General features: G+C 64.6%; 47 protein-coding genes (1 of these 47 running past the window's edge). 29 read left to right on the plus strand and 18 right to left on the minus strand.

Annotated features, from left to right (window positions below; all coding sequences use genetic code 11):
• The first annotated feature begins 405 nt into the window (after positions 1-405).
• The 4 genes from L6D77_RS22540 (at position 406) to guaA (ending at position 4,984) form a co-directional block, all read left to right on the plus strand.
• On the plus strand, positions 406-1,164 hold the full coding sequence (locus tag L6D77_RS22540) for a sulfite exporter TauE/SafE family protein (RefSeq protein WP_232885156.1): 759 nt from the start codon (positions 406-408) through the stop codon (positions 1,162-1,164).
• Between the two features lie 50 nt (positions 1,165-1,214).
• Positions 1,215-1,772 carry a sugar ABC transporter ATPase gene (locus tag L6D77_RS22545; RefSeq protein WP_232885155.1) on the plus strand — a complete coding sequence of 186 codons (558 nt, stop codon included), beginning with the start codon at positions 1,215-1,217 and terminating at the stop codon, positions 1,770-1,772.
• An 86-nt stretch (positions 1,773-1,858) separates the two neighbouring features.
• Positions 1,859-3,328 carry an IMP dehydrogenase gene (guaB, locus tag L6D77_RS22550; RefSeq protein ID WP_110993278.1) on the plus strand — a complete coding sequence of 490 codons (1,470 nt, stop codon included), beginning with the start codon at positions 1,859-1,861 and terminating at the stop codon, positions 3,326-3,328.
• A gap of 78 nt (positions 3,329-3,406) precedes the next feature.
• Positions 3,407-4,984 (plus strand): glutamine-hydrolyzing GMP synthase, encoded by a 1,578-nt coding sequence (gene guaA, locus L6D77_RS22555; RefSeq protein ID WP_232885154.1) that lies wholly within the window; start codon positions 3,407-3,409, stop codon positions 4,982-4,984.
• A gap of 45 nt (positions 4,985-5,029) precedes the next feature.
• On the opposite strand, the gene L6D77_RS22560 is transcribed toward guaA, so the two are convergent.
• Entirely contained in the window at positions 5,030-5,503 is a 474-nt protein-coding gene (locus L6D77_RS22560; RefSeq protein WP_232885153.1) for an OsmC family protein, read from the minus strand.
• Between the two features lie 43 nt (positions 5,504-5,546).
• A complete protein-coding gene (locus L6D77_RS22565) occupies positions 5,547-7,427 on the minus strand; it encodes an LTA synthase family protein (RefSeq protein WP_232885152.1) in 1,881 nt (626 codons plus the stop codon).
• 209 nt (positions 7,428-7,636) lie between these two features.
• Between L6D77_RS22565 and L6D77_RS22570 the strand changes: the two genes are divergently transcribed.
• Together L6D77_RS22570 and tadA are read left to right on the plus strand one after the other, a co-directional pair.
• A complete protein-coding gene (locus L6D77_RS22570) occupies positions 7,637-9,019 on the plus strand; it encodes a multicopper oxidase family protein (protein ID WP_232885151.1) in 1,383 nt (460 codons plus the stop codon).
• Positions 9,019-9,498: a tRNA adenosine(34) deaminase TadA gene (tadA, locus tag L6D77_RS22575; RefSeq protein ID WP_232885150.1), complete on the plus strand. Its 480-nt coding sequence runs from the start codon at positions 9,019-9,021 to the stop codon at positions 9,496-9,498. Before L6D77_RS22570 ends, tadA begins: the two co-directional genes overlap by 1 nt.
• A gap of 157 nt (positions 9,499-9,655) precedes the next feature.
• Here tadA and mltF read toward each other — a convergent pair whose 3' ends face one another.
• On the minus strand, positions 9,656-11,113 hold the full coding sequence (mltF, locus tag L6D77_RS22580; protein WP_232885149.1) for a membrane-bound lytic murein transglycosylase MltF: 1,458 nt from the start codon (positions 11,111-11,113) through the stop codon (positions 9,656-9,658).
• A 289-nt stretch (positions 11,114-11,402) separates the two neighbouring features.
• Between mltF and purL the strand changes: the two genes are divergently transcribed.
• Together purL and L6D77_RS22590 are read left to right on the plus strand one after the other, a co-directional pair.
• Entirely contained in the window at positions 11,403-15,302 is a 3,900-nt protein-coding gene (purL, locus tag L6D77_RS22585) for a phosphoribosylformylglycinamidine synthase (protein ID WP_232885148.1), read from the plus strand.
• A 2-nt stretch (positions 15,303-15,304) separates the two neighbouring features.
• A complete protein-coding gene (locus L6D77_RS22590; RefSeq protein WP_232885147.1) occupies positions 15,305-15,616 on the plus strand; it encodes a YqfO family protein in 312 nt (103 codons plus the stop codon).
• 96 nt (positions 15,617-15,712) lie between these two features.
• Here the strand turns inward: L6D77_RS22590 and L6D77_RS22595 are convergent, their stop codons facing one another.
• The 5 genes from L6D77_RS22595 to L6D77_RS22615 form a co-directional block, all read right to left on the minus strand.
• Entirely contained in the window at positions 15,713-17,746 is a 2,034-nt protein-coding gene (locus tag L6D77_RS22595; RefSeq protein WP_232885146.1) for a PhoX family protein, read from the minus strand.
• 142 nt (positions 17,747-17,888) lie between these two features.
• A complete protein-coding gene (locus L6D77_RS22600; RefSeq protein WP_232885145.1) occupies positions 17,889-22,409 on the minus strand; it encodes a hemagglutinin repeat-containing protein in 4,521 nt (1,506 codons plus the stop codon).
• A gap of 24 nt (positions 22,410-22,433) precedes the next feature.
• Positions 22,434-24,113: a ShlB/FhaC/HecB family hemolysin secretion/activation protein gene (locus L6D77_RS22605; protein ID WP_232885144.1), complete on the minus strand. Its 1,680-nt coding sequence runs from the start codon at positions 24,111-24,113 to the stop codon at positions 22,434-22,436.
• 161 nt (positions 24,114-24,274) lie between these two features.
• The gene (locus L6D77_RS22610) at positions 24,275-24,832 is read right to left on the minus strand and encodes a L,D-transpeptidase family protein (RefSeq protein ID WP_232885143.1); all 558 of its coding nucleotides are present in this window, start codon (positions 24,830-24,832) and stop codon (positions 24,275-24,277) included.
• Positions 24,833-24,852: 20 nt separating this feature from the next.
• The gene (locus tag L6D77_RS22615) at positions 24,853-25,407 is read right to left on the minus strand and encodes an NUDIX hydrolase (RefSeq protein WP_232885142.1); all 555 of its coding nucleotides are present in this window, start codon (positions 25,405-25,407) and stop codon (positions 24,853-24,855) included.
• Positions 25,408-25,543: 136 nt separating this feature from the next.
• On the opposite strand from L6D77_RS22615, the gene L6D77_RS22620 reads away from it, so the two are divergent.
• The 5 genes from L6D77_RS22620 to purT all read left to right on the plus strand — a co-directional run bounded on the left by L6D77_RS22620 (position 25,544) and on the right by purT (position 28,809).
• Positions 25,544-26,143 carry a CoA pyrophosphatase gene (locus L6D77_RS22620; protein WP_232885141.1) on the plus strand — a complete coding sequence of 200 codons (600 nt, stop codon included), beginning with the start codon at positions 25,544-25,546 and terminating at the stop codon, positions 26,141-26,143.
• A gap of 45 nt (positions 26,144-26,188) precedes the next feature.
• Complete coding sequence (locus L6D77_RS22625; RefSeq protein WP_125465257.1) at positions 26,189-26,713, plus strand: gamma carbonic anhydrase family protein; 525 nt, start codon at positions 26,189-26,191, stop codon at positions 26,711-26,713.
• Entirely contained in the window at positions 26,703-26,900 is a 198-nt protein-coding gene (locus tag L6D77_RS22630; protein WP_232885140.1) for a DUF1289 domain-containing protein, read from the plus strand. Before L6D77_RS22625 ends, L6D77_RS22630 begins: the two co-directional genes overlap by 11 nt.
• A 185-nt stretch (positions 26,901-27,085) precedes the next feature.
• Positions 27,086-27,553, plus strand: a complete 468-nt coding sequence (locus L6D77_RS22635; RefSeq protein WP_153788482.1) for a VUT family protein — start codon at positions 27,086-27,088, stop codon at positions 27,551-27,553.
• 74 nt (positions 27,554-27,627) lie between these two features.
• Positions 27,628-28,809: a formate-dependent phosphoribosylglycinamide formyltransferase gene (gene purT, locus L6D77_RS22640; RefSeq protein ID WP_232885139.1), complete on the plus strand. Its 1,182-nt coding sequence runs from the start codon at positions 27,628-27,630 to the stop codon at positions 28,807-28,809.
• A gap of 121 nt (positions 28,810-28,930) precedes the next feature.
• On the opposite strand, the gene L6D77_RS22645 is transcribed toward purT, so the two are convergent.
• The 3 genes from L6D77_RS22645 to L6D77_RS22655 form a co-directional block, all read right to left on the minus strand.
• A complete protein-coding gene (locus L6D77_RS22645) occupies positions 28,931-30,235 on the minus strand; it encodes an MFS transporter (RefSeq protein ID WP_232885138.1) in 1,305 nt (434 codons plus the stop codon).
• A gap of 242 nt (positions 30,236-30,477) precedes the next feature.
• Positions 30,478-31,662 (minus strand): transporter associated domain-containing protein, encoded by a 1,185-nt coding sequence (locus L6D77_RS22650; RefSeq protein ID WP_232885137.1) that lies wholly within the window; start codon positions 31,660-31,662, stop codon positions 30,478-30,480.
• 9 nt (positions 31,663-31,671) lie between these two features.
• Positions 31,672-32,481 carry a cytochrome C assembly family protein gene (locus L6D77_RS22655; RefSeq protein ID WP_232885136.1) on the minus strand — a complete coding sequence of 270 codons (810 nt, stop codon included), beginning with the start codon at positions 32,479-32,481 and terminating at the stop codon, positions 31,672-31,674.
• A gap of 262 nt (positions 32,482-32,743) precedes the next feature.
• Here L6D77_RS22655 and ffh point away from each other — a divergent pair, with 262 nt between their 5' ends.
• From ffh to L6D77_RS22685, 6 genes are all read left to right on the plus strand, one after another.
• A complete protein-coding gene (ffh, locus tag L6D77_RS22660) occupies positions 32,744-34,120 on the plus strand; it encodes a signal recognition particle protein (protein ID WP_232885135.1) in 1,377 nt (458 codons plus the stop codon).
• A gap of 231 nt (positions 34,121-34,351) precedes the next feature.
• Positions 34,352-34,603 (plus strand): 30S ribosomal protein S16, encoded by a 252-nt coding sequence (rpsP, locus tag L6D77_RS22665; protein ID WP_011535318.1) that lies wholly within the window; start codon positions 34,352-34,354, stop codon positions 34,601-34,603.
• A 5-nt stretch (positions 34,604-34,608) separates the two neighbouring features.
• Positions 34,609-35,145, plus strand: a complete 537-nt coding sequence (gene rimM, locus L6D77_RS22670) for a ribosome maturation factor RimM (protein WP_125859954.1) — start codon at positions 34,609-34,611, stop codon at positions 35,143-35,145.
• A gap of 3 nt (positions 35,146-35,148) precedes the next feature.
• Positions 35,149-35,901, plus strand: coding sequence for a tRNA (guanosine(37)-N1)-methyltransferase TrmD (gene trmD, locus L6D77_RS22675; protein ID WP_110993301.1), 753 nt, complete (start codon positions 35,149-35,151; stop codon positions 35,899-35,901).
• A 43-nt stretch (positions 35,902-35,944) separates the two neighbouring features.
• On the plus strand, positions 35,945-36,295 hold the full coding sequence (gene rplS, locus L6D77_RS22680) for a 50S ribosomal protein L19 (protein ID WP_023629812.1): 351 nt from the start codon (positions 35,945-35,947) through the stop codon (positions 36,293-36,295).
• A 101-nt stretch (positions 36,296-36,396) separates the two neighbouring features.
• A complete protein-coding gene (locus L6D77_RS22685) occupies positions 36,397-36,804 on the plus strand; it encodes an acyl-CoA thioesterase (RefSeq protein WP_025337914.1) in 408 nt (135 codons plus the stop codon).
• Between the two features lie 159 nt (positions 36,805-36,963).
• On the opposite strand, the gene L6D77_RS22690 is transcribed toward L6D77_RS22685, so the two are convergent.
• On the minus strand, positions 36,964-38,772 hold the full coding sequence (locus tag L6D77_RS22690; RefSeq protein ID WP_232885134.1) for a cation:proton antiporter: 1,809 nt from the start codon (positions 38,770-38,772) through the stop codon (positions 36,964-36,966).
• 68 nt (positions 38,773-38,840) lie between these two features.
• On the opposite strand from L6D77_RS22690, the gene xerD reads away from it, so the two are divergent.
• The 6 genes from xerD (at position 38,841) to L6D77_RS22720 (ending at position 44,459) form a co-directional block, all read left to right on the plus strand.
• The gene (gene xerD, locus L6D77_RS22695; RefSeq protein WP_232885133.1) at positions 38,841-39,737 is read left to right on the plus strand and encodes a site-specific tyrosine recombinase XerD; all 897 of its coding nucleotides are present in this window, start codon (positions 38,841-38,843) and stop codon (positions 39,735-39,737) included.
• Positions 39,738-39,892: 155 nt separating this feature from the next.
• The gene (locus L6D77_RS22700) at positions 39,893-40,642 is read left to right on the plus strand and encodes a thioredoxin fold domain-containing protein (protein ID WP_232885132.1); all 750 of its coding nucleotides are present in this window, start codon (positions 39,893-39,895) and stop codon (positions 40,640-40,642) included.
• 82 nt (positions 40,643-40,724) lie between these two features.
• Positions 40,725-42,029, plus strand: a complete 1,305-nt coding sequence (locus L6D77_RS22705) for a homoserine dehydrogenase (protein ID WP_232885131.1) — start codon at positions 40,725-40,727, stop codon at positions 42,027-42,029.
• A gap of 51 nt (positions 42,030-42,080) precedes the next feature.
• Entirely contained in the window at positions 42,081-43,490 is a 1,410-nt protein-coding gene (gene thrC / locus L6D77_RS22710) for a threonine synthase (protein ID WP_232885130.1), read from the plus strand.
• A 169-nt stretch (positions 43,491-43,659) separates the two neighbouring features.
• The gene (locus L6D77_RS22715; protein WP_232885129.1) at positions 43,660-44,061 is read left to right on the plus strand and encodes a histidine kinase; all 402 of its coding nucleotides are present in this window, start codon (positions 43,660-43,662) and stop codon (positions 44,059-44,061) included.
• A gap of 116 nt (positions 44,062-44,177) precedes the next feature.
• A complete protein-coding gene (locus L6D77_RS22720; protein WP_232885128.1) occupies positions 44,178-44,459 on the plus strand; it encodes a DUF3509 domain-containing protein in 282 nt (93 codons plus the stop codon).
• Positions 44,460-44,673: 214 nt separating this feature from the next.
• Here L6D77_RS22720 and L6D77_RS22725 read toward each other — a convergent pair whose 3' ends face one another.
• Both L6D77_RS22725 and L6D77_RS22730 read right to left on the minus strand, forming a co-directional pair.
• Entirely contained in the window at positions 44,674-45,576 is a 903-nt protein-coding gene (locus L6D77_RS22725) for a TIGR02285 family protein (RefSeq protein ID WP_373870625.1), read from the minus strand.
• On the minus strand, positions 45,573-46,772 hold the full coding sequence (locus L6D77_RS22730; protein ID WP_232885126.1) for a CaiB/BaiF CoA transferase family protein: 1,200 nt from the start codon (positions 46,770-46,772) through the stop codon (positions 45,573-45,575). Before L6D77_RS22730 ends, L6D77_RS22725 begins: the two co-directional genes overlap by 4 nt.
• Before the next feature lie 150 nt (positions 46,773-46,922).
• Here L6D77_RS22730 and L6D77_RS22735 point away from each other — a divergent pair, with 150 nt between their 5' ends.
• Positions 46,923-47,465 carry a YaeQ family protein gene (locus tag L6D77_RS22735; protein ID WP_232885125.1) on the plus strand — a complete coding sequence of 181 codons (543 nt, stop codon included), beginning with the start codon at positions 46,923-46,925 and terminating at the stop codon, positions 47,463-47,465.
• A 31-nt stretch (positions 47,466-47,496) separates the two neighbouring features.
• Positions 47,497-49,206: a single-stranded-DNA-specific exonuclease RecJ gene (recJ, locus tag L6D77_RS22740; RefSeq protein ID WP_232885124.1), complete on the plus strand. Its 1,710-nt coding sequence runs from the start codon at positions 47,497-47,499 to the stop codon at positions 49,204-49,206.
• A gap of 904 nt (positions 49,207-50,110) precedes the next feature.
• On the opposite strand, the gene L6D77_RS22745 is transcribed toward recJ, so the two are convergent.
• The gene (locus L6D77_RS22745) at positions 50,111-50,740 is read right to left on the minus strand and encodes a TetR/AcrR family transcriptional regulator (protein ID WP_232880226.1); all 630 of its coding nucleotides are present in this window, start codon (positions 50,738-50,740) and stop codon (positions 50,111-50,113) included.
• Positions 50,741-50,925: 185 nt separating this feature from the next.
• Between L6D77_RS22745 and L6D77_RS22750 the strand changes: the two genes are divergently transcribed.
• Together L6D77_RS22750 and L6D77_RS22755 are read left to right on the plus strand one after the other, a co-directional pair.
• The gene (locus L6D77_RS22750; RefSeq protein WP_232880233.1) at positions 50,926-52,023 is read left to right on the plus strand and encodes an efflux RND transporter periplasmic adaptor subunit; all 1,098 of its coding nucleotides are present in this window, start codon (positions 50,926-50,928) and stop codon (positions 52,021-52,023) included.
• Between the two features lie 6 nt (positions 52,024-52,029).
• Positions 52,030-55,095, plus strand: a complete 3,066-nt coding sequence (locus L6D77_RS22755) for an efflux RND transporter permease subunit (RefSeq protein ID WP_232880250.1) — start codon at positions 52,030-52,032, stop codon at positions 55,093-55,095.
• Between the two features lie 131 nt (positions 55,096-55,226).
• On the opposite strand, the gene L6D77_RS22760 is transcribed toward L6D77_RS22755, so the two are convergent.
• From L6D77_RS22760 to plsB, 3 genes are all read right to left on the minus strand, one after another.
• On the minus strand, positions 55,227-55,913 hold the full coding sequence (locus tag L6D77_RS22760) for a DUF4197 domain-containing protein (RefSeq protein ID WP_232880252.1): 687 nt from the start codon (positions 55,911-55,913) through the stop codon (positions 55,227-55,229).
• Between the two features lie 34 nt (positions 55,914-55,947).
• Complete coding sequence (locus tag L6D77_RS22765; RefSeq protein WP_232880256.1) at positions 55,948-56,346, minus strand: YbaY family lipoprotein; 399 nt, start codon at positions 56,344-56,346, stop codon at positions 55,948-55,950.
• A 132-nt stretch (positions 56,347-56,478) separates the two neighbouring features.
• A protein-coding gene (plsB, locus tag L6D77_RS22770; protein WP_232880274.1) for a glycerol-3-phosphate 1-O-acyltransferase PlsB crosses the window boundary here: on the minus strand, positions 56,479-57,068 show its 3' end. Its footprint extends 1,891 nt past the window's final position; 590 of the gene's 2,481 nt are visible here — the last part of the coding sequence; the start codon falls outside the window, past its right edge; it ends in the stop codon at positions 56,479-56,481.

Here is a 57,068-nt window from a genome sequence, read left to right on the forward strand (position 1 = left end):
CCAGATCGATGGCGACGATGGCGACAGTGTTCATGGCGTTACACTCCGATAGGCACCCTGTGAAAGCTTAGAGGGCTGACACAGAGCGGGGCGGGGGTAGCCATTTCATTATTTGTTTCGGGCCAATCACTCCTGTGAGGATGCCGCTGTCCGCCTTGGTGCATGTCTCAAGTCGGGCGAGGCGCCAGTGGCGCCCACTCCAATACCGAGTCGAACCAACAAGGCGTACAGTGATGACCTTTCAGGAGTAACTGGCCCGAAACAAATGTGGGAGCTGGCTTGCCAGCGATGCGCCGCGGGGGCGGCGCTCGATCTCATAGGCGCCATAACCCTTAAGGCCTGCACCTGTACGCCCCACCGCATATCCAAAAAATACCCCCCCACGGACGACCCCAGGACCCCAGCATGACGCTAGCCCAACTCTCCCTCACCCCCCTCGACTGGCTCCCCATCCTCCTCGCGATCTCAGTCGCCTACATCGTCTTCGGCATCGCCGGCTTCGGCACCGCGCTGGTCGCCGGCCCCGTGCTGATCCACTTCATGCCCCTGTCGCGGATCATCCCGCTACTGGTACTGCTGGACTTCGTCGCCGCCTTCGGCAACCTGCTGCCGTCACGCAAGGATGTGGTGCGTGGCGAGCTGCTGCGCCTGCTGCCGTGCATGGCCGTGGGCTGCGCCCTGGGCGTGGTGTTCCTGCTGCGGCTCAAGTCCGACCTGCTGCTGTTGCTGATGGGCCTGTTCGTCACCGCCTACGCGATCTACGGCCTGGCGGTGAAAGTACGCCCGGCGAACCTGTCGGGCCTGTGGGCGGTACCGATGGGCACGGTGGGCGGCCTGTTCGGCGCGCTGTTCGGCAGTGGCGGGTTCCTCTATGCGATCTACCTGAGTGGCCGGCTGGCGTCCAAGGAGCAGGTGCGGGCCACCCAGAGCGCACTGATCAGTTGCAGCACGGTGGTGCGCCTGTCGCTGTTCCTGGTCGCCGGGGTGTATGCCGATACCAGCCTGCTGTTGCTGGCCGCCTGCCTGCTGCCGGTGATGTTCCTCGGGCTGTGGGTTGGCAGGCGATTGACCCTGAAGCTGTCCCGCGAAGCCTTCGTGCGCCTGGTCACCTGGCTGGTGCTGGCCAGCGGCCTGGCCTTGATCGGTCGCTACCTGAGCACGTGAGCAGGCGCTAGAATTGCGCCATTACCGCAGTCCGCAGGCCCGTTTCGTTCATGAACACGCAAAGCATCATCGTCCCCAAACTGTCCACCGTGCCGTCCCACGAAGCCCGCTCAAGGGCCATCCTGCGCTGGCTGGTGCGCGAGAAGATCGTCGAGGAGCAGTTGACCACCTGCGGCCGTACCGGCAATCGCATGGGCCATGCCCTGGCCGAGGGGGCGCGCAAGGTGGCCCTGCACCCGGAGAAACTGCCCTTCGGCGAGCAGGCCAACGGCCTTGAAGTGGTGCTCAAGCGCTGCATCTACACCCCCACCGACGGTTTCCTCGAAGAAGCCGGCTGCCCGGAGTGCCGACGAGAGGTCGGCGAGCCGCTGTTCGAGAGCCTGGAGGAGTGGACGCCGGGGGTAAGCGATAACTTCACCTGCCCGTTGTGCGGCTTCGAGGACGACATCAATGGCTTCCTTTACCTGCAGCCATGTGCCTTTTCCAACCTGGGGTTCATCTTCAACAACTGGGGCGAGGCCGGGTTTACCCAGGCCTTCCTCGACAGCTTTGCCGACTGGCTGGATCAGCCGGTGGCGGTGGTGCAGGTAAAACTGCCACAAGGCTGACCGAAGGCCCTTATTTTGCATTGAGCGGCGCGCCGTGCATGAGTATAATGGCGCGCTTCCATTTTTCCCGCCCGGGAGCCCCCGCGATGCTGCGTATCAGCCAAGAAGCCCTGACTTTCGACGATATCCTCCTTGTACCTGGTTATTCCGAGGTACTGCCCAATGAAGTCAGTCTCAAGACCCGTTTGACTCGTGGCATCGAGCTGAACATTCCCCTGGTCTCCGCCGCCATGGATACCGTGACCGAAGCGCGTCTGGCCATCGCCATGGCCCAGGAAGGCGGCATCGGCATCATCCACAAGAACATGACCATCGAGCAGCAGGCCGGCGAAGTACGCAAGGTCAAGAAGTTCGAGGCTGGCGTGGTCAAGGACCCGATCACCATCGACGCCGACGCCACCGTGCGCGACCTGTTCGACCTGACCCGCCTGAACAACATCTCGGGCGTTCCGGTCCTGGCCAACGGTGACCTGGTCGGTATCGTCACCTCCCGTGACGTGCGTTTCGAAACCCGCCTGGACGCCAAGGTGCGCGAAGTGATGACGCCTAAAGAGCGCCTGGTCACCGTGCGCGAAGGCGCCGACAAGAACGAAGTCCGCGAGCTGCTGCACAAGCACCGCCTGGAAAAAGTCCTGATCGTCGACGACAAGTTCGCGCTCAAGGGCATGATGACCGTCAAGGACATCGAAAAAGCCAAGGCCTACCCACTGGCGAGCAAGGACGACCAAGGTCGCCTGCGCGTGGGGGCCGCGGTCGGCACCGGCAAGGACACCGGCGAGCGGGTTGCCGCCCTGGTTGCCGCCGGCGTTGACGTGGTGGTGGTCGACACCGCCCACGGTCACTCCAAGGGTGTGATCGACCGCGTGCGCTGGGTGAAAGAGACCTACCCGCAAGTGCAGGTGATCGGCGGCAACATCGCCACCGGCGCTGCTGCCAAGGCCCTGGCCGAAGCCGGCGCTGACGCCGTCAAGGTCGGTATCGGCCCAGGCTCGATCTGCACCACCCGTATCGTTGCCGGTGTCGGCGTGCCGCAGATCAGCGCCATCGCCAACGTCGCCGCTGCGCTGGAAGGCACTGGCGTGCCACTGATCGCCGACGGCGGCATCCGCTTCTCCGGTGACCTGTCCAAGGCCATCGTTGCCGGTGCTTCCTGCGTGATGATGGGTTCGATGTTCGCCGGTACCGAAGAAGCCCCGGGTGAAGTCGAACTGTTCCAGGGCCGTTCGTACAAGGCTTACCGCGGCATGGGCTCGCTGGGTGCCATGGCGCAGGCGCAAGGTTCGTCCGACCGTTACTTCCAGGACTCCTCGGCCGGCGCCGAGAAGCTGGTCCCGGAAGGCATCGAAGGCCGCGTTCCCTACAAAGGCGCCCTGTCGGCGATCATCCACCAGCTGATGGGCGGCCTGCGCTCGTCCATGGGCTACACCGGCAGCGCGACCATCGAAGAGATGCGTACCAAGCCGGAGTTCGTGCGCATCACCGGTGCCGGCATGGCCGAGTCCCACGTGCATGACGTGCAGATCACCAAAGAAGCCCCTAACTACCGCGTAGGCTAAGGCTTCCAGCAATTACCGAACGGGGCTGTCATAAACAGCCCCGCGTCGTTTCCGATTTCCACTGACGAGATTTGAGTCATGGCCCTCGACATTCACGCTCACCGCATCCTGATCCTCGATTTCGGTTCCCAGTACACCCAGCTGATCGCCCGCCGCGTGCGCGAAATCGGCGTGTACTGCGAACTGCACCCGTTCGACATGGCCGATGAAGCGATCCGCGAATTCAACCCGCGCGGCATCATCCTCGCCGGCGGCCCCGAGTCGGTCCACGAAGCCAACAGCCCGCGCGCGCCACAGGCCGTGTTCGACCTGAAAGTGCCGGTGCTGGGCATCTGCTACGGCATGCAGACCATGGCCGAACAGATGGGCGGCAAGGTCGAAGGTTCCGAGCTGCGCGAGTTCGGCTACGCCCGCGTTGACGTGGTCGGCAAGAGCCGCCTGCTCGACGGTATCGAAGACCACGTCGACGATGACGGCGTACTGGGCCTGGACGTGTGGATGAGCCACGGCGACAAGGTCACCCAGATGCCGGGCAACTTCCACGTGCTGGCCAGCACCCCGAGCTGCCCGATCGCCGGCATGTACGACGATGCCCTGGGCTACTACGGCGTGCAGTTCCACCCGGAAGTGACCCACACCAAGCAGGGCGGTCGCATCCTCTCGCGCTTCGTCCAGGACATCTGCGGCTGCGAAGCCCTGTGGACCCCGTCGAACATCGTCGAAGACGCCATCGCCCAGGTGCGTGAGCAAGTCGGTTCGGCCAACGTCCTGCTGGGCCTGTCCGGCGGTGTCGACAGCTCGGTAGTTGCCGCGCTGCTGCACCGCGCCATTGGCGACCAGCTGACCTGCGTATTCGTCGACAACGGCCTGCTGCGCCTGCACGAAGGCGACCAGGTGATGGCCATGTTCAAGGAGAACATGGGCGTCAAGGTAATCCGCGCCGACGCCGAGAAGCAGTTCCTCGACAACCTGGAAGGCGAAGCCGACCCGGAGAAGAAGCGCAAGATCATCGGCCGCACCTTCATCGACGTGTTCGATGCCGAAGCCAGCAAGCTGGACAACATCCAGTTCCTTGCCCAGGGCACCATCTACCCTGACGTGATCGAGTCGGCCGGTGCCAAGAGCGGCAAGGCCCACGTGATCAAGTCGCACCACAACGTCGGTGGCCTGCCGGAGGAAATGAACCTCAAGCTGGTCGAGCCGCTGCGCGAGCTGTTCAAGGACGAAGTACGCAAGATCGGCCTGGAGCTGGGCCTGCCGTACGACATGGTCTACCGCCACCCGTTCCCGGGCCCGGGCCTGGGCGTACGTATCCTCGGTGAAGTGAAGAAGGAATACGCCGACATCCTGCGTCGCGCCGACCACATCTTCATCGAAGAGCTGCGCAAGGCCGACTGGTACCACAAGACCAGCCAGGCCTTCGTGGTGTTCCAGCCGGTCAAGTCGGTGGGTGTCGTCGGCGACGGCCGTCGCTACGCCTGGGTCGTGGCGCTGCGCGCCGTCGAGACCGTGGACTTCATGACCGCACGCTGGGCGCACCTGCCGTACGAGCTGCTGGAGACCGTCAGCGGCCGCATCATCAACGAAATCGCCGGTATCTCCCGCGTCACCTACGACGTGTCGAGCAAGCCGCCTGCCACCATCGAGTGGGAATAAGTTGAGCCACAAGGGCGCCGCAAGGCGCCCTTGTTGTATCCGGCATCAGGCCTGGCGCTGGATCACGGCTTCGCAGTGCACCGGGAAGTTCACCGAGTTGGCGATGAAGCATTCGTGATGGGCGTCTTCATGCAGGCGCAGGGCGACTTGCGGATCCGAATCGGCGCTCACCAGCACCTGCGGGCGCAGCACGATGCCGGTGAAATGCCCCTTGCGTTCGTCATCGGCTTCGACCATTCGGCCCTCTGGCTTATCGACATACGCCAGCACATTCACGTTGTTCACCGCGCACAGGTGCAGGTACCACAGCTTGTGGCAGGCTGATACCGAGGCGAGCAGCAGGTCTTCTGGGTTCCAGCGGCTACGGTCGCCGCGAAAAGCCGGGTCGGCCGAACCGGGCAGCGCCGGCTTACCCTGGGCCTCGACACTGAAGTCCCGCTGGTAGGCGGTATAGCGGGTGGTGCCCTGGCCGGTATTGCCGGTCCAGTTCACGGTCAACGCGTAGGTATGTTCCTTCATGACCCTTCCTTGCGAGTGCGTATGGACGGGGGATGATTGCACATCACTCGCGTGGCTTGGGGTCTTTAGCAAACAGCGCCTTCTGGTACGCGTCGTAGGACAGCAAGCGGTTCTTCATGGCCGTGAATGCATCACCTTCGACCGGCTGCGGGTTCTTTTCCTGTGGGTCGTCCTCGAGGTGGTAGCGCACCAGGGTATCCGGGCTGTATTCGTAGATGTACTTGTACGGGTGCTCCACCACTGCAGAGGACAACTGGTCGAAGAACGTCGACATGTAAAACACCCGCTTGCCGTGGTCCCTGAGCAAGCTGATGCCTTGTACGTTGAACGGCGCGTCGGCCACCGCGAAGAAGTCGGCAATGGTGGGGGCGATGTCGGTCTGCTGGCTGGTGGTCGCTATCGGCTTGGCCAGGGTCTTGCCCTTGGCCCAGAAAATCAGCGGCACGGTCACTTCTTCTTCGTGCATGGACGAGTTGTGAATGAACAGCCCGTGTTCGCCGAACGACTCGCCATGGTCGCCCACCAGCACGAACAGGGTCGAGTCGAGCAGGCCCGCCTTGTCGTACCCCTCGAGCATCTGCCCGATCAGGGTGTCGGTGTTCTCGATGCAGGTTTCGTACTTTTCCAGCGCGGACTGTGAAGGGGTCGTGCCCGTGCAGTCGTAGGGGTAATGCGCGGCGCTTGGGAAATACAACGCGATAAAGCCTTGGCCGGATTTGCTGATGGCCTGCAGGTGAGGAATGCTGGATGTGTACAGCAGCTCGTCGCTGTCGCCAAAACTGCTGTTGTTCAGCGCCTGTGTGTTGGCGGGCGCGATGTCGGTGACGGCATAGGCGTTGGCAACACCGATGGATTTGAGGAAGCCGTCCATGTTTTCGAACTGCAGGAACAGGGAGCTGAAGGCGACGGCTTGCATGTTCTTCTTGCGTGTCAGTTCATGGATCACGCCCGGCTGATGCAGCGGCATTGCCTCTTTGATTTCAACGCCGGGGTAGGCGTGCTGCCCGGTGAAGATCGAGTAGTAGCCCTTGGATGAATGGGGCACCGTCACATACGACTTGAACAGCATGCCCTCGCGGGAAAGCCTGTCGAAGGTGGGGAAGCGCTGGGCCGTGCTGACTTCGGCGCCGAAAATGCTGTTCCAGCGCACCGACTCCATGACGATGTACACCAGGTTCTTGAAGTCTGCTGCGGGCACGGTTTCAAGCTTGGGCAGGGTGTTGATGGAAGACACGGGGTAAGCGGGTTGTTCGAAGGGCAGCAGGTTGGGGTGCAGGCTGGCATTCACCTGGGTGGCGTTCTGCAGGGCTGAGACCAGCGGGCGGATGACGATGTTGTCATTCAGGTCGTAGCGGGCGTCCTTGGCGAAGATCGCGCCCAGCAGCAGGCCGCACAACAGTACGCCTACGCCCAGTGTGCGTGCCCTTGTCGGCGCTGCAGGCGAGCGCTTGAATGCCTGGTAGGTGGCCAGGCCCACCAGTCCCCAGGTGGCCAGGTAAGCCAGCAGCAGCACGAACACGATGAAGCGGAAGGTCAGGCCAAAGCCTGCCAGCTGGTTGAGAAACACCGGCGCCCCTGACGTCAGGTTGCTGGCATTCTCCAGGCTGTACTGGATCAGCGACCAGTCCAGCGGCTTGAGCCAGAGCTCCCTGACGCGCATGTCTATCAGCAGGAACAGCAGCAACGCGCCACACAAGATGCTGACCAGGAAAAAGTTGTACCTGTGCCTGCGCAGCGTGGTGACCGCCACCAGATAGACCAGGCCGGCCAGCAGCAGGTCTTGCAGGAGGTACAGGGCGATACTGGCAAGGTCGGTGTCGATCCAGCGGTTGGCGAAGTAGCTGACCAGGATGATCTTCGGCACCAGCAGCAGCGCCACGGCAAACACCAGCGCAACCTCAAGCAGGTGGTTTCTTCGCTCCATGGTGTTTCGCTCCCCCGAGTCCCTGCACAGGCCAATGACATCACTTAAGCAGCACGTCCCTGTTTGGGCAAGAAAGCCCCGGGGCGGCCTTGGGCGGCACTGCGACAAGACTTCACTTAATATTTCGCAAATGCAGGTGTATCGTATTCGCCCTTCATCGCCGGCCCCAGCTGGCAGACAGACTGCGCAAAAACGAGGTACCCGCACCGATGTCCTTTACCCGTCGACAAATGCTCAAGGGCCTGACCGGCCTGGTGGTGGTAGGCCTGGGCGCCGGGGGCGCAGCGCGCTACTGGCTGGGCAAGGTCGAGGACGACAACGCCGGGCACGACTACGAGCTGATCGCCGCCCCCCTGGATGTCGAGCTGGTGCCAGGTTTCAAGACCGAGGCCTGGGCCTTCGGCCCGTCGGCGCCGGGTACCGAGTTGCGGGTGCGCCAGGGCACCTGGTTGCGGGTGCGCTTCATCAACCACCTGCCGGTGGAGACCACCATTCATTGGCACGGCATCCGCCTGCCGCTGGAGATGGACGGTGTGCCTTATGTGTCGCAGTTGCCGGTCAAGCCGGGCGAGTACTTCGACTACAAGTTCAAGGTGCCGGACGCGGGCAGTTACTGGTACCACCCCCACGTCAGCAGCTCCGAGGAACTCGGCCGTGGGCTGGTGGGCCCGCTGATCGTCGAGGAACGCGAGCCGACTGGCTTTGCGCACGAACGCACCCTCAGCCTGAAAAACTGGCATGTCGACGAGCAGGGCGCCTGGATGCCCTTCAGCGTGCCGCGCGAGGCCGCGCGCAACGGCACCGCAGGCCGGCTGATCACCATCAATGGCCAGGCCGACTCGGTCACCGAGCTGCCGGCCGGGCAGGTGGTGCGGGTGCGCCTGCTGAACCTGGACAACACCTGGACCTACCGCCTCAACCTCAAGGGCAACTGCGAGGCGATGATCTACGCCCTCGATGGCAACCCCATCACACCGCGGCCGCTGGACGACGATTACTGGCTCGGGCCGGGCATGCGTATCTGCCTGGCCATCCGTATTCCCGAGGCGGGCGAGGAGATCTCCCTGCGCGACGGTTTCGTGCGCCTGGGTACCCTGCGCTCGGTGGCCAGCAACCAGGCGCCGGGCGACTGGCCCAAGGCGCTGCCGGCCAACCCGATTGCCGAGCCAGACCTCAAGAATGCCGAGAAACTGAACTTCAACTTCGAGTGGGTCGGCAAGGTCTCGGTGAATACCGACAATGGCAAGCCGCCAAGCCTGTGGCAGATCAACGGCCAGGCCTGGGACATCACCGACAAGACCTGCGCCGACCGGCCGATCGCCACGCTGCAGAAGGGCAAGAGCTACATCTTCGAGCTGAAGAACATGACCCAATACCAGCACCCGATCCACCTGCATGGCATGAGTTTCAAGGTGATCGCCTCCAATCGCCGCAAGATCGTCGAGCCATGGTTCACCGACACCTACCTGTTGGGCAAGAACGAGCGTGCCCAGGTGGCCCTGGTGGCCGATAACCCGGGGACCTGGATGTTCCATTGCCATGTCATCGACCACATGGAAACCGGCCTGATGGCCGCGATCGCGGTGGTCTGATGCGACCACAGATCATCGATCGCAGCCGCGATCAGGAGTTCATGCGCCTGGCGCTGCAACTGGCCGCCGAAGGCGCGAGCCTGGGCGAAGTGCCGGTGGGGGCGGTGCTGGTGCAGCACGGCCAGGTGATCGGCCAGGGCTTCAACCGGCCGATCATCGACAGCGACCCCAGCGCCCATGCCGAGATGGTCGCCATCCGTGCGGCGGCGCAGGCTGCCAGCAACTACCGGCTGCCAGGCAGCACCCTGTATGTGACGCTGGAGCCGTGCAGCATGTGTGCCGGGCTGATCGTCCATTCACGGGTGGCGCGGGTGGTGTATGGGGCGTTGGAGCCCAAGGCCGGCATCGTGCAGAGCCAGGGGCAGTTCTTCGGGCAGGGCTTTCTCAACCATCGGGTGATGGTCGAGGGTGGAGTGTTGGCCGAGGAGTGCGGGGCGATTCTGAGCGAGTTCTTCAAGGCCCGACGGGCGAAAACCTGAGTCCTGAAAGGCTTGTGTTGGCTGTGCCGGCCCTTTCGCGGGCAAGCCCGCTCCCACAGGTTCAGCGCAAGCTTCAAAAACCAGGGGGCTTCTGAGGGAGCGGGCTTGCCCGCGAAGAGGCCGGTACATCCGGCAAACATCCCTCCGGCCGCCCGTGTCACATCGGCGCCGGCTGCTCCGCCGGCTTGTCCTTGTTGACCCCCGGCACATGCAGGTTGCCTTCGGCCACCTGGCCTTCGAGCTGCGGCTGGGTCACCCAGGTGAGGATGTCGTAGTAACGGCGGATGTTGGCCACGAAGTGCACCGGCTCACCGCCGCGGGCATAGCCGTACTTGGTCTTGCTGTACCACTGCTTCTGCGACAGGCGCGGCAGCATCTTCTTCACGTCCAGCCACTTGTTCGGGTCGAGCTTCTCGCGCTTGGCCAGGGTGCGGGCGTCTTCCAGGTGGCCGCTGCCGACGTTGTAGGCGGCCAGGGCGAACCAGGTGCGGTCGGGCTCCTTGATGCTGTCGTCGAGCTCTTCCTTGATCTTCATGAAGTACTTGGCACCACCCTGGATGCTCTGTTTGGGGTCCAGGCGGTTGGATACCCCCATGGCCTGGGCGGTGCGCTGGGTGAGCATCATCAGGCCGCGCACGCCGGTCTTGGAGGTGACCTCTGGCTGCCACATGGATTCCTGGTAGCCGATCGCTGCCAGCAGGCGCCAGTCCACCTGCTCGACCTTGGCGTAGCTCTTGAAGTGCTTCTCGTACTTGGGCAGGCGCTGCTGCAGGTGCTGGGCGAAGGTGTAGGCGCCCACGTAGCCGAGTACATCGACGTGGCCGTAGTAACGGTCTTTCAGGCGCTGCAGGGTGCCGTTCTTCTGCGCCTTGTCGAGGAACTCGTTGACTTCGTTGAGCAGGCTGTTGTCGTCGCCAGCGGCCACCGCCCAGCGCTGGTCGCGGCTGTCGCCCAGGTCGAAGGCCACGCGCACATTGGGGAAGTAGACCTGGTTCATCGCCAGTTCATTGGAGTCGACCAGGGTCAGGTCGATCTGGCCTTCGTCTACCATGCGCAGCAGGTCGACCACTTCGACGGCGTCGGACTCTTCGTATTCCAGCCCCGGGTTCTGCTTTTTCAGTTCCGCCAGTTGGTCGGCGTGGCTGCTGCCCTTGAGCACCATGATCTTCTTGCCCACCAGGCCCTTGGCGTTGGTGGGGCGCGACCGGCCATTGCGGTAGATGACTTGCGGCGTGACTTCAAGGTAGGGGTGGGAGAACTTCGCCTGGGTGGCGCGCCGCTCGCTGCTGACCAGGCCGGCGGCGGCCAGCACCGGGCCGGACGGCTTGCCCAGCTGGTCGAACAGTTGGTCGAGGTTGTCGGCGGTCTCGATCTGCAGCTTGACCCCCAGGTCGTCGGCAAAGCGCTTGACCAGCTCGTACTCGAAGCCGGTTTCGCCGTTGCGGTCCTGGAAGTAGGTGGCCGGGCTGTTGCGGGTAATCACGCGCAATACGCCGTCCTCCTTGACGCGCTCGAGGGTGCTGGGTTTTTCAACACAGGCACCGAGCATCAGGAAGAGTCCGGTTGCGAAGAGCCATTTGGCGCAACGCTGGCGCAAAGCAGTGTGGGCGAACATAGCGTGCAGTATACGCAAAGGACTGCTGGCGCCATATCTCGACAATCTACGGGTTGTCTGATAGCTGGCCGAGCTGCTAGCGGTAAGCGACAAGCTGCAAGCAACAGCAGTCGGTGCACAGCCTGCCTTTTCTTGTAGCTTGGAGCTCGAAGCTTGCAGCTGTTTTTTCTGACCTCGAAGTCCGGTTCGGCCGCCCGGCAGCCGTGGCTTAGAGCGGGTGCCGAAAGCCTGCAAATTAGGCTAGAATGCACGGCCTCTAAGCACACCCCTTCCTGAGGCTGTCCCGACGATGTTGATCCTGCGCGGCGCTCCTGCCCTTTCTGCCTTTCGCCACGGTAAATTACTCGAGCAACTGAGCCAGAAAGTCCCCGCTGTTACTGGTTTGTATGCCGAATTTGCCCATTTCGCCGACGTCGACGGCGAGCTGACCGCCGACCAGCAGCAGGTGCTGGGCCGTCTGCTCAAGTACGGCCCGAGCGTGCCGGTGCAGGAGCCGACCGGGCGCCTGTTCCTGGTGGTCCCGCGCCTGGGCACCATCTCGCCCTGGGCATCCAAGGCCAGCGACATCGCCCACAACTGCGGCCTGCAGTCGATCCAGCGCCTGGAGCGCGGCATCGCCTACTATGTTGCCGGTGCCCTGAGCGACGCTGACGCCGCACTGATCGCCGCCGAACTGCACGACCGCATGACCCAGCGCGTGCTCGGCCAGCTGGAGCAGGCTGCAGACCTGTTCAGCCACGCCCAGCCCAAGCCGATGACCTCGGTCGACATTCTGGCCGGTGGCCGCGCCGCCCTCGCGCAAGCCAACATCGACCTGGGCCTGGCCCTGGCCGAAGACGAGATCGACTACCTGGTCAATGCCTTCCAGGGCTTGAAGCGCAACCCGAACGACATCGAACTGATGATGTTCGCCCAGGCCAACTCCGAGCACTGCCGCCACAAGATCTTCAACGCCAGCTGGGACATCGACGGCCAGGCGCAAGAGAAGAGCCTGTTCGGCATGATCAAGAACACCTACCAGATGCACAACGAAGGTGTGTTGTCCGCGTACAAGGACAACGCCTCGGTGATCGTCGGTTCGGTGGCCGGCCGCTTCTTCCCGAACCCTGAAACCCGCCAGTACGGTGCGGTGCAGGAGCCGGTGCACATCCTGATGAAGGTCGAGACCCACAACCACCCGACCGCCATCGCCCCGTTCTCCGGCGCTTCCACCGGCTCCGGTGGCGAGATTCGCGACGAAGGTGCCACCGGCCGCGGCGCCAAGCCCAAGGCTGGCCTGACCGGCTTCACCGTGTCCAACCTGCGTATTCCGGGCTTCGAACAGCCCTGGGAAAAGGCCTACGGCAAGCCGGAGCGCATCGTCGACGCGCTGGACATCATGATCGAAGGCCCGCTGGGCGGCGCCGCGTTCAACAACGAGTTCGGCCGTCCGGCCCTGACCGGTTACTTCCGTACCTTCGAACAAAGCATCAACACCCTCCACGGCGAAGAAGTGCGCGGCTACCACAAGCCGATCATGCTCGCCGGCGGCATGGGCAACATCCGTGAAGACCACGTGCAGAAGGGCGAGATCACCGTCGGCGCCAAGCTGATCGTGCTCGGCGGCCCGGCCATGCTGATCGGCCTGGGCGGCGGCGCCGCTTCGTCGGTGGCCACTGGCGCCAGCTCCGCCGACCTGGACTTCGCCTCGGTACAGCGCGAAAACCCGGAAATGGAGCGCCGTTGCCAGGAGGTCATCGACCGTTGCTGGCAGTTGGGTGACAAGAACCCGATCGCCTTCATCCACGACGTGGGTGCCGGCGGTATCTCCAACGCCTTCCCTGAGCTGGTGAACGACGGTGGCCGCGGCGGCCGCTTCGAACTGCGCAACGTGCCCAACGACGAGCCGGGCATGGCCCCGCACGAGATCTGGAGCAACGAATCGCAGGAGCGCTACGTGCTGGCGGTCAGCGCCGAAGACTTCGAGCGCTTCCAGGCCATCTGCGAGCGCGAGCGTTGCCCGTTCGCGGTGGTCGGCGAGGCCACCGCAGAGCCGCACCTGACCGTTACCGACAGCCACTTCGACAACACCCCGGTGGACATGCCACTGGATGTGCTGCTGGGCAAGCCGCCGCGCATGCACCGTTCGGTCACCCGCGAAGCAGAGCTGGGCGATGAGTTCGACCCGAGCACGCTGGAGCTGGCTGATTCGGTCGAACGCGTCCTGCGTCACCCGGCCGTGGCCAGCAAGAGCTTCCTGATCACCATCGGCGACCGCACCATCACCGGGCTGGTCGCCCGCGACCAGATGGTCGGCCCGTGGCAGGTCCCGGTAGCCGACTGCGCCGTCACCGCCACCAGCTTCGACGTATACACCGGCGAAGCCATGGCCATGGGCGAGCGCACCCCGCTGGCACTGCTGGATGCCCCGGCATCCGGCCGCATGGCGATTGGCGAGACCATTACCAACCTGGCTGCCTCGCGCATCGAAAAACTGTCCGACATCAAGCTGTCGGCCAACTGGATGTCCGCCGCTGGCCACCCGGGTGAAGACGCCCGCCTGTACGACACCGTCAAGGCCGTGGGCATGGAGCTGTGCCCTGAGCTGGGCATCACCATCCCGGTCGGCAAAGACTCGATGTCGATGAAGACCCAGTGGAGCGAAGAGGGCGCGCAGAAGAGCGTGACCTCGCCGATGTCGCTGATCATCACCGGCTTCGCCCCGGTCACCGACATCCGCAAGACCTTGACCCCGCAACTGCGCATGGACAAGGGCGAAACCGACCTGATCCTGATCGACCTGGGCCGCGGTCAAAACCGCATGGGCGCCTCGATCCTGGCGCAGACCCACGGCAAGCTGGCCAGTGCCGCGCCTGACGTCGACGACGCTGAAGACCTCAAGGCCTTCTTCGCCGTGATTCAGGGCCTCAACGCCGATGGCCACCTGTTGGCCTACCACGACCGTTCCGACGGCGGCCTGATGACCACCGTGCTGGAAATGGCCTTCGCTGGCCACTGTGGCCTGGAGTTGGAACTCGATACCCTGACCAGCAAGCGCGAGAAAATCGCGGCCATCCTCTTCAACGAGGAGCTGGGCGCGGTGATCCAGGTGCGTCAGGATGCCACCCCGGACGTACTGGCGCAGTTCAGCGCCGCCGGCCTGGGTGAGGACTGCGTCGCTGTGATCGGCCAGCCGATCAACAATGGTGAAGTGCTGATCAAGTTCGAAGGCACCGAGCTGTTCAAGGGCGATCGCCGCCTGCTGCAGCGCCAGTGGGCCGAGACCAGCTACCAGGTCCAGCGCCTGCGCGACAACGCCGACTGCGCCGACCAGGAATTCGACCTGCTGCTCGAAGAAGACAACCCCGGCTTGTCGGTCAAGCTCGGCTACGACGTCAACGACGACATCGCCGCGCCGTACATCAAGAAGGGCGTGCGCCCGCAAGTGGCGATCCTGCGCGAGCAGGGCGTCAACGGCCAGGTCGAGATGGCCGCCGCCTTCGACCGCGCAGGCTTTGCCGCGATCGACGTGCACATGAGCGACATCCTCGCCGGCCGTGTCGACTTCGAAGCCTTCAAAGGCCTGGTGGCCTGCGGTGGTTTCTCCTATGGCGACGTGCTGGGTGCCGGTGAAGGCTGGGCCAAGTCGGCGCTGTTCAACGCCCGTGCCCGCGATGCCTTCCAGGCCTTCTTCGAGCGTACCGACAGCTTCGCCCTGGGCGTGTGCAACGGTTGCCAGATGATGTCCAACCTGCACGAGCTGATCCCGGGCACCGAGTACTGGCCGCACTTCGTGCGCAACCGCTCGGAGCAGTTCGAGGCGCGCGTGGCCATGGTCGAAGTGCAGAAGTCCAACTCGATCTTCCTGCAGGGCATGGCCGGTTCGCGCATGCCGATCGCCATCGCCCACGGCGAAGGCCATGCCGAGTTCGCCAGCGAAGAGGCACTGCTCGAAGCCGACCTGTCCGGTTGCGTGGCCCTGCGCTACGTCGACAACCACGGCAAGGTCACCGAAGCCTACCCGGCCAACCCGAACGGCTCGCCGCGCGGGATCACCGGCCTCACCAGCCGCGACGGCCGCGTGACCATCATGATGCCGCACCCGGAGCGTATGTTCCGTGCCGTGCAGAACTCCTGGCGCCCGGACGAGTGGCAGGAAGACGCGGCCCTGATGCGCATGTTCCGTAACGCGCGCGTCTGGGTGAACTAAGGGTGCACAAGCTCGCCTTCTTCGTCCCAGGCAGCCATGTCGAAGTGGTCAAGGCCGCTGTATTCGCCGCCGGTGGCGGGCGCATCGGCAGCTATGACCACTGCGCCTGGCAAACCCTCGGCCAGGGCCAGTTCCGCCCGTTGGACGGCAGCCAGCCGTACCTTGGGCAGGCCGGCCAGGTCGAGCAGGTCGAGGAGTGGAAGGTGGAGCTGGTGGTGGCTGACGAACTGATCGTTGAGGTCGTCGGCGCGCTCAAACGGAGCCATCCGTATGAGACACCGGCCTATGAGGTTTGGCCTCTGGCCGATTTCTAAGGCGCATCGCAGTATCCATAGTGCGGGGCAAGTGTGCTCCCACAATTCCCGTTGTCACCAGGGGATCGTGGGAACGGACTTGCCCCGCACTGTTTTTCAGGCCGTGCCTATTTCCCCGCCATCCAGCCGCTGAATCACTACGGTCGACGACCGCGGTCGTACCTTGCTACCTGCTGGGGTGGCCTGGGTGGCTACCTCCGTGGCCGGCCAGTTGTCCGGGTGCTGGATGTTGACGAACAGGGTCTTGTTATCCGGCGTAAAAGTGATGCCCGTCACTTCGCAGCCATTGGGCCCGACGAAGAAACGCCGCAGGTCTGCCTGATTGCCGGCATTGACCGCAACCTGCTTGCCATTGCCATCCACCAGGTCGGTGGGGATCACCGCCAGCAGCTGGTCGTTGGTGTAGCTGGTCAGGGTCTGTTCGCCGTTGTCGGTCTCGAACCACAGTACGCCGCGGCTATCGAAGCGCATGCCGTCGGGGCTGGCGAACTGGTTCATCTCGGTCAGGCCCGAGCGGTTGATGTCCGGGCCGCCGGCGGCGTTGGCGCCGAACACGAAGATGTCCCAGGTGAAGCGCTGGTGATCGTCGCTGTCGTGCCAACGGATGATGTGGCCGTGGCGGTTGGGGCCGCGCGGGTTGGCCGCATCGACCTTGTCCGGGCTGCGCGCGCTGTTGTTGGTCAGGGTGAGGTAGGCGTCGCCATTGAGCGGGTTGACCGCGGTCCACTCGGGGCGGTCCATCGGCGTTGCGCCCACGGCGTCGGCGGCGCCACGGGTATTGAGGATGATGCCCGCCAGGTCGCCATAACGAGCCCCCAGGGTGGCGCCGTCCGTCGTGGCGGTTGCGGCATCGAGCAGTAGCCACACACCCTTGCCGTCAGCATCGAAGCGCGCCACATAGAGCTTGCCCTTGTCCAGGTACTTGGCGCCGGTGGCCAGGCGGTCGGCAGGCTTGGCGTCGGCCGGGTCCCACGGCGTGTCCGAAACGAACTTGTACAGGTACTCGTTGTTGGAGTCGTCGCCGGTGTACCAGACCAGTGGCTTGCCGGCCACGGCCAGGCCCGGGCAGCAGCCCTCGTGGCGGAATCGGCCCAGCGCGGTGCGCTTCACTGCCCGGGTGGCGCTGTTGTAGGGGTCGATCTCGACGATGTAGCCGTAGGTGCTGGCCTCGTTGCGGAAGTCGTCGCTGGCGCTGGCACCGCTTGGGGTGACGTCGAAACGGGCGAATTCGTCGTCGAATTCACTGGCGTCGCCGGCAGCGGTTTCCCAACCGTACTGACCGGTGGTGGCGGAGACACCGATGCGCACCTGGTCGGCGGGGCGGGTAGCGGTGTTGACGAAGATGCCCGGCCAGTTCTCCTCGCAGGTCAGGTAGGTGCCCCAAGGGGTGTAGCCGTTGCCGCAGTTGTTGTTGGTGCCACGGCATTCCACGCCGCTGGGCGAAAAGCGCGTCTTGACGTGCTCTGTGCCACGCAGGGGCCCGGCGATGTCCATCACCGTGGCGGTGGTGAAGCGCCGGTTGAGCGGGTCGTTGTCGACCACTTGCCAGCGCCCGTTGACCTTGCGGATACGCACCACGCCGGCGCCGTGGGCGTTGATCTCTTTGCGTACCTCTTCGGCTGGGCGTTTGCCGTCGACCGTGGTGGGGCCGGCCGGGTGCAGGGCGGCGGTGTCGATGTATTCGAAGTTGATCGCCAGCAGGCCGTCGTCGGAGCTGCCGTCGATGGGGAAGAAATGCATGCCGTCATGGTGCATGCCCATGGCATTGGCCTGGTCGGCGGCGCTGTTGCTGCCGTCCGCTTGCCAAGGCTTGCCGCCGCTGTTGAGCGGTGTGCCCCAGGGCGCCAGTACATAGGCGCTGTAGCCGGCGGCGACGACGCAGGCGTCGGTGCGCGAGCCCTTGATCGATTGGAAGCCAAGTTTGGGCGTGGCAGGTTTCGGCGTAGGGGCAGGGCTGCTGGCGCCGCTATCGAAGCAGCCGGCCAGGCCTGCGCCGGCGATCATGGCAATCGCAGCGCCCAGGCCGCCGCGCACTACCGCCCGACGGCTCAGGTAGGCGTCCATGACGCTGGCCATCGGCAGGTTGCCGCTCAGGTTGCGGTCCAGGTTGTCGCCGCTGTCTCGACTCATCAGGTGTCCTTTTTTATCTGAGTTGAAGCAAACGCAAACTGTAGGTCGCAAACATGACGATCAGTTTGCAGAAAGGTTACCGGGGCTCGGGGCCCCGGCAATTGCTGCGCATGCATTGTGTCTGCATGTTTAGCCGTGATGGCTACGGCTTGCCGTCGATCCGTGATACCCACTCGGTACTGCGGCTGTGGCCACTGGTACGCAGCAGGCCCAGGTCAAGCGGGTTGTCGCCCTCGGCGGCGCCTTTGCCCTGGGTGCTTTCGAGCACGGCGGTGCCCAGGTCGATCGGCGAGTTGGACGCGTCCAGCGACAGGTCGCGGCGATAGTCGCGACCGCTCAAGGTCTCACGGGTGACGCTGCTGCCGCCCAGCTCGACGCGGCCTTCGCTGGCCAGCAGCCTGGCACCGGTCAGGCGGGTATCGCCTGCCACTTCAAGGTCGATGCCCTGGGTGCCGGCGAGGGTGGTCTGGCGGGCGACGGTGTCACGTTGTTGATGACTAACTTGCACTTTGAGCGTCGGTGACAGGGCGGGCTCCGACTTGGCCAGCAGCTTGCCGGCCTTGTCGCGCACCTTGTCGCCGGCCGGCCCGGCCAGTGCGCTGGCGGCATTGATATGCCCCTGCGGGTTCTTCTCCTGGCTGAGGCGCCCGTCGACCGTCAGCGCCAGGCTGTCGACCCGGTCCTTGCGGCTGGCCACCAGCAGGTCGCCGCCCACTTTGCCGGTGATGCGCTCGGCGTCCAGGCGCGCACCTTCAATGCGTGTATCGCCACGGCTGTACAGGTCGATCTTCTCGGTGTTCAGGGTGCTGTCGCGCCATGTCTGGTTGTCGCGCCGGTCGAGTACCACCTGCACCCGGCCATGCAGGGCGCGCACATCCTTGTCGGTGGTTTCGCCGCGATTCAGCTTGAAACCGGCCCCGGCGGTGATATCGCGATTGTCGCGGTGCTCCTGCTGGCTGGAGGCCTCGATCAACAGGCCACCGTTCCTGGCATCCAGGCCAATCCGTGCAGCGTTGGCCTGCAACCCCTGAACCTGCAGGGCTACGTCTTCACGGGCCAGGCTGGTGAGTTGCAACGCGCCCTTGCTGGTAAAGCGGGCGTCCACGGCCTGACGGTCATGTTCATCCACCTTGGCGCTGGTGAAATGACCGCCCAGGTTACCGCCCTTGCCACTGCCGACCGTGCCGGCGATCTCCAGGCCGCCGCCGAGGGTGGACCCGCTGGCCTTGTGGCTATCGCTGGCGGCGCTAACGGTCAGCAGGCCGTCGCTGTGCAGGGTGATGTCGGCGCTGGCGTCGATGCGCGTGCCTTCCAGGTGCAGGTTGGCGGCGCTGCTCAGCTCGACCGCGCCTTTGGCGTCGATCTGGGCCACCTGCGCCTTGCTGTCCTCGCTTTGCCGCTGGCTGTGATCGAGGTAGCCGCGCACGTCCACGCCCTGGCTGCCGGGCCGGTTGCCGCCCTTGGCCCAGAGGCTGGCGTCCAGCTGCGTTTTGGCCTGCGTGGTGCGGTCATGGGCTGCGGCCAGGGTCAGGTTGCCGGCGCTGGTCACACCGACGGCGCCATCGCCACCGTTGAAACGCGTGACTTCATAGCGCCCATCGCTGCCCAGCTGTACCTGGATACCGGTTTGCCCATACAGGCTGCCGGGGCGGGCGAGGGTGGTGGTTTGCCCGTCCGTCAGGGTGCCGCCTTTGCCTTCGAGGCGGCCGTTGATGTCCTGCCCGGTGCTGGTGTCCACCCTTAAGCCGCCGTCGACTGCCAGGCGTCGCACCTCGTGCTGCTGCTCGTCGCTGGCGGCAAGCAGTCGATGGGTGTCGGCCTGGAGCTGCAGCGGGCCGCTGCTGGCGCGGTAGTGGGTGCCCTGGTCATCGATACGCTTGGCGTCGATGCGTACCGTGGCGCCACTGAACGTGCTGGCCTGGGCGCTGCTGTTGGTGTCGGTCTGGGTACGGGCAAGGTGATTTACGCTCAGGTCGGCGCCGACACTGGGGGGCGCCAGCGCGTCTTCGATGCCGGGCTGCTGGAAGCGCGCGGCTTCATCGCCGTTGACCAGGCGTTCGACTGGCCGGGAAATATCGCGGTACTCAAGGCTCGCCCCCAGGCTGCCCTGCCAGTGGTTGCTGCGCTGTTCGCGGGCCGTGCTGTTGTGCGCGGCACGGTTGTCGATGCGCGGGGCGTTGACCAGCAGCGTGCCTGCGGCCTCGACATTGGCCGCTTCGGTGGCCAGGTGCGGGGTGTCGATGCGCAGGTCGCCAGCGGCCTTGAGTTCGCTACGTTGCAGTGTGCTGCTGGTTTCGCGCTGGCTGTCCTCCTTGCGATGGCCGTCGAAGGCACTGCCGATACGGTCGATGCCACCGGTCACGGCAAGGCCGCCGCCGCTGCGGGTGTCGACCTTGTGGTTTTCCCCGGTATGGCGCGCGGCGTCGAGCACCACCTTCTGCGCTTGCAGGCTAAGGTCCCCGGAAGTGGCCAGTACCTGTGAGCCCGTGACTTTCAGTTGCCCGCCGCTGCGCAGGTCAACGGCAGCGCCGTTCAACGTGCTGGCGACCTGTTGCGTTGCCGATTGCCGTTCATCGACCTGGGCAACCTCGTAGCCGACCCTGGCATCGTACTGGCGCGAGTCCGGCTTGCCGTCCTGGGCCTGCCGGGTCTGTTGGGCGCTGGCGGTCAGATGGCGTTGTTGGCTGGAGCGCTCGGTGCTGTGGGTGGTTTGTGCACTTTCGATGTCGAGGTTGCCCTTGGCGTCGAGTTCCAGCTTCTGCCCGGCATTGAGGGTGGCACCGTGCACCTTCAGCTCATCGGCGCTGGCCAGGCGCAGGTTGCTGGTGGAGCGCAGGTCGCTTTGCAGCACCTGCTGGGTGTTTTGCCGGGTTTCACTGCTGTTGCCGAACAGGCCGAACACTTTGCTGTCATCGGTGTTCTGCTGTGTTTGGCGGGTGCTCTGCGCAGCCTCGACCGTGAGCGCGGCCTTGTCGCTGTACAACACCGCGTCGCCGCCACTGCTGACCGTGCTGCCACGGATGGCCATGCTGTCGGCACTGACACTGAGCGCGCCTTCGGCGCGCAGGCTGCTGCCGCTGGCCTGGTTGCCCTGGGTTTGATCGCCGTTGCGCTTGCCGAAGAAGGTGCCGGACACCAGGTCGCCGCGGTAGTCGCGCTGGTTGCTGTTGTCCTTGAGTGCCTGCTCGCTCACCTCGACCTGGCGTGCCTGCAACTGCAGGTCGCCCTGGCTGTGCAAGGTGCTGGCGCGGACCCGCAGGGCATTGCCTGCGCTGGCAATGATCTGCGCGCCTTCGAGGGTGCTGGGGCTGGCCTTTTCGCGGTATTGGCGGTTGTCGCTGTCGCCGCGCCAGAGGTGCTTGCGATGGCGCACCTGTTCCTCGACGGTGCTGCTGTCGACAGCGGCGTCGATTGTCAGGTCGGCGCCGCTGTGCAAGGCCAGCGCGCCGCCGGCCTGCAGGTGGGCGGCGCTCAGTTGCAGGCCATCGCTGGCATTGAGCGTGAGGCGGTCACTGGCCTGCAGTGCCGAGCCCTGTTGCGCGAGGTCGGTCTGGGTGCGCTCGCGGCTGTAGGTTTCGCTGGTGACGAACCACCATTTCTTGTCCCAGGCCTCGCGGTCTCGTTGCACCTCTTCGCGGGTGGCGGCATCCAGGGTGAGCGTTTGCCCCGAGCGGGCTTCGATGCGCTCGGCCTGGCCGCGGGTGGCGGTAAGTTGCAGGTCGCCAGCAGCGTCCAGCGTCAGTGCGCCGCGGGTGCTGGTCAGGCTGGCCTGGTGCTGCCCGGAGCCCTGCACGCGCAGGTCGCCGGCGGAGCGCAGGGTCAGCCCGTCATCGGCCTGCAAGGCCACGTCGCCGACCTTGACGCCTGCTCCTTCGGCGCTGCTCAGCACGCGGATGCGCCCGGCACGCATGGCGCCGAACAGGCTGGCGTCGATGCTGCCCGGGGTGCCGGGCAGGTGCTGCAGTACCTCGCCGCTGGCCGCGTCGAGGCGCTGGCGGCCGACGTTGAGGTTCAGCTCGCCCTTGGCCTCGAGCGGCCCGACGCTGTCGATGCGCGGGGCGATCAGGTCCAGCGCGCCCTCCTTGTTGGACTGGCCGTGCGTCAGTACCTGCAGCGCGCCTTCGGCCTTGAGCGTATCCAGGTACTTGAGCTGCTGGTCTTCGATGACCGGGGTGCCGACCAGGAAACCGGCGCGGGTGGTGTTGATGAAGCTGCCGCCGTTGAGGGTGATGCCGTTGGGGTTGGCGAGGATGTAGTCGGCGGCACGGCCGAAGATTTCCTGTGGGCCTTCGATCAACGAGGCGTTGCGGCTGATCACTTCGTTGAGGATGGTCGAGGCGGCCTGGCCCTGGAACTGTGGGTTGGCCGCCAGGGCGCCGGCCAGTTGCGACTGGCCGGCGTGCAAGGCGTTGTTCAGGACCAGGCCCTGGTTGCCGACGTTGTAGTCGAGGAACTGGTTGTGCGACAGGCCGCTGGCGTTGGGCGCGACGATATCGATCACCGGCACGCCGTGCGCCTCGCTGACCAATGGCGTGCCGCCGGGGCCTGGGGCCGGTTGCAGCGGGCCGGCGGCCAGCAGCGTGGGCGAGGCGCACAGGCAGAGGAATACGGCCCAGCGCAGCCGGTCGGGGCGCAGCGGGCGGAGATGTTCAGTGGGTTTCATGGTGCTCTCCTTTCGGTGGATGAATCAGAGGTTCAAGGTCCACTCCAGGCCCCAGAAGCCGGGTTCGAGCGCGCGGCGTGGGCGGTCGCTGGCGTACAGGGCGCGTTGGTAATCGAGGCGTATGCGGTTGCCGGGCAGGCTCAGCTCCAGGCCGAGGGCGCCGCCGGCCAGGCGCTGCGAAGGGCTGCCGTGATCGAAGCGGGTCCAGCCCAGGTCGAGCCCCAGGTAGGGGCGCAGTTGCACGGCGGGGGAGGAAAGGAGAGCGAAGGGGTAGCTGAGGGTGTTGCGCCAGGCGGCCCCGCTGGCGCCAGAGACTGTGCGTTGGCGCACGCCGCGGATACTGCTGTTGTCACTGAGCAGCAGCTGTTCGATGGCGGGCAGCGGGTCGGGGCTGTATTGCAGGTTCAGCTCGCTTTGCCAGCGCCAGGGGTGCCCGGGCGGTGCCTGGGCCAGGTACAGCAGGCTGGCGCGGTACTTGCGAAAGTCGGGTTTCGGGGCGCCGGGGCGCAACGCGCGGCGGTCGGCGCCGAGGGCGTCGAGGCCCTGGCTGACCCCCAGCGAGGCGCTCCACAACCCATGCTCCAGCCACAGCAGGTTGAGGCCGGCGTCGAGGGTGGTGAGGGTCGGGCTTTGCACGGCCAGGCGCTGGCGTTGCAGGTAGTTGTCCAGGCGTTTGTGGTCCAGGCGCAGGCCGGCGCTGAGCATGCCCTGCTGGTTGCGCCACAGTACGCGCTCGCCGCTCAGGCCCTGGAACTGGCTGCCTCCGCTGGCCTGGCGACCGCCGGGCAGGGGCGAGCGGTAACTCAGTTGGCTGGCGTTCAGGGCGAAGGTCCAGGGGCCGTAAGGGATGCTGTAGTACAGGCTGGCCCCCTGGCTGGCGCCGGGCGCCTGAAGCACGGTCGAGAACAGCGCCACCCGCAGGTCGTCGTTCAGCCCCAGCGGGCTGTCCAGGCCGAGCCCGAGGTTGAGGCGCTGGCGGCCGGTCTGTGGGCTGCCGCGGTTGTCGAAGCGGCTGTCCAGGTGCCAGCGGGCGCCGACCTGGCGCGGGATGATACGTACGCGCGTCGCCCCCGCCAGCTCGCCGGGCAGCAGGTCGGCGCCAAGGTCGTAGGCCCGCAGGCGATTGAGCTGGTCCAGGCCTTGCTCCAGGTCGGGCAGGTGCAGTGGCTGGCCTAGCAGGCCGGGGAAGGCACCGCGTAGCGACAGCGGTAATGCGTCGCCGGCCAGTTCGATGGACTCGACGAAGCCCTCGACGATCAGGATGTCCAGCGGTTGGCCGGGTTGCGGTGCCTTGAGCAGGTAGGGCCGCGCCAGTGGATAGCCGGCCTGCACGTAGCGCTCGGTCAGTGCCCTGAACAGCTGGTTGATGGCCGCCACGTCCATGCAGGGCTGCAGCAGCGGGCGCAAGGTGCGTTCGAGGTCGCTGGCCGAGAGCCGCCGATTGCCGCTCATGCGCAGCCCCGACACGGGCCAGCAGGGGCTACCGGCGTCATCTGGCGACGTGCCTCGCGGCGTGCGGCTGGACGGCTGGCGGTGTTGCCAACGCTGCAGGCGCTGGTGCTGCTCCAGTTCGCGCATCGACTGCTGCTGGTCACGCAGTTGCAGGCTGGCCGGGTCTTCTGCCGTGGCAGCCGGCACGTTGCACAGATTCAGCAGCAGGCAGGCGAGGTAAAGCTTGATGGCACGACTGAGGGTGGTCGGCATGGCGGAATCCGGCAGTTCGCGTACGAGGGAAGTGCGCGTTTGCGTGGATTCTATGAATGCGCCTAGGCGATTGGATGCGGTCCCGCGCCCATCTGAATGTCAGATGGGTGGTGAGAAAATGTAGGGAGTTTCCTAGGAAATTAGGCCAACGGGGTACTCGCTCAAGGGCGGATTTCGATCAAGGTACCGTCCTTGACCATGCTCCACACCTCGCGCATGTCGTCGTTGCGCATGGCGATGCAGCCCTCGGTCCAGTCGAGGGTGTGGAAGTACCACTCCGGGTATTCCTCGTTGATCGGGGTGCCGTGGATCATGATCATGCCACCAGCCTCTACCCCTTCACGGCGGGCCTTGGCAGCGTCGGTGATGTTCGGGTAGGAGATGTGCATGGCCAGGTTGTAGCGGTCGCTGACCTTGCGCCAGTCGAGCCAGTACAGGCCCTCGGGGGTTTTCTTGTCGCCCTCGCGCCCCTTGGCGCCCTTGGGTTGCTTGCCCAGCGAAATGCGGTAGGTCTTGAGCGGTTCGCCGCGGCTGATCAGTTGCAGGCGGCGTTCGGACTTGAGCACCAGCACTTTGTCGATCAACGGGCCCTGCACCACGGCGCTGGCGGGCGAAACGGTCTGCGCGACCGGTTGTGGCTTGCGAATGATGGTTTCGGTGAACGCGGCGTGCGACACCGAGGCGACACTGAGGCAGAAGAGGGCAAGCAACCAGCGCATGAAACCGTATCCCTGAAAACTTAAGTGGTGGACGACGCAACGTTCATCGGCGGCAGGTATTCATGGCCTATCGGGTAGTGCTGCCTGACGCGGTCGCGATAGTAGCATTCTAGTGTGCGTGTGACGGTGCGGAAAGCCAGCTCACCCCAAGGGATCTCGTGTTCTTCGAACAAACGTACCTCCAGGCTCTCGACGCCCACGGCAAAGTCCAGGTCGGCCAGTTCCGCGCGGAAGAACACGTGCACCTGGTTGATGTGCGGCAGGTCGAACAACTGGTACAGGCTCATCTCGGCGACCCGGGCGCAGGCTTCTTCGACGGTTTCGCGACGAGCGGCTGCGTCCAGGGTCTCGCCGTTCTCCATGAAGCCGGCGGGCAGGGTCCAGAAGCCGCGACGTGGTTCGATGGCACGCCGACACAGCAGCACCTGGCTGCCCCAGGTGGGCAGTACTCCGGCGACGATGTTGGGGTTCTGGTAGTGGATGGTCTGGCAATGCTCGCACACATACCGCAGGCGGCTGTCGCCTTCGGGGATTCGCTGGATGACCGGCTGGCCGCACGCGCTGCAGTATTTCATGCTTTCATCATTCCTGAGGGATCGGGCTATCTTGGCGCGCGCAGCCGGCCCACCGCAAGCAGCCCGGGGGCAGGGCTTGGGTGCCCGCAGGCTTTGGTGCATCATGCACGGCAGGCCTTGGAATCGAGAGTGCGTAATGCTGGACGAGCTTCTTCGCCGAATGAGCAACCACACCCCTGCGTCGTTGCAGGTAGACAGTCGTTTCCCGGAAGCGGCGGTGCTGTTACCCATCACCCGCAGCGACGAGCCGGAATTGGTGCTTACCCTGCGTGCCAAGGGCTTGTCCACCCACGGTGGCGAAGTGGCGTTCCCTGGCGGGCGGCGCGACCCGGAAGACCCGGACCTGGTGTTCACGGCCCTGCGCGAAGCGGAAGAAGAAATCGGCCTGCCGCCGGGCCTGGTCGAGGTGATCGGCCCGCTCAGCCCGCTGATTTCTTTGCACGGCCTGAAGGTGACGCCATTCGTCGGGGTGATCCCGGATTACGTCGAGTACCACGCCAACGATGCGGAAATTGCCGCTGTGTTCACGGTGCCGCTTGAGTTCTTCCGCCAGGACCCGCGCGACCACACCCACCGTATCGATTACCAGGGCCGCAGCTGGTACGTGCCCAGCTATCGCTATGGCGACTACAAGATCTGGGGGCTGTCGGCGATCATGATCGTCGAGCTGGTCAACCTGCTGTTCGATGCCGGCATCAGCCTGCACCAGCCGCCAGAGCGTTTCATCCAGAACTGAGCGGGGCACACCCCGCCACCGGCGTTCAACCGTGAGGAGCGACACATGAAATACCGCCTGGGCGACCTGCGGGTCGAGACCCATCCCACCAGTTGGGCCGCGCCCAATGCCACGCTGATCGGCAAGGTGCGCCTGCAGGCGCGTGCCAGCGTGTGGTTTGGCGCGGTGCTGCGCGGCGACAACGAGCTGATCGACATCGGCGAGGACAGCAACGTCCAGGACGGCACGGTGATGCACACCGACATGGGCTCGCCGCTGACCCTCGGCAAGGGCGTGACCATCGGCCATAACGCCATGCTGCATGGCTGCACGGTGGGCGACTACAGCCTGATCGGCATCAATGCGGTCATCCTCAACGGTGCGCGTATTGGCAAGCACTGCATCATCGGCGCCAATGCGCTGATCCCCGAAGGCAAGGAAATCCCCGACGGCTCGCTGGTGATGGGCTCGCCCGGCAAGGTGGTGCGCGAGCTGACCGAGCAGCAACAGCGCATGCTCGAAGCCAGCGCCGCGCATTACGTGCACAACGCCCAGCGTTACGCCCGTGAACTGGTGCCCGATGAAGACTGACGAACGGCCGGTGGCCTCGCCCTGCGTCAGCATCTGCGCCCTGGACGAGCAGGATATCTGCACCGGGTGCCAGCGCACGGTGAGCGAGATCACCCGCTGGGGGCGGATGGACAACCAGGAGCGCCGTGAGGTGCTCAAGCGCTGCCATGAGCGGGCAGTGGCGGCGGGGTTGATCATCGGCCAGTAATGCCTCGTAATGTTCACCACCCTGGTCGCGGGCTTGCGCAGCTTTCTGTAGGAGCGGCACAAGGCCGCTCCTACAGGGAGCGTGCGAGCCAAGTGGGCTTGCCGGCGATGGGGGCGGCGCGATTCCCTGCAATTGCGCGCAGAATCCAGTAATCTGCACGGCCTGCCCAGCCAACATTCCGAGTTATGTTCTATCTCATCGCCTACATCAGCAGCGTGGTGCTGATCAACTACGCCTTCTCCAGCGCGCCGCACCTGGACGTGATCTGGTCCGCCTGGGGCGGGTTGGTGTTCATCCTGCGCGACATGGTGCAGACCCGCTACGGCCATGGTGCGCTGCTGGCCATGCTGGTGGCGCTGGTACTCTCGTATGCTACCTCGGAGCCTGCCATCGCCTTGGCCAGCGCCACGGCGTTCTTCGTCTCCGAGCTGATCGACTGGCTGGTGTTCAGCGTCACCCGCCGGCCCCTGCGCGACCGCCTGTGGCTGAGCTCGGCGCTGAGCATCCCGGTGGATACCTTCATCTTCTTCGGCATGATCGGCGCATTGACACCCGTGGTGATCGGCACGGCGCTGGCGTCTAAGTTCGCCGGGGTTACCGCCGTGTGGCTGATCATGGCCTGGCGCGCCCGGCGCGCGGTGGTCGCATCCTGATGTAGAATGCGGGTCCAATTTTCAGCGGGCGGCAGCCAGCGTGGCGCGGCCCCGGACGCCTTCGAGGACCTGAAATGACCCGTATCGGAACCCCATTGTCGCCCACCGCGACCCGAGTACTGCTGTGCGGCTGCGGCGAGCTGGGCAAGGAAGTGGTGATCGAGCTGCAGCGCCTGGGCGTCGAGGTGATCGCCGTGGACCGCTACGCCAATGCCCCGGCGATGCAGGTTGCGCACCGCAGCCATGTGATCAACATGCTCGACGGCGTGGCCTTGCGCGCGGTGATCGAGGCGGAAAAACCACACTACATCGTCCCCGAGATCGAGGCCATCGCCACCGCCACGCTGGTGGAGCTTGAGAACGAAGGCTTCAACGTCGTCCCCACCGCCCGCGCCACCCAGCTGACCATGAACCGCGAAGGCATCCGCCGCCTGGCTGCCGAAGAGCTGGACCTGCCGACCTCGCCATACCACTTCGCCGACACCTTCGAGGACTACAGCAAGGCCGTCGCCGACCTGGGCTACCCGTGCGTGGTCAAGCCGGTGATGAGTTCGTCGGGCAAGGGCCAGAGCCTGCTGCGCAGCGCCGATGACCTGCAGAAGGCCTGGGACTACGCCCAGGAAGGCGGCCGCGCCGGCAAGGGCCGGGTGATCATCGAGGGCTTCATCGACTTCGAATACGAAATCACCCTGCTGACCGTGCGCCATGTGGGCGGCACCACCTTCCTCGAGCCGGTCGGCCACCGTCAGGAGAAGGGTGACTACCAGGAGTCCTGGCAGCCCCAGGCCATGAGCCCGAAAGCCCTGGCCGAGTCGCAGCGGGTGGCCCAGGCGGTCACCGATGCGCTGGGCGGGCGTGGCCTGTTCGGCGTCGAGCTGTTCGTCAAGGGTGACCAGGTGTGGTTCAGCGAAGTCTCGCCGCGCCCGCATGACACTGGCCTTGTGACCTTGATTTCCCAGGACCTGTCGCAGTTCGCCCTGCACGCCCGGGCGATTCTCGGCCTGCCGATCCCCGTGGTGCGCCAGTTCGGCCCGTCGGCGTCGGCGGTGATCCTGCCTGAAGGCCAGTCACAGCAGACCAGTTTCGCCAACCTGGGCGCAGCCCTGAGTGAGCCGGACACCGCCATTCGCCTGTTCGGCAAGCCAGAGATCAATGGTACTCGGCGCATGGGCGTGTGTCTGGCGCGGGACGAGTCGGTCGAGGCCGCGCGGGCCAAGGCGACCCGGGCTTCGCAGGCGGTCAAGGTCGAGTTCTGATCTGATATTGCTGGGGCGCGTTGCGCCCTTTTCGCGGCACAAGGCCGCTCCTACAGGGATCGCACATCCCTGTAGGAGCGGCCTTGTGCCGCGAAAAGGGCTGCAAAGCAGCCCCAAATGATCAAAGCTCGGTATTGCGCGTTTCCTTCAGGCACAGCACGGCAATCAAACTGATCACCGCCGCCGCCGACACATACCCCCCCACCCAGCTCAGCCCGCCCATGCTCACCAGCTTCTGGGCAAAGAACGGTGCCGCCGAGGCGCCGACGATGCCGCCCAGGTTGTAGGCCGCCGAAGCGCCGGTGTAGCGCACGTGGGTCGGGAACAGCTCCGGCAGCAGCGCGCCCATCGGGGCGAAGGTCACCCCCATCAGGAACAGCTCGATGCTCAGGAACAGCGCAACGCCCATGGTCGAGCCCGAGGTGAGCAGCGGTTCCATGGCAAAGCCCGAGGCGATGGCCAGCACAGCACCGACGATCAACACCGGTTTGCGCCCGTAGCGGTCGCTGAGCCAGGCCGACAGTGGCGTGGCCAGGGCCATGAACACCACGGCGAAGCACAGCAGGCCGAGGAAGGTCTCGCGGCTGTAGCCCAGGGTCGACACGCCGTAGCTCAGCGAGAACACCGTGGAGATGTAGAACAGCGCGTAGCACACCACCATCGCCGCCGCGCCCAGCAGGGTCGGCAGCCAGTACTGGGCGAACAGTTCGACCACCGGCAGCTTGACCCGCTCCTGGCGCGCCACGGCCTTGGCGAATACCGGGCTTTCCTCGAGCTTCAGGCGCACGTAGAGGCCGACCAGCACCAGTGCGGCGCTGAGCAGGAACGGGATGCGCCAGCCCCATTCGCGGAACTGCTCGTCGCTGAGCACCAGGGCCAGGGTGAGGAACAGGCCGTTGGCGGCCAAAAAGCCGATCGAGGGGCCCAGTTGCGGGAACATGCCGAACCAGGCGCGTTTGCCTTCGGGGGCGTTCTCGGTGGCCAGCAGCGCCGCACCACCCCATTCACCGCCCAGGCCCAGGCCCTGGCCGAAGCGCAGGATGCAGAGCAGGATCGGTGCCCACACGCCGATGCTGTCATAGCCTGGCAGCACGCCGATCAGGGTGGTCGAGACACCCATCAGCAGCAGCGAAGCGACCAGGGTCGACTTGCGCCCGATGCGGTCGCCGAAGTGGCCGAACAACGCCGAGCCCAGTGGCCGGGCGAGGAAGGCGATACCGAAGGTAAGGAAGGCCGCGAGCATCTGCGCGGTGCCCGAGCCGGACGGGAAGAACACCGGCCCGATCACCAGGGCGGCGGCGGTGGCGTAGACGTAGAAATCGTAGAACTCGATGGCGGTGCCGATAAAGCTGGCGGTGGCCACCCGCGCGGGCGAGTTGACCGGGGCCGCCGAGGCAGGTTCGGCGTAGGTGCTGCTGGTAGTCATGCGTAGGTCCCTGACAGTCGATGCTCCATGGGGCACGGCCCATGTGGCGGGCACACGGGAGCCGGAGCGTATTGTTTTGAGTCGCGTGACTGACGATAGCCCAGGGGGTAGGGAGGGGCGGGCGCTGTTCGGGGTGGTGACGCAGGGCCGTGGGGCGTGTCAGTGAGGCGGACTGGCCGTGGACCACCGGGTGCGGGTAGCAGGCGGGACGGCAGGGCTGGGTAAGCGTGACCCGAGTATAACTATCGGGTTACCGTCCAGACCAGCACCTTGCTGGCGCAATTGTCCTCGGTTTCGAGGATTTCCAGGCGATAACGGCCGATCTTCAGGCATACCGCGGTCGCCGGGATGCTTTCCAGCGCCTCGGTGACCAGGCCGTTGAGGGTTTTCGGCCCGCCGTCACAGGGCAGGTGCCAGCCGAGGGTACGGTTGATCTCGCGCAGCGACGCGGTGCCCTCGATGATGAAGCGGCCATCGCCCTGCGGGTGCACGTGCGGGTTGTCGAGGCTGTGTTCGTCTTCGAATTCGCCGACGATCTCTTCGAGGATGTCTTCCAGGGTGACGATGCCCAGCACTTCGCCGTATTCGTCCACCACCACGCCCATGCGCCGCTGTTGCTTGTGGAAGTTCAGCAACTGCATCTGCAAGGGCGTGCTTTCGGGCACGAAGTAGGGCTCGTAGCAGGCGCCCTGGAGCTTTTCGAAGGTGAGTTCGGCGCGCGGCAGCAGGTGGCTGATCAGCTTGGTGTTGAGTACCGCTTCCACCTGGTTGATGTCGTTGTGATAGACCGGCAGGCGCGTGTGGCGGCTGACGATCAGCTGCTCGATGATGCGCTGGATGGGGTCGTCGAGGTTGATGCCGTCGACTTCGTTGCGCGGTACCAGGATGTCGTTGACGGTGACCTTGTCCAGGGCCTGCAAGCCTTCCAGCAAGCCGTTGCGCGATGGGTCCGGGTGTTCGTCATCATCGAAGTCGTCTTCCTGCGGGTGCAGCGCCACCGCGATGGGCTGCACGCGGAACGGGCGCAGGATCAACCTGGCGCAGCCATCGAGCAGGCAGGCCAGCGGTTGCAGTGCGGCCAGCGGTACCTTGAGCAGGCTCGTGCCAAGGCTGATGAATGCTTGCGGATCACGTCGGGCCAGGCGTCGTGGCAGGTACTCGGCAAGCACCAGCAAGGCGGCGGTGGCGGCCAACCCGGCGAGCCAGAAACCGTGCTCGCCGCTGTAACGCTGGCCGATCAGGCAGGCCAGGCCCAGCACCAGCAGCTTGCCGAGGCTGGCGCAGAGCACCAGGGCCTGGGCGGGCAGGGCGGGGTCGGCGTGGCCGTTCTGTTGCTGGCGCGCGCAGTCCACCGCAGTGAACAACGCCGACCACAGCAGTGCCAGTACCAGTGTGCCGAGCAGCGGGGCGTACGGCAGGGTATCCATGGGCGGCCGTCAGATATGCAAGATGAATTCGCGGACCAGCTTGCTGCCGAAATAGGCCAGCATCAGCAGGCAGAAACCGGCGAGGGTCCAGCGGATCGCCTTGTGGCCACGCCAGCCCAGGCGGGTGCGGCCCCACAGCAAGACGCTGAACACGATCCACGCCACGCAGGCCAGCAGGGTCTTGTGCACCAGGTGCTGGGCGAACAGGTTGTCGAGGAACAGCCAGCCGGAGATCAGCGACAGCGACAGCAGCCCCCAGCCGGCCCAGAGGAAACCGAACAGCAGGCTTTCCATGGTTTGCAGCGGTGGGAAGTTGCGGATCAGCCCGGACGGGTGCTTGTGCTTGAGCTGGTGGTCCTGCAGCAACAGCAGCAGGGCCTGGAACACCGCGATGGTGAACAGGCCGTAGGCGAGGATCGACAGCAGGATATGCGCGAGGATGCCGGGTTCTTCGTTGATCAGCGGCACCGTGCCGGGCGGGGCGAACTGGGCCAGCAACGCCGTTACGGCACCGAGCGGGAACAGCAGCACCAGCAGGTTCTCCACCGGAATGCTCAGGCAGGCGATCAGCGTCAGGGCAATCACCGCCACGGCGATCAGGCTGGCGGCGCTGAAGAAGTCCAGGCTCAGGCCCAGCGGGGTGATCAGCTGGAAGAACAGCGCGCCGCCCTGGGCGAGCACCGCCAGCGCACCGAGCAGCCCGAGCAGCCGCTTGTCGGCGCGGGCACCACGGGCCAGGCCGGTGGCCTGATAGACGGTCGCGGCCAGATAAAGGAAGGCGGCGATCAGGTTGGGGATGAGGCTGGGTGAAGAGAGCATAAGTCCTGGCAGGCAAGCCTTAAAGGGACGGAGTTTGGCATAGAACGCGCTGCTCTAGGAAGACTGCGACACCAGCTGCAAGCTGTAAGTAATGAGCTGCAAGTAAAAGCGAATCGACGTATGGCCAGCTTTTACTTGCCGCTTGTAGCTCGCCGCTCGCCACTGCCTTCGTTATAATCGCCGCCTTGTTGTGCCCAGCGCGTGTGCATTTCCACCTGGGCGCCTGAAAAACCTCGGCTTCACTGGGCCTGAAAGGATCACCATGTTCGAAAACCTGACCGACCGCCTGTCACAGACGCTGCGCCATGTCACCGGCAAGGCCAAGCTGACCGAAGACAACATCAAGGACACGCTGCGCGAAGTGCGCATGGCCCTGCTCGAGGCCGACGTCGCCCTGCCGGTGGTCAAGGATTTCGTCAACAGCATCAAGGAGCGCGCGGTCGGCACTGAAGTGTCGCGCAGCCTCACCCCAGGCCAGGCCTTCGTCAAGATCGTCCAGGCCGAGCTGGAACGCCTGATGGGCGCGGCCAACGAAGAGCTGACGCTCAACGCCGCACCGCCCGCCGTGGTGCTGATGGCCGGCCTGCAGGGTGCCGGTAAGACCACCACCGCCGGCAAACTGGCGCGCCACCTCAAGGAGCGCAAGAAGAAGAGCGTCATGGTGGTCTCCGCCGACGTTTACCGCCCGGCGGCGATCAAGCAGCTGGAAACCCTGGCCAACGACATCGGCGTGACCTTCTTCCCGTCCGACATCAGCCAGAAACCGGTGGACATCGCCCAGGCGGCGATCCGCGAAGCCAAGCTCAAGTTCATCGATGTGGTGATCGTCGACACCGCCGGCCGCCTGCACGTCGACGCCGACATGATGGACGAGATCAAGGCGCTGCACGCCTCGGTCAAGCCGATCGAAACGCTGTTCGTGGTCGATGCCATGACCGGCCAGGACGCCGCTAATACCGCCAAGGCCTTCGGCGACGCACTGCCGCTGACCGGTGTGATCCTGACCAAGGTCGACGGTGATGCCCGTGGCGGTGCCGCACTGTCGGTGCGGGCCATTACCGGCAAGCCGATCAAGTTCATCGGTATGGGCGAGAAGACCGAAGCCCTCGAGCCGTTCCACCCTGACCGGATCGCCTCGCGCATCCTCGGCATGGGTGACGTGCTCAGCCTGATCGAGCAGGCCGAGCAGACCATCGACAAGGAAAAGGCCGACAAGCTGGCCAAGAAGCTGAAGAAGGGCAAGGGCTTCGACCTCGAAGACTTCCGTGACCAGCTGCAGCAGATGAAGAACATGGGCGGCCTTGGCGGGCTGATGGACAAGCTGCCGAACATGGGCGGCGTCAACCTGTCGCAGATGGGCAACGCCCAGGGCGCGGCCGAGAAGCAGTTCAAGCAGATGGAGGCGATCATCAACTCCATGACCCCGGCCGAGCGCCGCGACCCTGAGTTGATCAGCGGTTCGCGCAAACGCCGCATCGCCCTGGGCTCCGGTACCCAGGTGCAGGACATCGGCCGGCTGATCAAACAGCACAAGCAGATGCAGAAGATGATGAAGAAATTCTCCACCAAGGGCGGCATGGCCAAGATGATGCGCGGCCTTGGTGGCATGTTGCCTGGCGGCGGCATGCCCAAGATGTAATCGAATTTGGCTGGCTGCCTTTATAAGAAGGTGGCCGCCATCCCCCGCTTCGGCGGGAATAGCGCCGCAAAACAGCGGCTTAACCGGCAGATCTGAACGGTGGGTCAAGCGCTCGCCGAAAAAGGCATTTGCAAATGTCCGTGTATTCCCCGAGAATATGCGGCCTTTTGGGCACCCGTGTGCCCATTGGGCATTCAGTTTTGCAGCACCGACTATAGGAACGATGTTCACATGGTAACCATCCGTCTTGCCCGTGGCGGCTCGAAAAAGCGCCCTTTCTACCACCTGACCGTGACCAACTCGCGTAACGCCCGTGACGGCCGTTTCGTTGAGCGCGTTGGCTTCTTCAACCCGATCGCATCGGGCGCCGAAGTCAAGCTGTCGGTAAACCAGGAGCGCGTCACCTACTGGCTGAGCCAGGGCGCACAGCCGTCTGAGCGTGTTGCTCAGCTGCTGAAGGAAGCTGCCAAGGCTGCAGCCTGAGCAGTATGAACGCGACGCCAGAAAAGGCTGACGACCTCATCGTCGTTGGCAAGATTTTTTCGGTTCACGGCGTTCGCGGCGAGGTGAAGGTGTACTCCTTTACCGATCCGATTGAAAACCTGTTGGATTATCCGCGCTGGACGCTCAAGCACGAAGGCAAGGTAAAGCAGGTAGAGCTGGTCAGCGGTCGTGGCTCCCAAAAGGGCCTGGTCGTGAAATTGAAAGGTCTCGATGATCGTGATGAAGCCCGGCTTCTGAGTGGTTACGAAATCTGCATTGCGCGGAGCCTTTTGCCCAACCTGGCAGCCGACGAGTACTACTGGTACCAGTTGGAAGGCCTGAAGGTCATCAATCAGGACGAACAGCTGTTCGGCACGATCGATCACCTGTTGGAGACCGGCGCGAACGATGTAATGGTGGTCAAGCCTTGCACAGGCAGCCTGGATGATCGCGAGCGTCTGTTGCCCTATACGGAGCAATGCGTGCTGGCAATCGACCTTGAAGCCGGTGTGATGCGAGTCGAATGGGACGCGGATTTCTAAACGATGGGTAACCTTCGCGTAGACGTCATCACGTTGTTCCCCGAGATGTTCTCGGCCATCACGGAGTACGGCATTACCAGCCGTGCGGTGAAACAGGGGTTGCTGCAAGTGACCTGCTGGAACCCGCGGGACTACACCACTGATCGCCACCACACCGTGGATGATCGGCCGTTTGGCGGTGGTCCGGGCATGGTGATGAAAATCAAGCCTCTGGAAGACGCCCTGGTCAACGCCAGGCAAGTCGCCGGAGCAACGGCAAAGGTGATCTACCTTTCGCCGCAAGGTCGCAAGCTGACTCAGCAGGCGGTCAAAGGCCTGGCCGAACAGGAATCTCTGATCCTGATCGCCGGTCGTTATGAAGGCATCGACGAGCGTTTTATCGAGGCTCATGTCGATGAAGAGTGGTCGATTGGCGACTATGTGCTTTCCGGTGGCGAGCTGCCGGCCATGGTGCTGATCGATGCGGTTACGCGGCTGCTGCCCGGAGCTTTAGGGCATGTGGACTCGGCGGAGGAAGATTCTTTCACCGACGGTCTGCTGGATTGCCCGCACTACACCCGACCTGAGGTGTATGCGGATCAGCGTGTACCCGACGTGTTGCTAAGTGGCAACCATGCACATATCCGGCGTTGGCGGATGAAGCAGTCCCTTGGTAGGACCTTCGAACGACGCGCCGATCTTCTGGAAAGTCGCTCGCTTTCTGGAGAAGAGAAGAAGCTGCTCGAGGAATACCTCCGCGAGCGGGACGATAGTTAAACGTATCGATGGTGGATCGCGTTATCCATCTTAGGAGCACAGCATGACCAACAAGATCATCCAGCAGCTCGAAGCCGAGCAGATGAGCAAGGAAATCCCGACCTTCGCACCAGGCGACACCATTGTCGTCCAGGTTAAAGTGAAGGAAGGCGACCGCTCGCGTCTGCAGGCGTTCGAAGGCGTCGTTATCGCCAAGCGTAACCGCGGTCTGAACAGCGCCTTCACCGTGCGCAAGATCTCCAGCGGCGTTGGCGTAGAGCGTACCTTCCAGACCTACAGCCCACAGATCGACAGCCTGGCCGTGAAACGTCGTGGTGACGTGCGTAAAGCCAAGCTGTACTACCTGCGCGACCTGTCCGGCAAAGCCGCTCGCATCAAGGAAAAACTGTCCTGAGTGCAGTTTGACCGGTGGCCTTGGCCATCTTGCGAGAGAAAAAGCAGCCTTCGGGCTGCTTTTTTGCTTTTTGTACCTTGCCTTAGCGATGTGACCCGAACATGACAACCCGAGACCAGGAAATCCTGCGCCGCACCGAACTGTCGGTGACCCGTGTGACCAAGGCGGTGTTCCCCAACACCACCAACCACCACAACACCCTGTTCGGCGGTACGGCCCTGGCATGGATGGACGAAGTGTCGTTCATCGCCGCCACGCGTTTTTGTCGCCTGCCGCTGGTAACCGTGTCCACCGACCGCATCGACTTCAAGCACCCGATCCCGGCGGGCTCGATCGTCGAGTTGGTGGGTAGCGTGATCAAGGTCGGCAACACCAGCCTGCAGGTGCAGGTGGATGTATTCGTCGAGAACATGTACCTCGATGGCCGCGAACGCGCGATCCATGGGGTGTTCAGCTTCGTCGCCATCGACGAGGACAAGCGCCCGGTGCCGGTGCTGCCGCAGGCCTGATTGGGTGCGCAGCGCAATCCCTGTAGGAGCGGCCTTGTGCCGCGAAAGGGCTGCGAAGCGGCCCCCAGTTTTCGGCGTTGCGACAACTAAAATCGGGGGCTGCCATGCAGCCCTTTCGCGGCACAAGGCTGCTCCTACAGGGGTCGCAGGCCCTCCTGATCAGTGATCCACAGGCTCAGGCTCGATCAGCGCCACCAGCGTCCACCCCGGCTGCGGCTGCAGCGGGTGTTCCGGGGTGGCCACATGCACCCAGCCGTGGTTGTCGCGGGCGAACATCAATGTCGCGCGCTCACCGTGCAGTTGCTGGTAAGTGTCCCAGGTGAAGGCCTCGGTCAGGGTCGTGCTGTACAGCTCTGCCCCCTGGTTCAGCAGCTTGGCCAGCTGGTTGTAGGTCATCGGGCTGGCGCCGAGCGGCTGGCCGCGATGCTCCTCGCTGGCCCGGTGCTTGTCGCTGCGCTGCTTTTCCAGGCCGCTGGCCAGCACGAACAGCCGGCCATGCCCGAAATCGTGGCGAAACCGTGCGCAGGCCAGGGCGTTTATTTCCCCGGCCGGTGACAGCCCGAGCAGGTGCCCCAGGCCCACCAGGTCCAGGTGGGCGTCGGCATGCTGCGAGGCTGGGTTGCCGAAGTAGGTGGGCAGGTTGTCCATGCGCGCGGCGCGGATGTTTTCCCAGCTCGAGTCGGTCAGCAGTACCCGGCAACCCAGTTGTTGCAGGGCCTTGGCAATGGCCCGGGCAGGCGGGTTGGCACCCACCATGAGAAAGCCGCTGGGGGCCGGCTCGGCGACCTTGAGCAGGCGCGCCAAAGGTCTGGCAGTGGCGCTCTGCAGTACCACGGTGCCGATGATCACGGCGAACGTCAGGGGCACCAGCAGCAGCGCCCCCTCGTGGCCGGCCTCATGCAGGCGGATCGCGAAGATCGCCGAGACCGCCGCCGCGACGATGCCGCGCGGGGCGATCCAGGCCAGCAGCGCACGCTCGCGCCAACTCAGCGTGGAGCCCAGTGTCGAGAGAAACACATTGAGCGGCCGGGCCAGCAACTGGATCACCAACAGTAACGCCAGGACCGCCGGGCCCAATCCCAGCAGGGCATCAAGGTCCAGGCGCGCTGCCAGGAGGATGAACAGGCCTGAGATCAGCAGCACGCTGAGGTTTTCCTTGAAGTGCAGGATCTGCCGCACATCCACCCCGGGCATGTTGGCCAGCCACATGCCCATCACCGTCACGGCCAGCAGCCCGGACTCGTGGACGATCTGGTTGGCGGCGATGAAGATGCCCAGCACCGCGGCCAGCGAGGCCAGGTTGTGCAGGTATTCCGGCAGCCACTGGGCGCGCATGATCTGCCCCAGCAACCAGCCCCCGGCGGCGCCCAGGGCACCGCCGCAGAAGATCACCCCGGCGAAGGTGCCCAGGCTCTGGACCAGCCCGTCACCGTCGCTGCGGGCGATGATGAAGCTGTACACCACCACCGCCAGCAGCGCGCCGATGGGGTCGATGACGATGCCCTCCCAGCGCAGGATGTTGGCAATGGTTGCTTTGGGCCGCACCACCCGCAGCATGGGTACGATCACCGTGGGCCCGGTGACCAGGGTGAGGGTGCCGAACAGGATCGCCAGCGCCCAGTCGAAGCCCAGCAGCCAGTGGGTGGCCACGGCGATCACCAGCCAGGTGCTCAAGGCGCCGACCGTGACCAGGCGGTGGACCACGCTGCCGATCTCGCGCCATTGCGAGATATGCAGGGTCAGGCTGCCCTCGAACAGGATCAGGGCCACGGCCAGCGACACCAACGGCATCAGCAACGGGCCAAACAACGCCTGCGGCTGCAGCCAGCCCAGCACAGGCCCCGCCAGGATGCCGGACAGCAGCAGGAACAGGATCGCCGGCAGCTTCAGGCGCCAGGCCAGCCACTGGCAGGCGAGGGCGGCGGCGCCGATGCCACCGAAACTCAGAAGGATCTGCTGTTCGCTCATGCGGGCTCCCTATGCGTGCGCGGTTATGAAAGACTAAGCGCCATTTCGCCGTTTGCCACCGAGTCTTCATGCCCGCCCTCGACCACCCCCTGATTGACCAGTTCCTCGATGCCCTGTGGCTGGAGAAGGGGCTTTCCGACAATACCCGCGCCTCTTACCGCAGTGACCTGGCCTTGTTCAATGGCTGGTTGCAGGAGCACGGCGTGGCGCTGCCCGATGCCGGTCGCGAGCTGATCCTCGATCACCTCGCCTGGCGTTTCGACCAGGGCTACAAGCCCCGCTCCACGGCGCGATTTCTTTCCGGTGTGCGGGGCTTCTTCCGCTACCTGCTACGCGAGCGATTGATCGCCGTCGACCCGACGCTGCAGGTGGACATGCCGCAACTGGGGCGCCCGCTGCCAAAGTCGCTGTCGGAAGCCGACGTCGAGGCGCTGCTGCAGGCGCCGGACCTGGGCGAAGCCATCGGCCAGCGTGATCGGGCCATGCTCGAAGTGCTGTACGCCTGCGGCCTGCGGGTGACCGAGCTGGTCAGCCTCACGCTCGACCAGGTCAACCTGCGCCAGGGCGTACTGCGGGTGATGGGCAAGGGCAGCAAGGAGCGCCTGGTGCCGATGGGCGAAGAGGCGGTGGTCTGGCTGGAGCGCTACCTGCGCGACGGTCGCGCCGAGCTGCTCAATGGCCGCCCCAGCGACGTGCTGTTCCCCAGCCTGCGCGGCGAGCAGATGACCCGCCAGACCTTCTGGCACCGCATCAAGCACCAGGCACGGGTGGCCGGTATCGACAAGCCGCTATCGCCGCATACCCTGCGCCACGCCTTTGCCACGCACCTGCTCAACCACGGGGCCGACCTGCGCGTGGTGCAGATGCTGCTGGGCCACAGCGACCTGTCCACCACGCAGATCTACACCCACGTGGCCAAGGCCCGTCTGCAGCAATTGCACGCCCAGCACCATCCGCGTGGATGAATGATCTTCATGTTCCGCTCACCGGTGCCTGAGGAGCCTTTCTGCGCGGGCCTGTTGTGGTAGGCTTGGACGGTTTGTTGCAAGGGCCGACCGTTCGCCACCTTCAACGCGTAGGCGACGCCCCTCCGGCCCCGTCCGTCTTCAGGAGTACCCCCATGCGTGTCACCCGTATCTTTGCCGCCGCCGCCCTGGCGTTGGTCAGTACCTTTGCCGCCGCGGCCACCACTGAGCCCACGGCCGGTGCCGAGCAGGCAATCCGCAAGTCGCTGCAGGACCTGGCCCTGGAAGTGCCGGTGGAGAGCGTTGCCAGCAGCCCGCTCAACGGCCTGTACGAAGTCAAGCTGCAGGGCGGTCGCGTGCTGTATGCCAGTGCCGACGGCCAGTTCGTGATGCAGGGCTACCTGTACCAGATCCAGGACGGCAAGCCGGTCAACCTCACCGAGAAGACCGAGCGCCAGGGTATCGCCAAGCTGATCAACGGTATCCCGGCGGCAGAAATGGTCGTTTACCCGGCCAAGGGCGAGACCAAGTCGCACATCACCGTGTTCACCGACACCACCTGCCCGTACTGCCACAAGCTGCACGCCGAAGTGCCGGAGCTCAACCGCCGCGGTATCGAAGTGCGCTACGTCGCCTTCCCGCGCCAGGGCCTGGGTTCGCCGGGTGACCAGCAGTTGCAGGCGGTATGGTGCTCCAGCGACCGCCGCGCGGCGCTGGACAAGATGGTCGACGGCAAAGAGATCAAGGCGGCCAAGTGCGCCAACCCGGTCAGCAAGCAGTTCCAGCTCGGCCAGTCGATCGGCGTGAACGGCACGCCCGCCATCGTCCTGGAAAGTGGCCAGGTGATTCCGGGCTACCAGCCGGCACCGCAAGTGGCCAAGCTGGCCCTGGCAGAGCGCAAGTAATCAATTCAATACGCCATCGTCATGGGGTGATGGCATGTTTCACGGTCGGCGCAAGTGCTGGCCGTTCAATGGGGCGTTCACAGTGAAACCGGTCAAAGTAGGCATCTGTGGGTTAGGGACCGTCGGTGGCGGAACCTTCAACGTACTTCAGCGCAACGCCGAGGAGATTGCCCGCCGTGCCGGGCGCGGTATTGAAGTGGCACAGATTGCCATGCGCTCGCCCAACCCGAACTGCCAGATTACCGGTACCCCCATTACCGCTGATGTGTTCGATGTGGCAAGCAACCCCGAAATCGATATCGTCATCGAGCTGATCGGTGGCTATACCATCGCCCGCGAACTGGTGCTCAAGGCCATCGAAAACGGCAAGCACGTGGTCACCGCCAACAAGGCGCTGATTGCCGTGCACGGTAACGAGATCTTTGCCAAGGCCCGCGAGAAGGGCGTCATCGTCGCCTTCGAGGCCGCGGTCGCCGGCGGTATCCCGGTGATCAAGGCGATCCGTGAAGGCCTGTCGGCCAACCACATCAACTGGCTGGCCGGGATCATCAACGGCACCGGCAACTTCATCCTCACCGAAATGCGCGAAAAAGGCCGTGCCTTCCCCGACGTGCTGGCCGAAGCGCAAGCGCTGGGCTATGCCGAGGCCGACCCGACCTTCGACGTCGAGGGCATCGACGCTGCGCACAAGCTGACCATCCTGGCGTCCATCGCCTTTGGTATCCCGCTGCAGTTCGACAAGGCCTACACCGAAGGGATCACCCAGCTGACCACTGCTGACGTGAACTACGCCGAAGCCCTGGGCTACCGCATCAAGCACCTGGGCGTGGCCCGTCGCACCGCCGACGGCATCGAGCTGCGCGTACACCCGACCTTGATCCCCAGCGACCGCCTGATCGCCAACGTCAACGGCGTGATGAACGCGGTGATGGTCAACGGCGACGCCGCCGGCTCCACCCTGTACTACGGCGCCGGCGCCGGTATGGAGCCAACCGCATCTTCGGTGATCGCCGACCTGGTCGACGTGGTCCGCGCCATGACCAGCGACCCGGAGAACCGTGTGCCGCACCTGGCCTTCCAGCCGGATTCGCTGTCGGCCCACCCGATCCTGCCGATCGAAGCCTGCGAGAGCGCCTACTACCTGCGCATCCAGGCCAAGGACCACCCGGGTGTGCTCGCGCAGGTCGCCAGCATCCTTTCGGAACGCGGCATCAACATCGAGTCGATCATGCAGAAGGAAGCCGAGGAGCAGGACGGCCTGGTACCGATGATCCTGCTGACCCACGGTGTGGTCGAGCAGCGCATCAACGACGCCATCGTCGCCCTCGAAGCCCTGCAGGATGTGGTCGGCAAGGTCGTGCGCATCCGCGTCGAACAGCTCAATTAATTCAAGCGGCGGGCTGCGACGCGGCCCGCCTTCAGAACCGAAGGTTTGCATATGCGCTATATCAGTACCCGCGGCCAGGCTCCGGCCCTGAACTTCGAAGACGTGCTGCTCGCAGGCTTGGCCACCGACGGCGGCCTGTACGTCCCCGAGAACCTGCCACGCTTCACCCAGGAAGAGATCGCTTCCTGGGCCGGCCTGCCGTATCACGAGCTGGCGTTCCGGGTAATGCGCCCGTTCGTCGCCGGCAGCATCGCCGATGCCGACTTCAAGAAGATCCTCGAAGAGACCTACGGTGCCTTCGCCCACGCCGCCGTCGCGCCGCTGCGCCAGCTCAACGGCAACGAGTGGGTGATGGAGCTGTTCCACGGCCCGACCCTGGCGTTCAAGGACTTTGCCCTGCAGCTGCTCGGCCGTCTGCTCGACCATGTGCTGGTCAAGCGTGGCGAGCGTGTGGTGATCGTCGGTGCCACCAGCGGCGACACCGGCTCCGCTGCCATCGAAGGCTGCCGCCGTTGCGACAACGTCGACATCTTCATCCTGCACCCGCACCAGCGCGTGTCGGAAGTGCAACGCCGGCAGATGACCACCATCTTCGGCGACAACATCCACAACATCGCCATCGAGGGCAACTTCGACGACTGCCAGGAGATGGTCAAGGCCAGCTTCGCCGACCAGTCGTTCCTCAAGGGCACCCGCCTGGTGGCGGTCAACTCGATCAACTGGGCGCGGATCATGGCCCAGATCGTCTACTACTTCCACGCCGCCCTGCAGCTCGGCGGCCCGGCACGTTCCGTGGCGTTCTCGGTGCCGACCGGCAACTTCGGCGACATCTTCGCCGGTTACCTGGCCCGCAACATGGGCCTGCCGATCAGCCAGCTGGTGGTCGCGACCAACCGCAACGACATCCTGCACCGCTTCATGAGCGGCAACCAGTACGTCAAGGAAACCCTGCACGCGACCCTGTCGCCGTCGATGGACATCATGGTCTCGTCGAACTTCGAGCGCCTGCTGTTCGACCTGCACGGTCGCAACGGTGCGGCCATCGCCGAGCTGATGGACAGCTTCAAGCAGGGTGGCGGCTTCAGCGTCGACCAGGACCGCTGGACCGAAGCGCGCAAGTTGTTCGACTCGCTGGCGGTGACCGACGAGCAGACCTGCGAGACCATCGCCGAAGTCTTCGCCAGCACCGGTGAAGTACTCGACCCGCACACCGCGATCGGCGTCAAGGCCGCCCGCGAATGCCGTCGCAGCCTGGATACGCCAATGGTGGTGCTGGGTACCGCGCACCCGGTCAAGTTCCCGGACGCGGTCGAGAAGGCAGGTGTCGGCAAGGCCCTCGAGCTGCCGGCTCACCTCAGCGACCTGTTCAGCCGCGAAGAGCGCTGCACGGTGCTGGCCAACGACCTGAAGACCGTACAGGCCTTCGTCAGCCAGCACGGTAACCGCGGCAAGCCGCTGTAAGCCTGGCTGCAACTGAAAAAGCCCGTCCTTGGACGGGCTTTTTTGTGTGTGCTGATTTTTTTGCGATTTTTTCCATGGATCCTCAGAATTTTCCTGTTTGGCGTTGTCGAAGTGCCTACTAAAGTGCGGGGCATCGAACCGCCAGAGCGCCTCGTCGAGGGAAACGTCCATGCATCAATTTCAGGTTCTTATCCACCAGCCCCGTCCTTTCCACCAGATCGTTCTGCACCAGGCATTCAATGCCCAAGGCGTCTATAGCGTGCGGTTGACCGAGGACATGCCGGGTACGCTGGCCTGCCTGAACCAGGAGCGGCCAGTGGATGTACTGGTGCTTGATCACGACATGCCGATCAGCAGCGCGCAGTCGTTGTTCCGTCACCTGGCGACCGAAGGGGCGGCACAGGCGCTATTGTTCGTCGGGCAAGGCAAAGGCAATGGCTCGGATCTGGCTCGAGAGGCCCGCAAACTGGGGTTGTGGGTGCTGGATGAGCTGCCATGGCCGATGTCCACCGTGGCACTGGGCAAGGCACTTGGGCGTCTGCCGGCACCGGTAGATCAGCTGGGCGGCTAGGGCATTCAAACTGTCATGTTGCCCGCGCATGCTCGCTGCAAGGGCCTGCGGTTGCGAACTTTGCGCCGGGCCTGACGGTCAGTTCCTCCATGCCCATAAGCCAGCGAGTGATCCGGATGGAAAGAGTCTGCAGCCTGCTCAACGATGCCCTGACCCCCTACCTGGCCGCACTTGGCGCCGTCGACGCCAGCGGTAATCGCCAACTGACCCTATACGACCCGCGCGGCGCCGTGACCTTGCAGCGCCAGGTGGCTGAACGCCAGCTGCAGGAGCAGCAGTTGCTGGTGGATCTGGTCGATGGCCTGCACCGTGACTTGCAGATTGCCGAAGGCCGCCTGCAGCCCTGTGTGATTGCCGCGTTGCAACATCAACGCCCTGCCCAGGGAACCTTTGCCTGATAGCCGCATCAGATTCATCAACGCCAGTTTGACGGTGCTTGGCTCCGGTAGTGTCAGGCTGTCGCGGGAAGCCCGCATTGGCTTTCGCTTGACCCCGGTCGTCCTCCCCAGCGGCCGGGGTTTCTTTTTGCCCCTTTGCATGTGTTCTGAATCTGCGGACTATCTGAGTGCCCTGGGGCTGCAAGGCAGCCCCATCAACCGGAAAGCTCCGGCTCTAAGGCTGGGTAGGCGCGTCGACGCCGTTGTCTTCGAAGAAGTGACGCGCCTGTTGCAGGTAGTCCTCGCGAAGCTCCGGATCCAACCAGCGGGCATACAGGGCGGGCAGGGTGTCGCGGCGCATGGCTGGCAGCAACCGGTCGATGTGGGTGATGGCTTCGCGCCCCAATGGCGTATTCGAGCAACCCACATGCAGGAATTGGTAGTGGTTCACGCCGCTGATGGAATAGAAGCGGTAGTCGTCCAGTGAGCCGCCTTGCTGCTCGATCAGGTAGCGCACCTCTGGCCAGTAGCCGAGCACCAGTTGCAGGCGACCCATTTGCTGCATCTGCAACAGGCTGGCCGTCGCGTCATTGCCGTAGTGGCGGCTGAAGGCGGTATCGGGCAACTGGCGCAGAATTTCGTCGACCTGCACGCTGTAGCTGCGCTCGGCGACGATGCCCAGTTTTAGCCGGGTCTTGTCGAGCAATGGCTTGAGCTCGACCTGTTGGCCGTCGAGGAATGGTGCGAGCAATGCCTGGTCCTGTTTGCGCACGACCAGCCCGCTGCTCAGCACCCCCAACGAAGGCTTGGAAAAATGCACGTACTTGGCGCGTTCGGGGGTCCAGAGCAGGGTCGGGTCGCAGGTGAAACTCGGTTCCATGAGCATCTGGATGCCCCGGGCGCGATTGACCCGCACGATGCTGTGGTCATATTCGGGCATTTGCTCGATCAGCTGCGGCAGCATCTGGTCGACCACACCCTGGCCTTTCTCGGCACCCTCGAAAATGGTGAATGGCGGCAGGTCACGGACCAGCCACAGCAGGCGCTCCTTGGCGTGTGCCATTGGCATCGCCAGCAGCAGGCAGAGGATGACGGGCAGGCGCGCAAGGCGCCTGCGCCGGCTCGTCGCGCGACTCAGACCGTACCCGCCTGGCGCAGGCCGGCGATGGCGGCAGCGTTGTAGCCCAGGCTGGCCAGCACGCTGTCGGTGTGCTCACCGAGGGCCGGGCCGACCCATTCGGTGGAGCCCGGGGTGTCGGAGAGCTTGGGCACGATGCCAGGCATCTTGAACGCCTTGCCGTCCGGCAGTTTGGCCTGGAGGAACATTTCGCGGGCAAGGTACTGCGGGTCGCTGAACATGTCCTCGGCCGAAAAGATCCGGCTGGCCGGCACTTCGGCGTCATTGAGTACCTGCATGACCTTGTCCAGCGGCAGGCCGTTGGCCCAACGGTCGATCACCCCGTACAGCTCGTCGCGGCGGGCGTCGCGGCCATCATTGCTGGCCAGTGCGGCGTCGTTGGCCAGGTCGTCGCGGCCAATGGCCTGCATGAAGCGCTTGAAGATCGCGTCGCCATTGGCGCCGATCTGCACATGGCGGCCATCGGCGGTGGTGTGGATGGAGGAGGGGGTGATGCCGGGCATGATGTTGCCGGTGCGTTCGCGGATGAAACCGAACACGTCGAATTCCGGGACCATGCTTTCCATCATGGCGAAAATCGCCTCGTACAGTGCCACGTCCACCACCTGGCCCTGGCCGCCGTTCACCTCGCAGTGACGCAGGGCCATCAGCGCACCGATCACGCCCCACAGGGCGGCGATCGAATCACCGATGGAGATCCCCGTGCGCACTGGCGGGCGGTCCTCGAAACCGGTGATGTAGCGCAGCCCACCCATCGACTCGCCCACCGCGCCAAAGCCCGGCTGGTCCTTCATCGGGCCGGTCTGGCCGAAGCCTGACAGGCGCACCATCACCAGGCGCGGGTTGAGCGCGTGCAGGACATCCCAGCCCAGGCCGAGTTTTTCCAGCACGCCGGGGCGGAAGTTCTCGATCAGGATGTCGGCCTCGGCCAGCAGGCGCTTGAGCACCTCGCGGCCTTCGGGGTGCTTGAGGTTGAGGGTGAGCGACTGCTTGTTGCGTGCCTGCACGAACCACCACAGCGACGTGCCCTCGTACAGCTTGCGCCACTTGCGCAGCGGGTCGCCGCCGTCGGGCGACTCGACCTTGATCACCTCGGCACCGAACTCGGCGCAGATGCGCGAGGCGAACGGGCCGGCGATCAGGGTGCCGAGTTCGATCACTTTCAGGCCGGCGAGGGGTTTGCTGGGCGTGGTCATGGGGCATCCGTGGCAGCTGGGCGTGAGGGCAGGTTGTATCACAGCTCGGCAGCGGCAGGTACTGTCGCCGCGCACGCGCGATGCGCAAGGGCCTTCGTCTGCCAGATCGGTTAGACTGTGCGACTTTCTTTTCTACGAAGCCCCGCGCCCATGGCCCAGCCGTCCACCACCTACAAGTTCGAACTGAATCTGACCGACCTCGACCGCGGCGTGTACGAGAACGTCCGTCAGACCATCGCCCGTCACCCTTCGGAGACCGAGGAACGCATGGCTGTGCGCCTGCTGGCCTATGCCCTCTGGTACAACGAACAGCTGGCGTTTGGCCGTGGCTTGTCGGATGTCGACGAAGCCCCGCTGTGGGAAAAGAGCCTGGACGACCGCATCCTGCACTGGATCGAAGTCGGCCAGCCGGATGCCGAGCGCCTGACCTGGTGTTCGCGCCGCACCGAACGTACCAGCCTGCTGGCCTACGGCAGCCTGCGGGTGTGGCGGACCAAGGTGGGTGATGCGGTCAAGGGCCTGAAGAACCTGAACATCGCCGCTGTGCCGCAAGAGGTGCTGGAGACCCTGGCAACCGACATGCCACGTACCATCAAGTGGGACGTGATGATCAGCGAAGGCACTGTTTTCGTCACCGACGACCGTGGCCAGCACGAAGTGCAGCTGGAGTGGCTGCTGGGCGAGCGCGGCTGAGCCGCCCCTTACACGGATTACCGAAGACCCCATGCGTATCGAGCCCCGCCCCCTGCCGTCGACCCTGCCATTTTTGGGTAACCTGCCGCCCTTGCTGACCCGCCTGTACGCCGCCCGTGGCGTGCAGTCCGAAGCCGAGCTGGACAAAGGCCTGGCCCGGCTGTTGCCGTACCAGCAGCTCAAGGGCATCGAGGCGGCGGTAGACCTGCTGGTCGAAGCCCTCGATCAGCGCCAGCGCATCCTCATCGTCGGCGACTTCGACGCCGACGGCGCCACGGCCAGCACGGTCGGTGTGCTTGGCCTGCGCTTGCTGGGTGCGGCGCATGTCGATTACCTGGTACCCAACCGCTTCGAATATGGCTATGGCCTGACGCCGGAGATCGTGGCCGTTGCGCTGGAGCGCCAGCCGCAGTTGCTGATCACCGTGGACAACGGCATCTCCAGCGTCGAAGGCGTGGCAGCGGCCAAGGCGGCCGGGCTCAGGGTGCTGGTCACCGATCACCACCTGCCCGGCCAGCAGTTGCCGGAGGCCGACGCCATCGTCAACCCGAACCAGCCAGGCTGCGCGTTCCCGAGCAAGTCGCTGGCGGGCGTCGGGGTGATCTTCTACGTACTGATGGCCCTGCGCGCACGCTTGCGCAGCCTTGGCCGCTATGACAGCCAGCCGCAGCCGAATATCGGTGAACTGCTCGACCTGGTCGCGCTGGGCAGCGTCGCCGACGTGGTGCCGCTGGATGCCAACAACCGTATCCTGGTGCACCAGGGCCTGGAGCGCATCCGTGCCGGCCGCGCCCGCCCTGGGCTCAAGGCGATCCTCGAGGTGGCCCGCCGCGACCACCAGCGCATCACCTCCACCGACCTGGGCTTTATCCTCGGCCCACGGCTCAACGCCGCCGGGCGCCTGGACGACATGAGCCTGGGGATCGAGTGCCTGCTGTGTGATGACGCAGCGCTGGCGTTGGACATGGCCCAGCAACTGGATGGCCTGAACCAGGACCGCAAGTCCATCGAGCAGGGCATGCAGCGCGAAGCCCTGGCCCAGCTCAAGGAACTGCCGGTCGAATCGATGCCCTATGGCCTGTGCCTGTTCGACGCCGACTGGCACCAAGGGGTGATCGGCATCCTGGCCTCACGCCTGAAGGAGCGTTACCACCGCCCGACCATCGCCTTTGCCGATGCGGGGGAGGGGATGCTCAAGGGCTCGGCGCGGTCGGTGGCGGGGTTCCATATCCGTGATGCGCTGGATGCGGTGGCGGCGCGTCACCCGGCGTTGATCAGCAAGTTCGGTGGGCACGCCATGGCGGCGGGTTTGTCGTTGCCGGCCGAGCACTTTCCGGCGTTTGCCGAGGCGTTCGACCTGGAAGTGCGGCGGCAGCTGCGGGAAGAGGACCTGACCGGACGGTTGTTGTCCGATGGCACGTTGGCGGTCGAGGAGTTTCACCTGGACCTGGCGCGGGCTTTGCGCAATGCCGGGCCCTGGGGGCAGCACTTTCCCGAGCCTCTGTTCCATGGGGTGTTCCAGCTGGTCGAGCAGCGGGTTGTCGGTGAGCGGCATCTGAAGGTGGTGCTCAAGAGCGAGTGTGGGGCGGTGCGGTTGGACGGGATTGCCTTTGGGATTGATCGGGAGGTTTGGCCGAATCCTACTGTGCGGTGGGTGGAGTTGGCTTATAAGTTGGATGTGAATGAGTTTCGTGGGAATGAGAGTGTGCAGTTGATGATTGCTCACATGGAGCCACGGTGATTGGGGTTTGGTTAGTTAGTTAGCTAGTTAGCTAGCTAGTTAGTTAGTTAGTTAGTTAGTTGGTTAGTTGGCTGGTTGGTTTTTGTAGTTGTATGCGCATTCATTTGCGATGTCGACGCATAGTCACCTTTCCGCCCTTACGGCGGCTTACTTTGGTCTTGGCCAAAGTAAGCAAAGCCGCTCGCTCCCATCATACGGCCCCTGCGCTGCGCTCCGGGGTCCCTTCGCTCCGGCGTCCTCCGGGCCCGCGCGGCCTCCGACTTGCTGCGCAAGTCTACATCTCGCGCCTTCGGCTACGCCGAAGGGTGCTGCGCACCAGGGCCCTCCAGACGCCTGCGCTCAGCCTCCTGAAGTCGCGAAGTTAGGGGCGGCGCCTGGGCTGGCGTTAGCTGTCGCTAGTGGGATTATGGGATCTCTGGATTGCAATCGCTGGCAAGCCAGCTCCCACAGGATATTGCCAGCCTTTCAGACTTGCGTTGTACCTGTGGGAGCCGGCTTGCCGGCGATAGGGCCCGAACAGACAACACATCAACAACAGTCAAACTTAGATAGCAATATTACTGCTCTTGATCTGCTCTTGATCTGCTCTTGATCTGCTCTTGATCTGCTCTTGATCTGCTCTTGATCTGCTCTTGATCTGCTCTTGATCTGCTCTTGATCTGTTTTTGCTTTTGCTTCTAAGCGCGCGATAGTCCAGGCAGCACAAATTGCGACTTCAGGAGTCGAGGGGACCCCGGAGCGCAGCGCAGGGGCCGTATGATGGGAGCGGGCGGCTTTGGTTACTTTGGCCAAGACCAAAGTAACCCGCCGTTGGGCGGAAAGGTGACTATAAGTCGCCATCGCCGCCGAATGCGCATACATCTATCAAAACCAACACTCTGAAAATCGAGCGCCAAACGCAAATCTAACTCCGATAAGCCCGAACAAACACCTCAACCGCCTCCCGCACATGCACCTCCGCCTCATCCCCCGTCAGCGCCGGCGCACACCCGATCAACAACCGATAATCCGGCGCCCCCTTGACCAAACAGAAGAACTGCTCCGCCGCCCGCAACGGATTGTCGATCCGCAGCAACCCCCGCTGGTCGATCCCGCGCAGCAGCGACTCCATGCCCGCGACCACCCGCTTGGGCCCGGCTTCATAGAAGTAATGCCCGAACCCCGGATCCTGGCTGCTCAGGGCGATGATCAAACGGCTGAGCTTCACCGACTCGTCCGCGCTGATCAGCGCCTGGAACCCGCGAGCGATGTTCAGCAGCACATCCATCAGCGCCGCCCCCTCGGGGTACTCGAAGATCAGATCGGGCAACTGCGTCTGGCACGTCGCCATGACCGCTGCGCCGAACAACGTCTGCTTGTCGGTGAAATGGCTGTAGACCGTGAGTTTAGAAACACCTGCCGCCGCAGCGACCGCATCCATGCTGGTGTTGGCATAGCCAAGGCTGAGGAACAGCGACTTGGCGGCTTGGAGGATGGCCTCGCGCTTGGCCAGATCCTTGGGCCGGCCGGGGCCGATGGGTGCGTCAGTGGGCATGTGCAATTGTTACCTGCTGTGAAAGGTGACCATCTTACCGGGTCGTGGACGATCCGGCTGTAGCGTGCGTCGCATCGTTAATATGGTTTTTCTCTGGGTAGACCGCTTCCCGGCGCGGATGCGCTGACTTAATATACTCGCCAGTATAAATATTCGATGCGCCTCTCTGCCAAAGGTCCTCCATCATGTTGCGTCGTGCGCTTTACCTCGCCTTGCCTGCTGCCCTCGTGCTGCTGGCCGCCTGCGGCCAGGAGGCCGCGCCACCTGCTGCGCCGCGCCCGGCGTTGGTGGTTCAGCCCCAGCCGGCGGGCGCGTCGGCAGACAGCTACCCCGGTGAGGTGCGCGCGCGCTTCGAGCCTGAGCTGGCGTTTCGCATTGGCGGCAAGGTGAGCAAGCGTCTGGTGGAAGAGGGACAGCGGGTCAAGGCCGAACAGGCGCTGGCCGAGCTCGACCCGCAGGACGTGCGCCTGCAACTGGAAGCCAACCGTGCCCAGGTGGCCGCCGCCGAAGCCAACCTGGCGCTGGTGCGCACCGAGCGTGAACGCTACCAGAAGCTGCTCGACCGCCAGATGGTCAGCCACTCGCAATTCGATAACGCCGAGAACCTCTACCGTGCCGGCCTCGCTCGCCTGAAACAGGCCAAGGCCGAGTTCGAGGTGGCCGGAAACCAGGCCGAGTACGCCGTGCTGCGCGCGCCCCAGGCCGGGGTGATCGCCAAGCGCCAGGTCGAAGTCGGCCAAGTGGTGGGTGCCGGGCAAACAGTCTTCACCCTGGCCGCCGACGGTGAGCGTGAAGTGGTGATCGGCCTGCCCGAACAGCAGTTCGCCCGCTTCCGCGTCGGCCAGGCTGTCAGCGTCGAGCTGTGGTCGCACCCCAATGCCCGGTTCGAAGGGCGTATCCGCGAGCTGTCACCGGCCGCCGACCCACGTTCACGCACCTTTGCCGCACGTATCTCCTTCATCTCCGGCAATGCCCCGGCCGAACTCGGCCAGAGCGCGCGGGTGTTCATCGCCCACGCCGAACACGCGCCGCTGGCGGTGCCGCTCTCGGCGGTCAGTGCCGAGGCCGGGCAGGCCTATGTCTGGCGGGTCGGCAAGGACAACCGGCTGGAGCGTGCGGCGGTTCGCCTAGGGCCCTATGGCGCCGACAGTGTGCCGGTGCTCGAAGGCCTGCAGGCCAGCGACTGGGTGGTTGCCGCTGGCGGCCATGTACTGCGCGAAGGGCAGCAGGTGCGGCCGGTGGACCGCAGTAATCGAGACGTGAACCTGGCGGTGAAGGAGTAAGTCCCGATGGGTTTCAACCTTTCCGCCTGGGCGCTGCGCAATCGCCAGATCGTACTGTTCCTGATGATCCTGCTGGCGGCCATTGGCGCCATGTCCTACACCAAGCTGGGGCAGAGCGAGGATCCGCCCTTCACCTTCAAGGCCATGGTCATCCGCACCCTGTGGCCGGGGGCGACCGCCGAAGAGGTGTCGCGCCAGGTTACCGAGCGCATCGAGAAGAAGCTGATGGAGACCGGCGAGTACGAGAGGATCGTCTCGTTCTCCCGGCCCGGTGAGTCCCAGGTCACCTTCATGGCCCGCGACTCGCTGCACTCCAAGGACATCCCCGAGCTGTGGTACCAGATCCGCAAGAAGGTCGCGGACATCAAGCACACCCTGCCGCCCGAGGCCCAGGGGCCGTTCTTCAACGATGAGTTCGGCACCACCTTCGGCAACATCTACGCGCTGACCGGTGAGGGCTTCGACTACGCGGTGCTCAAGGACTACGCCGACCGTATCCAGATCCAGCTGCAGCGGGTCAAGGATGTCGGCAAGGTCGAGCTGATCGGCCTGCAGGACGAGAAAATCTGGATCGAGCTGTCCAACGTCAAGCTGGCCACCCTGGGCGTGCCGCTGGCTGCGGTGCAGCAGGCATTGCGTGAGCAGAACGCGGTAAGTACCGCCGGCTTCTTCGAGACCCCCAGCGAACGCCTGCAACTGCGGGTCAGCGGGCGTTTCGACAGTGTCGAGCAGATCCGCCAGTTCCCCATCCGCGTGGGCGACCGCACCTTCCGCATCGGCGACGTCGCCGAGGTGCAGCGTGGCTTCAACGACCCACCCGCGCCGCGCATGCGCTTCATGGGCGAGGACGCCATCGGCCTTGCCGTGTCGATGAAGGACGGCGGTGACATCCTGGTGCTGGGCAAGGCCCTGGAGGGCGAGTTCGCCCGCCTGGCCGAAGGGTTGCCCGCGGGCATGCAGTTGCGCAAGGTGTCCGACCAGCCGGCGGCGGTGAAAGCCGGGGTTGGCGAGTTCGTCCAGGTGCTGGTCGAGGCCCTGGCTATCGTCTTGCTGGTGAGCTTCTTCTCCCTGGGCCTGCGCACGGGGCTGGTGGTGGCCCTGGCGATCCCGCTGGTGCTGGCCATGACCTTCGCCCTGATGCATTACTTCGGCATCGGCCTGCACAAGATCTCGCTGGGTGCGCTGGTGCTGGCGCTGGGCTTGCTGGTGGACGACGCGATCATTGCCGTGGAGATGATGGCGATCAAGATGGAGCAGGGCTACGACCGGCTCAAGGCGGCCAGTTACGCCTGGACCAGCACGGCCTTCCCGATGCTCACCGGCACCCTGATTACGGCGGCGGGCTTCCTGCCGATCGCCACGGCGGCGTCGAGCACCGGCGAGTACACCCGCTCGATCTTCCAGGTGGTGACCATCGCCCTGCTGACCTCGTGGGTGGCGGCGGTGGTGTTCGTGCCGTACCTGGGCGAACGCCTGCTGCCCGACCTGGCCAAGCTGCATGCGGCACGCCATGGCAGTGACGGGCAGGCGCCCGACCCTTACGCCACGCCGTTCTACCAGCGCGTGCGACGGGTGGTGGAGTGGTGCGTGCGGCGGCGCAAGACGGTCATCTTGCTGACCATCGCGGCCTTCGTCGGCAGCATCCTGCTGTTCCGCTTCGTGCCCCAGCAGTTCTTCCCGGCCTCCGGGCGCCCGGAGCTGATGGTCGACCTGAAGCTGGCCGAAGGCGCCTCGCTGAACAATACCGCCGAGCGGGTCAGGCAGCTGGAAGCGCTGCTCAAACAGCAGGACGGCATCGACAATTACGTGGCCTATGTCGGCACCGGTTCGCCACGCTTCTACCTGCCCCTGGACCAGCAACTGCCGGCGGCAAGCTTCGCCCAGTTCGTGGTGCTGGCCAAATCGCTGGAAGACCGCGAGCGCCTGCGCAGCTGGCTGATCAGCACCCTCGACCAACAGTTCCCCGACCTGCGCTCGCGGGTCACTCGCCTGGAGAACGGCCCGCCTGTAGGTTACCCGGTGCAGTTCCGCATCACCGGCGAGCACATCGAGAAGGTCCGTGCCCTGGCCCGCGAGGTAGCGGCCAAGGTGCGCGAGAACCCGCATGTGGTCAACGTCCACCTGGACTGGGAGGAGCCGAGCAAGGCGGTGTACCTGGACATCGACCAGGACCGCGCCCGGGCCCTGGGGGTGAGCACCGCGCACTTGTCGAGTTTCCTGCAGAGCTCGCTGACCGGCAGCACCGTCAGCCAGTACCGCGAAGACAACGAACTGATCGAGATCCTCTTGCGCGGCACCCCTGAAGAGCGCCGCGAGCTGGGCAACCTGGGTAGCCTTGCGCTGCCCACCGACAACGGCCCGAGCGTGGCGCTGTCGCAGGTGGCCACGCTGGAGTACGGCTTCGAGGAAGGCATTATCTGGCACCGCAACCGCCTACCAACGGTGACCGTGCGCGCCGATATCTACGACAAGGAACAGCCAGCCACACTGGTGAAACAGATCCAGCCGACCTTGCAACAGATCAAGGCTGAACTGCCGGATGGCTACCTGTTGGAAGTCGGCGGCACGGTGGAAGACTCCGAGCGCGGCCAGCGGTCGGTGAATGCCGGCATGCCACTGTTCATCGTGGTGGTGTTGAGCCTGTTGATGATCCAGCTGCGCAGCTTCTCGCGGATGTTCATGGTGTTCCTCACCGCGCCTTTGGGGCTGATCGGCGTAACCCTGTTCCTGCTGGTGTTCCGCCAGCCGTTCGGTTTCGTCGCGATGCTCGGCACCATTGCTCTGGCAGGCATGATCATGCGCAACTCGGTGATCCTGGTGGACCAGATCGAGCAGGACATTGCCGCCGGGATGGAGCGCTGGCAGGCGATCATCGAGGCCACGGTGCGGCGCTTCCGGCCGATCGTGCTGACCGCGCTGGCGGCGGTGCTGGCGATGATCCCGTTGTCGCGCAGTGTGTTCTACGGGCCGATGGCGGTGGCGATCATGGGGGGGTTGATCGTGGCCACGGTGCTGACGCTGCTGTTCCTGCCGGCGTTGTATGCGGCGTGGTTCAGGGTCAAGAAGGACTGAACATCGTGGGGGAGGGCGTTGCCCTCCATCCGCGGCGCAAGGCCGCTCCTACAGGCGACCGCGAGCCCCTGTAGGAGCGGCCTTGTGCCGCGAAAGGGCTGCGCAGCAGCCCTGAGGATCTCAGCTCAGAATCACAGCGCGCCAAAGACTTTCTTGGCCAGGCTGGTAGCAGCACCGGCCGGGTTCTGGCGAATGCTCTCTTCCTGCTTGCCGATCATCTCGAACAGCCCGTCCAGCGCCTTCTCGGTCACGTAGTTCTCGATGTTGGCATCGTCCTTGATCAGCCCCAGGCCCTTGGCCTGCCCGGCGAAGCTGTTGTACTGCTGGGCCAGGCCGACCTTGTCGGTGGCCTGCTTGACGATTGGCAGGAACTTGGCACGTATCTGCTCGCGGCTGCTCTTGTTCAGGTACTGCGTGGCCGAATCCTGACCGCCGCTGAGGATGCCCTTGGCATCGGTCACGGTCATCTTCTTCACCGCATCCACCAGGATCGCCTGGGCTTGTGGCACGGCTGCTTCGGCAGCCTTGTTCATGCTGGTCTCCAAGGCCTCGACCTGGTCACCCTTGCCGAACATCTTCATGGCCTTGGCGGCCTTGCCGAGGTTGCCTGGCAGTTCGATGCGCACATCGGGGTTATTGCTGAAACCGCCCGGGGTGCTCAGTTGCTTGACGGCGATCTGCGCGCCCTGGGTGAGGGCGTCCTTGAGGCCGCCGCTGGCGTCGCTTTGCGACAGGTCGCCCAGCGACAGGGCCAGGGCGCTGGCCGACAGCAGCACGCCGGCACACAAGGTGGTGAAGCGCAGGGAAGTGCGAATCATGGATATTTCCTTATAGACAAGAAGTAGCGCAGGCTCAGCGGACCGGGTCGACCTTGATCCGCACCGGCTGCTGGTCGCTGCCGTCGAGCATCACGCCATGGTGTTCGGTGTTGATGAACAGCAGCTTGCCGTCCAGTTCGATGCGCGCGCTCACCGCGTAGCGGTGGCCGGGCTTGATCTGGGCCGGGTCATACTTGAGGTGGAAGGGCAGCGGTACGTTGCCTTTGACCGGGCCATTCTGGCTAGCCAGGGTAACGGCCGGGGCGTCCATCAGCGAGACGTCCTGCAGGGCCACGTTCAGGGTGGCGGCTGGCGGCAGGGCGATGCGCTGCAGGTAGAAGACTTCGCCATCGAGGCTGGCGTGGTTCGACGGGGTGTTGCTGGAGCACGCTGCAAGCAGGGTAGCGCAGCACAGGGTGAAGAGTTTTTTCATGGTATCTCCGGTGTACAGGGAGCTGGCTTGTGGCCAACTCCGGGGACTTTAGCGGATTTTCATATTGTGTGCGGCCTTCTGTAATGGGGCCGCTTTGCGGCCCTTCGCGGCACAAGGCGGGCGCCGAGGCCATCACGCAGCCGACGGCGCCTCATCGCGGTGCAGCGCCACCTGGCGAATCGACAAACGCAGCTCCGCCGACAACACACGCTTGGCCACGCCTTCGGCCAGTTCCGCCAGCTTGTCGTGATAACCCAGCTTGCCGCCAGCGTCGGGGTGCAGCACACCTTCGCGTACCAAGGTCTGGATAAAGTGGCGGAACAGGGTCTTGTCGAAGAACTCCGGGGCGTTGAGCCCATGCAGGATCGACAGGCGCTGGGCCATCATCACGCACAGTTCTTCCAGCTCCTCGGCGTCAAGGCTGTTCTGCCCGCTGTTGAGCAGCAACGAGGTGGCCATGTAGAAGCGCTGCAAGGTCTGGGTGATGGTACGCGCCAGCAGCGTCAGCAGCACGAACTGCCGCGAGCTGGGTGCCGGGCGCAGGTACACATCGTTCTCGAAGCGCAGCAGGCCTTGCTCGACCAGCGCCGCCAGCCACTGGTCGATCACCTCGTCCAGTTGCTCGGGTGTCCAGCGCAGGAACAGCTCAGCCTGCAGGTACGGGTACAGCGCCTTGACGTACTGGCCGACCAGGTCGCGGCTCATGCGCGAGCTGCTCTGGA

The organism is Pseudomonas parasichuanensis (assembly GCF_021601385.1).
Classification (GTDB): domain Bacteria; phylum Pseudomonadota; class Gammaproteobacteria; order Pseudomonadales; family Pseudomonadaceae; genus Aquipseudomonas; species Aquipseudomonas parasichuanensis.

What these genes read in the sequence shown, in the direction of transcription:
- L6D77_RS22540 (WP_232885156.1), top strand. Translation starts at nt 406, where the DNA reads ATGACGCTAGCCCAACTCTCCCTCACCCCCCTCGACTGGCTCCCCATC.
- L6D77_RS22545 (WP_232885155.1), top strand. Translation starts at nt 1,215, where the DNA reads ATGAACACGCAAAGCATCATCGTCCCCAAACTGTCCACCGTGCCGTCC.
- guaB (WP_110993278.1), top strand. Translation starts at nt 1,859, where the DNA reads ATGCTGCGTATCAGCCAAGAAGCCCTGACTTTCGACGATATCCTCCTT.
- guaA (WP_232885154.1), top strand. Translation starts at nt 3,407, where the DNA reads ATGGCCCTCGACATTCACGCTCACCGCATCCTGATCCTCGATTTCGGT.
- L6D77_RS22560 (WP_232885153.1), bottom strand. Translation starts at nt 5,503, where the DNA reads ATGAAGGAACATACCTACGCGTTGACCGTGAACTGGACCGGCAATACC.
- L6D77_RS22565 (WP_232885152.1), bottom strand. Translation starts at nt 7,427, where the DNA reads ATGGAGCGAAGAAACCACCTGCTTGAGGTTGCGCTGGTGTTTGCCGTG.
- L6D77_RS22570 (WP_232885151.1), top strand. Translation starts at nt 7,637, where the DNA reads ATGTCCTTTACCCGTCGACAAATGCTCAAGGGCCTGACCGGCCTGGTG.
- tadA (WP_232885150.1), top strand. Translation starts at nt 9,019, where the DNA reads ATGCGACCACAGATCATCGATCGCAGCCGCGATCAGGAGTTCATGCGC.
- mltF (WP_232885149.1), bottom strand. Translation starts at nt 11,113, where the DNA reads ATGTTCGCCCACACTGCTTTGCGCCAGCGTTGCGCCAAATGGCTCTTC.
- purL (WP_232885148.1), top strand. Translation starts at nt 11,403, where the DNA reads ATGTTGATCCTGCGCGGCGCTCCTGCCCTTTCTGCCTTTCGCCACGGT.
- L6D77_RS22595 (WP_232885146.1), bottom strand. Translation starts at nt 17,746, where the DNA reads ATGAGTCGAGACAGCGGCGACAACCTGGACCGCAACCTGAGCGGCAAC.
- L6D77_RS22600 (WP_232885145.1), bottom strand. Translation starts at nt 22,409, where the DNA reads ATGAAACCCACTGAACATCTCCGCCCGCTGCGCCCCGACCGGCTGCGC.
- L6D77_RS22605 (WP_232885144.1), bottom strand. Translation starts at nt 24,113, where the DNA reads ATGCCGACCACCCTCAGTCGTGCCATCAAGCTTTACCTCGCCTGCCTG.
- L6D77_RS22610 (WP_232885143.1), bottom strand. Translation starts at nt 24,832, where the DNA reads ATGCGCTGGTTGCTTGCCCTCTTCTGCCTCAGTGTCGCCTCGGTGTCG.
- L6D77_RS22615 (WP_232885142.1), bottom strand. Translation starts at nt 25,407, where the DNA reads ATGAAATACTGCAGCGCGTGCGGCCAGCCGGTCATCCAGCGAATCCCC.
- L6D77_RS22620 (WP_232885141.1), top strand. Translation starts at nt 25,544, where the DNA reads ATGCTGGACGAGCTTCTTCGCCGAATGAGCAACCACACCCCTGCGTCG.
- L6D77_RS22625 (WP_125465257.1), top strand. Translation starts at nt 26,189, where the DNA reads ATGAAATACCGCCTGGGCGACCTGCGGGTCGAGACCCATCCCACCAGT.
- L6D77_RS22630 (WP_232885140.1), top strand. Translation starts at nt 26,703, where the DNA reads ATGAAGACTGACGAACGGCCGGTGGCCTCGCCCTGCGTCAGCATCTGC.
- L6D77_RS22635 (WP_153788482.1), top strand. Translation starts at nt 27,086, where the DNA reads ATGTTCTATCTCATCGCCTACATCAGCAGCGTGGTGCTGATCAACTAC.
- purT (WP_232885139.1), top strand. Translation starts at nt 27,628, where the DNA reads ATGACCCGTATCGGAACCCCATTGTCGCCCACCGCGACCCGAGTACTG.
- L6D77_RS22645 (WP_232885138.1), bottom strand. Translation starts at nt 30,235, where the DNA reads ATGACTACCAGCAGCACCTACGCCGAACCTGCCTCGGCGGCCCCGGTC.
- L6D77_RS22650 (WP_232885137.1), bottom strand. Translation starts at nt 31,662, where the DNA reads ATGGATACCCTGCCGTACGCCCCGCTGCTCGGCACACTGGTACTGGCA.
- L6D77_RS22655 (WP_232885136.1), bottom strand. Translation starts at nt 32,481, where the DNA reads ATGCTCTCTTCACCCAGCCTCATCCCCAACCTGATCGCCGCCTTCCTT.
- ffh (WP_232885135.1), top strand. Translation starts at nt 32,744, where the DNA reads ATGTTCGAAAACCTGACCGACCGCCTGTCACAGACGCTGCGCCATGTC.
- rpsP (WP_011535318.1), top strand. Translation starts at nt 34,352, where the DNA reads ATGGTAACCATCCGTCTTGCCCGTGGCGGCTCGAAAAAGCGCCCTTTC.
- rimM (WP_125859954.1), top strand. Translation starts at nt 34,609, where the DNA reads ATGAACGCGACGCCAGAAAAGGCTGACGACCTCATCGTCGTTGGCAAG.
- trmD (WP_110993301.1), top strand. Translation starts at nt 35,149, where the DNA reads ATGGGTAACCTTCGCGTAGACGTCATCACGTTGTTCCCCGAGATGTTC.
- rplS (WP_023629812.1), top strand. Translation starts at nt 35,945, where the DNA reads ATGACCAACAAGATCATCCAGCAGCTCGAAGCCGAGCAGATGAGCAAG.
- L6D77_RS22685 (WP_025337914.1), top strand. Translation starts at nt 36,397, where the DNA reads ATGACAACCCGAGACCAGGAAATCCTGCGCCGCACCGAACTGTCGGTG.
- L6D77_RS22690 (WP_232885134.1), bottom strand. Translation starts at nt 38,772, where the DNA reads ATGAGCGAACAGCAGATCCTTCTGAGTTTCGGTGGCATCGGCGCCGCC.
- xerD (WP_232885133.1), top strand. Translation starts at nt 38,841, where the DNA reads ATGCCCGCCCTCGACCACCCCCTGATTGACCAGTTCCTCGATGCCCTG.
- L6D77_RS22700 (WP_232885132.1), top strand. Translation starts at nt 39,893, where the DNA reads ATGCGTGTCACCCGTATCTTTGCCGCCGCCGCCCTGGCGTTGGTCAGT.
- thrC (WP_232885130.1), top strand. Translation starts at nt 42,081, where the DNA reads ATGCGCTATATCAGTACCCGCGGCCAGGCTCCGGCCCTGAACTTCGAA.
- L6D77_RS22715 (WP_232885129.1), top strand. Translation starts at nt 43,660, where the DNA reads ATGCATCAATTTCAGGTTCTTATCCACCAGCCCCGTCCTTTCCACCAG.
- L6D77_RS22720 (WP_232885128.1), top strand. Translation starts at nt 44,178, where the DNA reads ATGGAAAGAGTCTGCAGCCTGCTCAACGATGCCCTGACCCCCTACCTG.
- L6D77_RS22730 (WP_232885126.1), bottom strand. Translation starts at nt 46,772, where the DNA reads ATGACCACGCCCAGCAAACCCCTCGCCGGCCTGAAAGTGATCGAACTC.
- L6D77_RS22735 (WP_232885125.1), top strand. Translation starts at nt 46,923, where the DNA reads ATGGCCCAGCCGTCCACCACCTACAAGTTCGAACTGAATCTGACCGAC.
- recJ (WP_232885124.1), top strand. Translation starts at nt 47,497, where the DNA reads ATGCGTATCGAGCCCCGCCCCCTGCCGTCGACCCTGCCATTTTTGGGT.
- L6D77_RS22745 (WP_232880226.1), bottom strand. Translation starts at nt 50,740, where the DNA reads ATGCCCACTGACGCACCCATCGGCCCCGGCCGGCCCAAGGATCTGGCC.
- L6D77_RS22750 (WP_232880233.1), top strand. Translation starts at nt 50,926, where the DNA reads ATGTTGCGTCGTGCGCTTTACCTCGCCTTGCCTGCTGCCCTCGTGCTG.
- L6D77_RS22755 (WP_232880250.1), top strand. Translation starts at nt 52,030, where the DNA reads ATGGGTTTCAACCTTTCCGCCTGGGCGCTGCGCAATCGCCAGATCGTA.
- L6D77_RS22760 (WP_232880252.1), bottom strand. Translation starts at nt 55,913, where the DNA reads ATGATTCGCACTTCCCTGCGCTTCACCACCTTGTGTGCCGGCGTGCTG.
- L6D77_RS22765 (WP_232880256.1), bottom strand. Translation starts at nt 56,346, where the DNA reads ATGAAAAAACTCTTCACCCTGTGCTGCGCTACCCTGCTTGCAGCGTGC.